The sequence below is a fragment of the Flavobacterium sp. RHBU_3 genome (assembly GCF_046613565.1).
Lineage (GTDB): Bacteria > Bacteroidota > Bacteroidia > Flavobacteriales > Flavobacteriaceae > Flavobacterium.
In genome coordinates, this window is the sequence record NZ_JBKJHC010000010.1 from 115344 (window position 1) to 171332 (window position 55989).

Genomic DNA, 55989 nt, shown 5'->3' on the forward strand with positions numbered 1-55989 from the left:
AAATACTGGAACGCTGTAATTATAGCGAAGAGTTTATAAAAACCGCTAACGACCTGCAGATAATGGACGCCATAAGCGGCTGTTATGAAGAGTACAAGGCCGTACACCACTAAACCGGTATACCCTCCAAGTAGCGCTGGGTAATAAAATCGATGTCTTTTATAGATTTCTGCGCCCAGTCAATGCGCTTTTCTAACAGTTCTTCTGCTGTAAGTTGCCATTCTATATCTGATTTCCGCAACCTCTGACTCAGGTTTTGTATAATTATCGCCGCAGACGACGATATGTTCAGGCTCTCGGTAAAACCCAGCATGGGTATTTTTATAAAACCATCGGCCTGATCCAGCACCTCCTGGGTGAGTCCCAGCCTTTCGGTACCAAAAAATAATGCTGCCGGTTGTGTAATATCAAAATCATCAAGATCGGCTGCCTCAGCATGCGGCGATGTAGCTATAATACGATAGCCTTTGTTACGCAAGCTATTTAAACACGCCGTGGTATTATCAAACCGGTTTACATCTACCCACTTTTGTGCACCCAGGGCTATTTCCTTATCTATTTTTTTACCGTACTTCTCCTCTATTACATTCAGTTCCTGTACCCCAAAAACTTCGCAGGTACGCAGTACGGCACTGGTATTGTGCAGCTGGAATATATCTTCTATGGCTACAGTAAAGTGTTTACTGCGCTGTGCCAGTATGCGCAAAAAGTTATCGCGGCGGCTCTCTGTAATAAAGCCTTCAAGGTAATTAAGGTAATGTATATCTGATGTATTTCTCATTTGTATGCTGCTGGTAAATAAAAACTTCCTAACTTAGGGTAACCAAACCCGTAAAAATGACACAGGAAGAATTACTGGCGCAAATTTACAAAAAAGACAGCAAAGCCTTTACCACACTGTACGACATGTATTCTAAGAACATGTATGGTGTAATTTTCAACATTTTAAAAGACAAGGAAGAAAGTGAAGACCTGTTGCAGGAAGTTTTTGTAAAAATCTGGAAAAACATAGATTCCTATAACGAAGGCAAAGGCCGCCTTTTTACATGGATGCTAAAAATAACGCGCAATGCCTGCATAGACAAGCTACGGTCTAAAGGCTATACTAACACCAAAAAAAACCTATCAAGCGATAACTTCGTACATATACTTGATTATAACACAAGTGTTACAAACCGTATAGACGCCATTGGTATTAAAGAGTTTATAAACAAGCTGAAACCAAAATGTATAAAGCTTATAGACCTTTTATTCTTTAAAGGCTATACCCAGCAAGAGGCCAGCGAAGAACTGGAAATACCGCTGGGCACGGTAAAAACACAAAACAGGAACTGTATAGGAGAACTACGAAATATATTAAACGCATAAGATGGATACTTCTGCTTACATAGCATCGGGCATACTGGAACTGTATGTTTTTGGGTTACTTACCGAGGACGAGAACCGCGAGGTACACGCCTTTGCGGTACAACATCCGGAAATTGATGCCGAAATACTGGATATAGAAAAGGCCGTGATAAACCTTTCGTATGCGGTATCGCCACAACTTTCGGCTGCCAATTACGAGCGCATTCGCGAAAAGCTGATAGAAAAACACGGCAACGATACAATACCGCTGCACCCGAAACCGAACAAAACCGCCCAGTACCTGGGTTGGGCAGCGGCCGTGGTATTCATGTTTGGCTTTGGGTACCAATACATAAAATACAACGAAGCCACCAAGGAAGTACAATCGGCATCGGCGCAGCGCACTAAGTTTGAACAGCTGTTAGCCCAGTCCGAAAAAAGCAATAAAGCAAAAGACCAGGCACTTGCGGTACTGCGCAGTACCGATAATACCATTATAAAACTGGAAGGCCAGGAAGCATCGCCAAAAGCTTACGCCGAGGTATACATGAACAAAACCAATGGCGAAATTTATGTAGACGTAGCCGGCCTGCCCGAAGCACCCGAAGGCAAGGTGTACCAGGTGTGGGCACTTAAGCTCGATCCGCTTACCCCTACCAGCATAGGTATCATTAACGATAAAGACGAAAACGGCAGCATCTTTAAAATGGACAGCTACAACGGCCCACAAGCCTTTGGTATAACGCTGGAGCCTGCCGGAGGAAGCAAATCGCCTACACTGGAACAACTGTACACATTGGGTAAGGTGTAACCTTTTTACCATTATAAGTATATTAAGGACTGCTATATGGGCAGTCCTTTTCCATTTTGAGCGCAGCGCAGCGGAGTCGAAAAATCTCAAAATGTTGATTTTTAAAAGAGATTTCTCCTATCGTCGAAATGGAACACCATAGAAACTTTCTTACATTTGAAATATGAAAAAGAAATTAGTAATACTATCGGGAGCCGGGGTAAGCGCCGAAAGCGGTGTAGCCACCTTTAGGGATGCAAACGGCCTGTGGGAAGGACACGACGTTATGGAAGTGGCCACCCCCGAAGGTTTCCGTAAGAATCCCGCGCTGGTACTGGAATTTTACAACCAAAGGCGCAGGCAGCTTTTTGAGGTACAACCAAATGAAGCCCACAAAATCATTGCGGAACTGGAAAAGGATTTTGACATTACGGTGGTTACCCAAAACGTAGACGACCTGCACGAACGCGCAGGGAGTACTAACATTATTCACTTACACGGGGAATTGCTTAAAGCACGCTGCACGGTAAATACTGAGGCCATCATCGACTGGAAAGAGGATATAACCGTAGGCCAACTGCACCCACAAACCGGCAAGCAGTTGCGTCCGCATATAGTGTGGTTTGGCGAGGCGGTACCTGCCATTATAGAAGCCGCCGAAGCCGTAGACAAGGCCGACATTATTGTAGTGATAGGCACCAGCATGCAGGTGTACCCCGCTGCCGGACTGGTAGACTACGCCAAACCCGATGCCCTAATTTACTATATAGACCCGCGCCCGGCTACCATACCCAATATGCAACACAGAATTGAAGTGCTTGCTATGGGCGGCGGCGAAGGAATGAGGGTATTAAGGGATAAACTTTTACAATAAAACATACAACCAACCAATGAAACCACACCTCGTTTTCCTGATATTTTTGTTTTTCTCATTTACGGCTTTTGCCCAGAAAAACTGTGGTTTTGTACCGGATACCATAAAAATACTCAATGATAAAAATGTAGATTTGTTTCTGCAGAGGTTGAAAACAGACAAGTTTGAAATATGTACCTCCAAAAAGCAAATACCACAGCATATTACCAAAATCCTGAAATGCCTGAATAACGGAGAATTCTCAATAAGCGAACTCAATGGTGAATATCAGGACAGCGATATCATCGAGGATGAAAATATTCCAAGCAGAGGGCTAATATTTCTTGCAAAAAATGAAAATACCCTTATAATCTGTTATGGGCTATCGAGTGGTCCTGGCATTTCCTCGAAGATACTTTTAATTGATTACGATAAAAAGGGTATTAACGATTTGTGGGTAGGGACGACTGCCTGGACAAGAAAATTAGAAACAATTGAAGGCACTTTCAGCTTTGTTACTGCCTTAATAAAACAAAACAAAGTATTTAAAAGCAATTATTTATACTTTTAAACCATAATGAAAAAGACACCTAAAAATATACTGGGTTATGTAATAATCCTGCTTGCAGTACTAATAGTTATAGGTACCCTTATTACCATACCCAACACCCTTGAAGCTAAAACAACCGGCGCTATGGTTGGCAGGCTGGTAGGTATGGTTATACTGTTCCTTGTTGCTTTTGTATTGTTTAGAGTTGGGAGGAAGTTGGTACGGGTGAAGAAGACGGAAATTGAGGTGTGAATATAAACTACAACACAATTTCTCAGAACTACATGAGTTCTAATAAAAATCATCTGACTTATGAAAATCTGGAAAATTATTTTTTATACTATAAGCACAATACCTTTTCTGTACCTGTTTATATTAATTATTTGGTATCTACTTGCCGCAAATCATTTAGGCCATTATCCTACTCCTGATGAAGGTTATTCTTATTTACCCAATTTTTATCCTATCGTGTCTATATACCTCTGTATTGCAACATTTTTAATATTACCTGCCTGGGTGATTTTATTGATTATTCATCTATTAACATCTAAAGGAAAAATCGCGGTATTACCCATCGTTATCGGATTAATCAATTTCATTGGCGCATACGTCATAACTTTATCACAAATTGGAGCTTGGTTTTTAGAATAATTATTAAATCCGATAGAATATATCCACGCCATCGTGACGAAGTAACGAGATTGCTTCGTCGTTCCTACTTGCAAAGACGAAACGTGGCATAATACCTAAAGAAATTTCCCGAAATTTGTGCAATTCGTGGCTGTAAAAAACACATTTTTCTATTCCCCGTAAAAACCTTATATTTGCGCGCATAAATAATACAACACAATATTTATGCATCAATTATCTGAACTGAACGCCATATCGCCTATAGATGGCAGGTACAGGAGCAAAACCCAGTCGCTTGCCGCTTATTTCTCTGAGCAGGCACTTATTAAGTACCGCGTACTGGTAGAAATAGAGTATTTCATTGCACTTTGCGAACTTCCCCTTCCACAGCTTAGCGGCGTAGACAAAAACCTGTATGAAGCCCTGCGCGACATTTACAGGAATTTTTCAGCAGATGATGCACTTTCCATTAAAGAAATAGAAAAAACTACTAACCACGACGTTAAAGCCGTGGAGTATTTTATAAAAGCCGCCTTTGATACACTGGGCCTTGATGCCTATAAAGAGTTTATCCACTTTGGGCTTACCAGCCAGGACATAAACAATACGGCTATTCCGCTTTCTACTAAGGAGGCGTTTGAAAACGCGTATCTGCCATCACTTATCTCGGTTATAGCCAAGCTGAAAGAACTGAGCATAGAATGGGCAGATGTGCCTATGCTGGCGCGTACCCATGGCCAACCCGCCTCTCCTACCCGCCTGGGCAAAGAAATCCACGTATTTGTAGAACGCCTTGAGGAGCAAATGAGGTTGTTGTTCAACGTTCCTTTTGCAGCTAAGTTTGGCGGCGCTACGGGTAACTTTAATGCGCACTTTGTAGCCTACCCTAAAAACGACTGGCGTAAATTCGGGCAGGACTTTGTAGAGGGTACACTTGGCCTTAAACATTCGTTCCCTACTACCCAAATAGAGCACTACGACCACTTTGCAGCGTTTTTTGATGCTCTTAAACGCATCAACACCATACTGATAGACCTTGACCGCGATATATGGACGTATGTGTCTATGGACTATTTCAAACAAAAAATCAAAGCCGGCGAGGTAGGTTCGTCTGCCATGCCACACAAGGTTAACCCTATCGATTTTGAAAACTCGGAAGGTAACCTGGGCATCGCCAATGCATTGTTTGAGCACCTTTCTGCAAAGCTGCCAATATCGCGCCTGCAACGCGACCTTACCGACAGTACCGTGCTGCGCAATGTAGGTGTACCTATGGGGCACACATTAATTGCGTTTGAAGCCACACTTAAAGGCCTTAACAAGCTGCTGCTTAATGCTGATAAGTTTGCCGAAGACCTAGAGAAGAACTGGGCTGTAGTTGCTGAGGCTATACAAACCATACTGCGTCGTGAGGCTTACCCTAACCCATACGAAGCACTGAAAGAGCTTACCCGTACCAATACCGTAATTAACCAGGAGGCGATTCACAGTTTCATTGGCACACTAAATGTAAGTGACGACATTAAAAACGAACTGTTACAGATAACGCCTGCCAATTATTTAGGCATACGTCCGTAACATCAGTATAAAACTGTTAAAACCTGTTTAAATTTTACGCTTTGGGCGCACACTGCTCAAAACTTTTGGCGCAATTTACTATATTGTATGCAAGCCAAAACACAGTAAAATTTAAACAGGCTTTTTTATGCCCAATAAGATCCTTATTCTTTTTGCACATCCGCTATTCGAGAAATCGAATACTAATGCCGCGCTTATAAAACACATCCCTGAATCAGGAAATATCACCTTTCACGACCTGTATGAAAACTACCCAAACTTTGATGTAGATGTAAAAAAGGAACAGGAACTGCTCGCTGCACACGATATTATCATTTGGCACCACCCCATGTACTGGTACAGTTGCCCCCCGTTGCTTAAACAATGGATAGACCTGGTACTGGAACACGGCTGGGCGTATGGCAGCAAAGGCAAAGAACTTATAGGTAAAAGGATTTTTCAGGTAATAACCACCGGCGGACAAAAAGAAAACTACACTCCGCAGGGTAAAGACCATTTTACCATAACACAACTGCTGGAACCTTTTTGCCAAACGGCAAAGGTGTGTAATATGCACTACCTGCCCCCGTTTGTGGTACACGGCACCCATTTTATAAAAGCGGAGGAAATGGATAACTACGGCCGCTTGTATGCAGGGCTGCTGAACTATATGGAACAGAACGATTTTGACCTTGGCCAATTTCACGGCCACTTATACATGAACGATTGGCTGCGCAATAAACTTTTATAACCATGACAGACGGATTCTTTTTTCAGGCGATAATATATCTTTTGGCTGCGGTTATATGCGTACCGGTTGCCAAAAAGTTAGGACTGAGTTCCATACTGGGGTACCTCTTTGCGGGTATCATCATAGGCCCGTATGTTTTAGGGCTTATTGGCCAGGAAGGACAAGACATTATGCACTTTGCCGAATTTGGCGTAGTAATGATGCTGTTCCTCATCGGGCTGGAGCTGGAACCGTATAAGTTTTGGCGCATGCGGAAATTTATACTCGGTATGGGGAGCCTGCAAATGGTGCTAACCACCGTAGTACTTTTTGTAGCATGCTCAATAGTAATGCCCTGGCAATGGGAAACAACCCTTATCATTTCTATAGCGCTTACGTTGTCATCTACCGCAATAGTAATGCAAACCCTGAAAGAAAAAGGGCTTGCCAAAACTTCAATGGGACGATCGTCTTTTGCGGTGCTGTTGTTTCAGGATATAGCGGTGATCCCCATCCTGGCCATATTGCCCCTACTCGCAGACGGGCACGTATCGGGACAAAACATCCATGAATCGCTTATAAGCAATTACCCTAACTGGCTGCAAACCATTATTGTACTCAGCACCATAGCGCTGGTGTATTTGGGCGGTCGCTACCTTATTATACCGTTACTGCATGTTATAGCCAAAACAAGGCTACAGGAAATGTTTACCGCATCGGCATTACTGCTGGTTATGGGGGTTTCGTTTATGATGCAGCTTGTAGGGCTAAGCCCGGCGCTTGGTGCATTCATTGCCGGAATGGTACTGGCAAACAGCGAATTCAGGCACGAGCTGGAAGGCGATATAGGCCCGTTTAAAGGACTGTTGCTCGGGCTTTTCTTTATAGGTGTAGGTGCTTCCATAAACTTTACCATAATGATGGCCGACCCGGCATTCATTATCATATTTACCACAATATTCAACTCCATTAAGTTTTTCATACTGTTGTTAGTTGGGAAAATTTACAAAAAGAGTTCTGACCAAAACCTGTTGTTTGGTTTTGCACTCAGCCAGGCCGGGGAATTCGGGTTTGTGATATTCGGTTTTGCTTTACAGCTGAACCTTATGCCCACCGAACTGTCTAACCAAATGATGGCGGTTATAGCCATAAGCATGTTGGGTACGCCTTTCCTGCTTTTAATCAACGAAAAGTGGATAGACCCTTATTTTGGAGTAAAAGAACAAAACAAAAACAAATACGACCACATTGAGGAAGAAGAAAACGATGTGGTTATAGCAGGGTTTGGCAACTTTGGCAGTACCATAGGCCGCCTTTTAAAGGCAAACGGCATACCCGCCACCATTTTAGACATGGACTCAGACCGGGTTGATTCCTTGCGGAAAATGGGCTTTAAGGTGTATTATGGCGATGCCTCCAGGTTGGAACTGCTTAAAGCCGCCGGTTGTGATAATGCTAAACTGTTTATTGCCGCCATAGACAACCCGCAGGTAAACCTGTATGTGGTAGATATAGTAAAGAAACATTTCCCGCACCTTAAAATACTGGCACGGGCGCGTAACCGAAACGATGCATTTGACCTACTGAATATGGGTATTAATGATTTTTACCGCGAAAACCTGTACAGTGCCGTAAACCTGGGTATAGATGCCCTTGTAGAAATGGGTCACAGAAAGTACACCGCCACCAGGCAGGGTCAGCGCTTTATTAAGTACGACGAAGCCGCCACCCGCCGCCTTGCCACCAACAGGCACGACAAGCAAACGCTACTGGCAGGTACATTGCGCGAAATAGAAATACAGGAACAGCTGCTGAAACAGGATTTGTATGCGCAGCTGGGAGCGCAAGACCACGGCTGGGAAAGTGCCGAACGACGCAAGGAAGAAAACACATTAGAATAAACAACAAAGGACTGTCTTGAGAGTAACCGAGACAGCCCCTTGTATTATTTAGAACGGGATTTAAGCACTTGCTCTATATCTTCCAGAGTGAAACCCTTTGCCCTAAGCAGTACCAAAAAGTGGAACAACAAATCGGCCGACTCGTTTTTAAAGAGTTCGTCGTTGTTGTCCTTGGCTTCAATAACTACCTCAACAGCCTCCTCGCCTACTTTTTGAGCCACTTTATTTATACCTCGCTTTAATAGCGAGTTGGTATACGAGTTTTCATCGCCACTCTCGGCGCGCTGCGCAATGGTTTGTTCTAACTGGTACAAAAATCCTTTGGCGGCACCTTCTCCAAAACAGGTTTGGGTACCCGTGTGGCATACTACCCCAGCCGGTTGCACCTTTATCAGCAGTGTATCATTATCGCAGTCTATCTTTATATCTTTTACCGTAAGGTAGTTGCCACTTGTTTCTCCTTTTGTCCAAAGCCTGTTTTTGCTACGGCTAAAAAACGTTACACGCCCTTCCGCCTGTGTTTTGGCCAGGGCCTCGGCATTCATATAACCCAGCATAAGCACCTGAGCGGTGGCAGCATCCTGTATAATAGCGGGAATTAATCCTCCTGTTTTATCAAAATCGGGTTGTATCATCGTACAGATATATTTTGTTGTTTTAAGTAGTTTTTTAAGTCAGGAATGGCAAGCTCTCCATAGTGGAACAGGCTCGCTGCCAGTGCAGCCGTAGCCTGGGTTTGGGTAAATACCTCTGCGAAATGCGCCTTACTTCCTGCTCCTCCCGATGCAATTACCGGAATATTGGTTACGGCACACACCTCGTTAAGCAGCTCTATTGCAAAGCCGCTTTTGGTACCGTCCTTATCCATAGAAGTAAGCAGTATTTCGCCTGCGCCCAGTTGCCCTGCCTGTTGTGCCCATTCGGTTACCGAAAGCCCTGTCGCGGTACGTCCGCCACTAACGTATACTTCCCAAAAACCGTTGGTACGTTTGGCATCTATAGCAACCACCACCGCCTGGCAGCCCAGGTTATCGGCTATCTCCTTGATTAGTTGCGGATTTTTCACCGCCGATGAGTTCAGGCTCACTTTGTCTGCCCCGCTTCGAATAAGATATTCGGCATCAGCGGCAGTATTAATTCCCCCACCTACGGTAAACGGTATGTTAATCTGCGAAGCCACTTCGGTAACCAGTCCGGCAAGGGTTTTGCGCTTTTCTACCGTAGCGGTTATGTCCAGGAATACCAGCTCATCGGCACCTTCGGCAGCGTAGCGCGCCGCCAGCTCCACCGGATTACCGGCATCGGTCAACCCCACAAAATTTACACCCTTTACTACCCTGTTGTCCTTAATATCCAGGCAGGGAATTATCCTTTTCTTTAGCATAGCTCTCTCAGTTGGGTTAGCGTAATGTTTCCTTCGTAAATGGCCTTGCCAATGATAGCACCGGCGCAACCCATTTCCCTTAGCTTGTACAGGTCATCCATAGTAGTAACGCCTCCGCTTGCAATCAGCCCCACATTGGTCTGTTCCAAAATTTCCCCATAAAGTTCAAACGACGGGCCTTGCAGCATACCATCTTTACTAATATCGGTACAAATAACCGACTGTATTCCCTTACCGGAAAAGTCTTTAATAAAATCCACCACATCAAGGGTGCTTTCTTCCAGCCAGCCGCCTACCGCTATTTTCCGGTTACGGCAATCGGCCCCGAGAATGATTTTATCAGTACCGTATTTTTCAAGCCAGGCGTACACGGTTTCCGGTTGCTTTACGGCAATACTGCCCGCAGTAACCTGAGCCGCCCCACTGCTAAAAGCGGTTTCTATATCGGCATCCGTTTTAAGGCCTCCGCCAAAATCAACCGCAAGTTTTGTTTGACTGGCAATGCTTTCCAGCACCTTATAGTTAATAATCCGTCCTGCCTTGGCTCCATCAAGGTCTACCAGGTGCAGGTACTGTATACCGGCATCTTCGTACATTTTAGCTACCTCAAGCGGGTTCTCGTTATAGGTTTTCTGTTGTGCATAATCGCCCTGGGTAAGGCGCACGCACTTACCGTTTATTATATCTATGGCCGGAATAATTTTCATAATTCTAAAAAGTTTTTTAGTAGCTGTGCTCCAACAGGCCCAGATTTTTCGGGGTGAAACTGTACGGCATAATAATTATCTTTTTGCAATGCCGCGCTAAACGGCTGTATGTACCGGCTTACGCCTGCCGAAGTATCACTTAACCCGGCGTAATAACTGTGTACAAAATAAAAATCGGCATCTGGTACTATACCTTTAAACAATATACTGTCAAGATGCTGTACCGTATTCCACCCCATGTGTGGCACTTTGTCTTCCGGAGGAAACTTTAGCACATTAGTATCAAAAATTCCCAGTCCTTGGGTTTCGCCTTCTTCCGAAAAACGGCACATTAACTGCATGCCCAGGCAAATGCCCAGCACGGGTTGTGTAAGGTTTTTAATTACCTCATCCAGTCCGCGCTCCTTAAGGTAAGACATGGCAGGAGCGGCATGCCCCACCCCCGGAAAAATTACTTTATCTGCAGCATTCAGCTTTACAGGATCATCGGTTACCTCGCAGCTATAACCAAGGCGCTTTGCCGCATTCTCTACCGAAAGCGTATTGCCCGCATTATATTTTACAATGGCTATCATAGTGTTCCTTTTGTGCTGGGTATGTTATAATTATTGGTCTTAGACACCGCCATGCGTATGGCTTTGGCAAACGCTTTAAATATGGCTTCTATTTTGTGGTGCTCGTTAGTGCCTTCCGCTTTAATGTTCAGGTTGCATTTTGCAGTATCGGTAAACGATTTAAAAAAGTGCAGGAACATTTCGGTGGGCATCTCTCCTATTTTTTCGCGTTTAAAATCGGTATCCCAAACCAGCCAAGGCCTTCCGCCAAAATCAATGCCTACTTGTGCCAAACAATCGTCCATCGGTAATAAAAACCCATAGCGTTCTATCCCCTTTTTACTGCCCAATGCCTGTAAAAACGCATCGCCCAGTGCCAGTGCCGTGTCTTCAATAGTATGGTGTTCGTCTACCTCAAGGTCGCCTTTTACATCAATAATAAGCCCTACTTCTCCGTGACGCGATACCTGATCGAGCATGTGGTCAAAGAATGCCAACCCGGTATTGATCTTCGTTTTACTGTTATCATCAAGGTTTACGGTAACATTAATATTGGTTTCATTGGTTTTCCTTACCACACTGCCCGTACGCGGTTTTTGTTTCAGGAAACTGTAAATCGCATCCCAACGCGTTTCGCACAGCGTAGCGCTATCGCAATCTTTGCCAATAAAAATAGATTGACACCCCAGGTTCTCTGCAAGCTGCACATCGGTAAGCCGATCGCCTATAACATAGCTGTTAGCCAAATCGTAATTCCCTTTTATATAGTGCGTCAGCATACCCGTACCCGGCTTTCGGGTAGGCAGGTTATCCTCAGGGAAACTACGGTCGATGAGAACTTCGCTAAAGCGGATGCCTTCGTTTTCAAACGCCTGTATTATTTTGTTTTGGGCAGGCCAAAACGTAGCTTCCGGGAACGAAGCCGTACCAAGTCCGTCCTGATTGGTAACCATAACCAACTCATAATCGAGTTCTTTTGCTATTTTTCCCAATCCTGAAAACACACCGGGATAAAACTCCAGTTTTTCCAGGGAATCCAGTTGATAATCAACAGGTGGTTCTATAACAAGGGTGCCGTCGCGGTCTATAAAGAGTACTTTTTTCATAATTACAGGGATTTTAGGGTATAGATGAGTAAGGTGTTTTCTTCCGGTGTACCTATAGTGATGCGCAGGCAACCCGGCACTACGGTATTTCGGTTGCGCAAGATGATGCCTTTTTGTACCAATGCATTGTACACTCCGTCGGCATCGGTTACCTCAACCAACACAAAATTAGCATCGGTAGGATATATTTTTTTAGTGATGGAAAGTTGTGCCAAAGCGCTAATAAGGTTCTTCCTTTCGGATAACAACACCTGTTTTTGTTTTTCCACAGCATAAGCGTTTTCAAGGGCTGCAAGCGCCGCTTCATAATTGATGCGACTGATGTTGTATGGTGGTTTTACTTTATTAAACAGGTTAATAACGGGTGCATTGGCAAAAGCCAGTCCAACCCGTGCAGCTGCCAGACCCCATGCTTTGCTAAGGGTTTGCAACACGACCAAATTAGGGTATTGTGCCAACTTCTGCGAAAGTGAAGCGGCATTAGCAAAATCAATATACGCCTCGTCTACCACCACTATACCGTTGAAGTTTTGCAGTATGGTTTCAACATCGTTCAGGATGTTCCCTGTGGGGTTGTTTGGCGAACACATGAAAACCAGTTTTAATTGCTCGTCTTTTAATAATGGTAAAGCAGCATCAATATCAATCTGAAAATCATCGGTAAGCGGTACTTCTATAAGCGATACATTATTAATATCTGCCGATACCTTATACATACCATACGTGGGCGTAAACGTAAGTGCCTTATCCTTTCCCGGTTCGCAAAAAATACGGAAACACAGGTCTATGGCCTCGTCACTACCGTTGCCTACAAAAATGTTTTCTGCCGAAACACTTTTAATTTCAGCCAACTTATCTTTCAACTGCTTTTGTAGCGGATCCGGGTAACGGTTCAGCGTACCAAACGGGTTTTCGTTAGCATCGAGGTAAGCCGTAGCCGTACCCTTAAACTCATCGCGGGCAGAACTGTAGGGCTTTAAAGCCAATATATTTGGGCGTACTATTTTTTCTAAACTAAACATTTTGCAATGATTTTAAACGGATGGTTACTGCATTTTTGTGTGCCTGTAGTTGCTCGGCAGCTGCCATGGCTTCTATAGCGGGGCCAATGTTTTGCAATCCCTGCGCGGTGATTTTCTGGAAGGTTATTTTCTTTACAAAGCTGTCCAGCGACACCCCGCTATAGCTGCGGGCATAGCCGTTTGTAGGCAGGGTGTGGTTGGTACCGCTGGCATAATCGCCGGCGCTTTCGCAACTGTAGTTCCCTATAAAAACTGAACCAGCATTGGTTACCTTTTCTGCCAGAGCATCGGCATCGGCGGTAGCAATAATAAGGTGTTCCGGGGCATACCCGTTACTGAAAGCAATACAGCTTGCAGTGTCGGGCAATACAATAATCCTGCTGTTGTCCAGTGCCTTTTGGGCAACACCCTCGCGGGGCAGGGCAGCTACCTGTGTGTTTATTTCGGCAAGTACACTGTTTCCAAAACCCTCATTGGTCGTTACAAGTACCACCTGGCTGTCGGCACCGTGTTCGGCCTGGCTTAGCAGGTCGGCTGCCACAAAAGCAGGATTGGCGGTAGCATCGGCTATAACCAGCAGTTCGCTTGGCCCTGCCGGCAGGTCAATCGCTACCCCGGCGGCAAAAGCAGCCTGCTTGGCAGCGGTTACGTACTGGTTACCCGGCCCAAAAATTTTATCTACTTTAGAAATGCTCTGCGTACCAAACGCCAGTGCCCCTATGGCCTGTATGCCGCCTACTTTGTATATTTTACTTACACCTGCAAGCTGGGCTGTGTACAGTATGGCCGGGTTAATATTACCCTGTTTATCGGGCGGAGTGCAGAGTATTATCTCTTTGCAGCCTGCTATGGTAGCCGGAACCGCCAGCATCAGTACCGTAGAAAACAACGGCGCCGAACCTCCCGGAATGTAAATACCCACCTTTTCTATGGCACGGCTTTCGCGCCAGCAGGTAACGCCCGCAGTGGTTTCTATCAGCTGTTTTGCTTCTTTCTGTACCGTGTGGAATTTCTCAATATTGCTTTTGGCCAACTGTATTGCAGCTTTCAGTTCGTCACTAACCGTTGCGGTAGCGGCATTAATTTCCTCCTGTGAAACCCCAATCGCATCAGGATTAGCACCATCAAACAATTGCGTATACTTTGTAACTGCTTTGTCACCATTTTGTTTAATCTCTGTAAACACCTGTTGCACTAACGTGTTTAAGTCCTGCACATCGAGTGAAGGGCGGGCAAACAGGTTTTGCCATTGGGTTTTATCGGGGTTTAATATTGTTTTCATTTTTAAGTCGTAAAGTCTAAAGTTTGTAAAGTTGAAAAAGGACATAGATTGCCGCGCTCCGTTGCACTTCGCTCGCGCCCGAGGGCATAGCCCGAACTGACGAAGTAATGACGGATGGGGCTACAAAATCATTTTCTCCACATTAGTAACCAAAATCCCCTCGGCACCAAGGGCTTTCAACTGGTCGATGATGTCCCAGAATGCATCTTCTCGCACTACCGAGTGGATGCTGCTCCAGCCGGGTTCGGCAAGCGGAAGTACCGTAGGGCTTTTCATGCCCGGTAGTATTGATGAAATTTGCGGAATGGCTTCGTTTGGCGCATTCAGCAGTATGTATTTGTTTTCGGCAGCGTTTTTAACTGATTGTATCCGGAACAGCAGCTTATCCAGTATCTCCTGTTTCTCTGCGCTAAGGTTGGTATTGCTTATCAGCACCGCCTCGCTTTTTATAACCTGCTCTACCTCCTTAAGGCCGTTAATTTGCAGGGTGCTGCCGGTGCTTACAATATCAAAAATACCATCGGCAAGGCCAATTGCCGGGGCTATTTCCACACTGCCACTTATGGTTTCTATAGATGCGTTGATGTTATTTTCGTTGAAAAACTTTTGCAGGATAACCGGGTAACTGGTGGCTACCTTTTTGTTGTTAAAGTAGGCTGCGCCTGTGTATACCACATCCTTTGGCACGGCAAGGGAAAGACGGCAACCGGCAAAACCCAGCTGTTTTACTTGGGTAACCTTCTTGTCTTTTTCCCATACCTCGTTTTGACCCAGTATGCCTGCATCGGCTACGCCTTCTTCTACGTATTGCGGAATATCGTCGTCGCGCAGAAAAAGTATTTCTACAGGAAAGTTTGTAGAAGTAGCCTTAAGCCTGCGCTCGCCGTTAGAAAGGCGTATGCCGCAATCGCTAAGCAGCTGAAGTGATTTTTCGCTAAGGCGGCCGCTCTTTTGTACCGCAATCTTTAACTTACTCATGTTTGTTTGTGTTGTGCCTGAGTAAAGAGCGGGTAATTGTTTTTGTTGGAGAGAAAAAATACAGAAAAACAAAAAACCCGCCTGATTACTCAAACGGGTTTTTCGAAATATTTTAGGTTACTGCCATATCATTTCTACCTCGCGTTTGAGCCAGTGCTGAAATGATGATGATGCAGTTGATTAAAAATCATAGTTTTTTGTCTTTTATGACTGAGGCAAATGTATAAAGAAAACTTTTTACAACACACAGTTTTTAACAAATATTTTTTTCGAGCCTAAAATTACTGGTTTCCTTTAGCGTGATCTGCAAGGAATTGCGCAAGGCCAATATCAGTAAGCGGGTGCTTAAGAAGCCCTGTAATAGCGCTAAGCGGACCCGTCATAACATCGGCACCTATCTTGGCGCAGTTTACAATGTGCATGGTGTGGCGTACTGATGCAGCAAGGATTTGCGTTTCGTAGCCATAGTTGTCATAGATTTCACGGATTTCCTGGATAAGGTTAAGTCCGTCTGTAGAAATATCGTCAAGGCGGCCAATGAATGGCGACACATACGTAGCACCTGCCTTAGCAGCAAGCAGCGCCTGCCCTGCAGAGAACACAAGGGTAACGTTTGTTTTAATGCCTTTGTCTGAGAAATATTTACATGCCTTGATACCTTCTTTAGTAAGCGGAAGTTTTACCACAATACGCTCATGCAGGTCGGCAAGTTCTTCGCCTTCGCGAATCATACCGTCATAGTCTACCGCAATAACCTCAGCACTTACATCGCCATCTGAAATGTTGCAAATGTCTACATAATGCTTCAGTATACTGTCTTTACCTGTAATGCCTTCTTTAGCCATTAACGACGGGTTTGTGGTAACACCATCTAAAACGCCAAGTTCCTGAGCTTCTTTAATCTGGGCAAGGTTTGCTGTATCAATAAAAAATTTCATGTTGTGTTATTTTTTGTTTTTTGAATTTGGGTGCGAAATTACAACTTATAATGGTTCATCAGCATTTTTTCATAGACTTTGTCCGGTAGCAGCTTTTTAAGCACTATGCTGAATTTTTGCATAAATACCCCCACCCTGTAGTGTACATTAGGTTTTAGCTTATGCATTATGGCATATACCGCTTCGGCCATTTGCGTAGGGTCGCTGCCGGCATCTACATGCTCGTTCATCATACTAAGAGTATTACCGTAAGGCACCTCGTATGCCGAACCTTTAACCAGCGGCGCATGGTAGCGGCCTGCGGCTATGTTGGTGGCAAAATCGCCGGGTGCTACTGATGTAATGTTTATACCAAAGCCTTTAACCTCCATGCGTAGGGCTTCGGTTATCAGTTCCAATGCACCTTTAGATGCAGAGTACACCCCGCGGTACGGCAAGCCCATATAGCCTGCTATGCTGGTAACGTTAATGATAAGTCCGCTTTTCTGTGTGCGCATTTGCGGCAGTACGGCTTTCATAACCTCAATAGGGCCAAACAGGTTAACCTCAAAGTTGTTCTTTATTTCCTCAGCAGGGATTTCCTCAATAGGGCCCGTAATGCCCACACCTGCATTGTTTACCAATACGTCTATGGCACCGGCTTCGGCTATTACCTGTGCTACAGCGGCTTTAATGGTATCGGTATTACGCACGTCAAGCGCCACTAATGGGAATAATGAACCCGTTACGTTTTGAGGGTTGCGGCTGGTACCGTACACGCGGTAGCCTTTGTGGTGCAGAAATTCGCCTATGGATTTACCAATGCCCGACGAGGCACCGGTTATAAATACTACTTTGCTCATATTGTCTGTTTACAGAATGTGTATGCGAAAGTAATGTTTTATGGTTGAATTCGCTAATTGAGCTATTAGCTTTCAGCATTCAGCCGTTAGCCATAAAGCCGTTTTTCTGAAGGCCGAAAGCTAATAGCTAATTTCCTAAAACAAAAAAATCCCCTTACGGAGACCTGATAAAAGAAGAAAAAAATGGCAAGCGACCTACATCGCACCGCTACAACCACATACCTTTGCTGCGTTCCCACCCTGGAGGAGTCTGCAGGAGCTGGTCGTGTAGGACTTGCCGGTGCAAATATACAACCATTTTATATTTTTGCAAGCCCCGTTGCCCATAATAAAATACGTTGTATATTGCTTCATCTTTTTTAAAACCTCTTTATAATGCATAAACTATTAACTTCCATAGCTTTGGGAGTACTTATAATAAGCTGCAACGGAAACGGAAATACCGAAAAAAAAGCGTTTGAGCTTGATTTTACCAATGTAAAAGGCCAGTATAAGCCCGGAGAAACCTTTCCGCTTACAGTGCTTAACCCCGAAAACAAGCAAATAGACTCGATAGTGTATTACCTGAACGACGAAAAAATAGGTTCGGTTAAAGGGAATACCAAAATGGATATTGTACTTAAAGAAGGCCAGCTTGGCGCCAAAAGCATAAAAGCCCTTGTATACGCCGAAGGCAGCAATACTGAAGCTACCGGACAGGTAGAGGTGGTAAGCCCTGTGAAGGCAAAAATGCTTTCGTTTGACATTGTAAACACCTACCCTCACGATACCAACTCGTACACGCAGGGACTGGAGTTTTATAAAGACACCCTGATTGAAGGCACAGGTCAGTACCAGAAATCGGTACTGCGCAAAAACGATTACAAAACCGGTAAGGCATATAAGGAAATTACTCTTGATGGCAAGTACTTTGGCGAAGGTGTTACCGTTTTTAACAACAAAATATACCAGCTTACCTGGAGGGAAAACACCGGGTTTGTGTACAACGCGGGCAACCTGAACAAGGTAAAGGACTTCACTTACTTTAAGCAGATTGAAGGATGGGGCCTTACGCACGACGATAAAAACCTGTACCAGAGCGATGGTTCTATTACCATATACAAGCTGGATCCGGAAACGCTTAATGAGGTAAGTTCTGTAAATGTATATGCCGAAAACCGCAAGGTAGAAGAACTAAACGAACTGGAATGGGTAGACGGTAAAATCTATGCCAATGTGTACCAGACCAACACTATAGTGGTAATAGACCCTGCAACGGGCTATGTAGAAGGCCTTCTGGATTTAACCTCGCTTAGCGAAAAAATAACCCGCACCCCACAAACCGACGTGCTAAACGGTATAGCCTACAACCCTAAAACCAAAACCTTCTTTGTTACCGGAAAGCTTTGGGACAAGATGTTTGAGATAAGGATAAAATAATTTTTCAATTTGAAAATGTACCAATTTGAAAATGTACCAATTTGAAAATTGCATATAAAAACACTGAAGGCTGCCAAATGGCAGCTTTTTTTTGTATTTTAGTGTTCATCCAATCAACAACTAACCGACAATATAAATGAAAAAAAGATTCCTACTTCTAATGTTCTGTTTTTGCTTAGGCTCAACACTATATGCACAAACTGATAGTACAAAACACAAAGGTCTTACCAAAACTGAACTTGCTACTGCAAAAGAGTTATACTCAAAAATGATTCAGTCTGAAACCTACATATCCATGAATGAAACTATGGCTAAAACCGCCACAAGTCTTAACGGGCTGAAATTACCTCAGTCAAATAGCCCGAAAGATATGGAAAGCGAGGCATCAACAACAGACTTTTACAGAAGCTGGCTAGCTAAAAATTTAAATAAGACAAAATTTAAATCTGTAGATGAAGGAGTTAAAGCAATAATGAAAGGCTGGAATCTTACAAAAAAACTCATGTCTGAAAACAAAGAAGTTTTTGCTCTGATAGGAAGAGCTAATGAAGAACAAGGACTTGAGATTGTCCGAACCGAAAACCCCTATGACAGGTTATATGACTTAAGTAATAAAAAGCATTAATTAAAACATCAAAGGCTGCCAATTGGCAGCCTTTTGCTATATACTATCACAGTTGAATGAAGCTAAATCTGAACTCCAAAATCTACAATCTGAAATTAAAACAATCCCTCCACAGAAAGATACCTCTCCCCTGTGTCGTAGTTAAATGTAAGCACTGTGGCACCTTCAGGAATATCGCCCAGCTTTTTAGCCACAGCAGCTAATGATGCCCCGCTGGAAATACCTATCAATATCCCCTCCTCTTTTGCGGCACGGCGGGCAAAGTCAAAGGCTTCGTCCTTGCTTACCTGAATAACACCGTCTATAACATTACTGTTGTATATACTGGGCACAAAACCTGCACCTATACCTTGTATGGGGTGCGGCCCCGGGGCGCCTCCGCTTAATACAGGCGATAATTCGGGTTCTACGGCATACACCTTAAGGCTTGGCCATTTTTGCTTTAAAACCTCTGCTACGCCCGTTATATGCCCTCCTGTACCCACACCTGTAACCAGGTAATCTACCCCCTCCGGAAAGTCGGCTATAATTTCCTGTGCGGTGGTGCGGCGGTGTACTTCGGTATTGGCAGGATTTTCAAACTGGCTGGGCGACCACGCGTGGGGAGTACTTGCAGTAAGCTCGGCTGCCTTTTCTATGGCGCCTTTCATACCCTTTTCGCGTGGGGTAAGCTCAAACTCCGCCCCATAAATAGACATCAGCCTGCGGCGTTCCACACTCATACTTTCGGGCATTACCAGTATCAGCTTATAGCCTTTTACGGCAGCCACCAGTGCAAGCCCTATACCGGTATTACCCGATGTAGGTTCTATAATAACACTGTCGGGCGTTAGTATACCCTTTGCCTCGGCATCTTCAATCATGGCCAGGGCTATACGGTCTTTTATGCTGCTGCCGGGATTGGTACGTTCCAGTTTAGCCCATACGTTCCGGTCCGGAAAAAGTTTGTTAAGTTTTACATGGGGCGTATTGCCTATGGTTTCAAGAATGTTGTTTGCTTTCATATTTTGGATATAAATTGGATGTATTAAATTACAAAATTCAGCGGTTCGGGAAACACTTCTTTTGTTTTTATTGTTATTTCACTTTTATGGTACACCAGCGATTCATCGGGCACCGATTGTGTAAGCCACACGTTGCCCCCTATAATACTACCGTGGCCTATAAACGTACGCCCGCCCAGTATGGTGGCATTGGCATAAATAGTAACACCATTACCTATGCTGGGGTGCCGTTTTACCTCTGCATCCTGTTTTTGTACACTAAGCGCACCCAGGGTTACCCCCTGGTATACCTTAACATCATTTCCTATAATCGATGTTTCACCTATTACAATCCCGGTACCGTGGTCTATAAAAAAACGCTGCCCTACGGTAGCTCCGGGGTGTATGTCTATACCCGTTTTTCCATGTACATACTCACTGAGCATACGGGGTAAAACAGGCACTTTTAAAACCCACAATTCATGTGCTATGCGGTATACCGAAATGGCAAAAAATCCGGGGTAGGAAACCAGCACTTCAGACCTCGATTTAGCAGCCGGGTCAAACATAAAAATAGCCTTCAGGTCGTCCTCAAGCAAGGCATGTATGGCAGGTGCTTTTTCGTGTAAAATTGCCACGGTATTTGCTGCTGCCTCCTCGGTTAAACCCGATAGTTGAAGCAGCCCGCTAAAGGTGGTTTCGAGTTCTTTTTCGCGCTGCACAAAATAGCTATAATCGGCAAACTGAGCCCCTATGCAAAACAGCCATTGAAAGAGGTCTTCCATCCATTGGCCCACATGGCGCATGTCGGGCAGCACACCCGATTTAAGATAGTTTGTAGTGTATATAGGATGTTTCATTTTTATAAAAATTGAGGCCCTTTTGTATTCCGGTAACACAGAGTTTCACAGAGGGAGCACAGAGATTCACAGAGAAAATTATTACGCAAAGTCACCCGAAGAAAGCCCAAAGTTTCCCAAAGTTTTACACACCACTTTAAAGCGCTCAGAGCATTCCTTCGGAATGTGGAAAGACCGCAAAGTATTATCAACACTCCGCGTTCTCGCGCTGAAAGCGCAACCTCAAAAAATCTTTTTTTTCTAAAACTTTGAGTACCTCTGAACTCCCTCTGCGAAACTCTGTGTTACTGACCTGACCTCTTCGGTTGCAACCCTAAAAGGAGGGGCCTTCCTTACAAAAGTAGGGAAAAATTCACACTCCCTATCATTTAAGTAGACTAATAAATCTGTTAAATTTATACTAACAAACGACTAAAACCACCCCGCACAGGCGTACCTTTATTAGAGATTCTAATTTTGGATAAATTTATACCAATAATAAATTAAAACTTTATATAAAACATTTCAATATACTGGATTTTAATTTTTTAAACATAAACTATAAAATTTATCTATAGTGGTTTTCGCAACCGTTTTCTGTTAAAAAAATGTTAACAAGCGATTTAAACAAACGTTTAATTTAAACAAGTGTTTAACTTTGTACCGAAATTAAATCACATCGCAATGACTGAATTTAATGATAAGCAGATTGAGATCCTGCAGGTAGCCGAAAGGCTGTTTGCCGAAGAGGGTTTTGACGGGGCTTCCATACGTGCGATAGCGCGTGAGGCGAACGTAAACATTGCCATGATTTCTTATTATTTCGGTTCTAAGGAAAAGCTACTGGAAGCGCTCATCACCTATCGCACCGGCGACATGAAAATGCAACTTCTTAGTATTTTTAACGAAGACCTCTCCCCTTTTCAAAAGGTGGAACTGCTCATAGATTTATACATAAGCCGTATAAATAAACACAAGTGCATGTACCAGATTATGCACTTTGAGCTTACCACAAAAAAGCGGATTATAGAGATGGAAAGCTTTATGGAAATAAAGCGGGAGAACGCCGAAATTTTCAGGAAGATTGTGCAGGAAGGACAGGAAAAAGGAATGTTTAATAAAGACATAAACATAGACCTTATACCCACCACAATAATGGGTGTACTGGTGCACTTTCGAAACAACAAATCCTATTTTGAAAAAACAATGGGTCTCGTTACTGAAGAAGCTTTTGAGCACTACATAGAAAATGAACTTACACATCACATTAAACAAACCATTAAAGCGCTATTGGCATATGAACATTAAGAAACTGCTGCCGGTAAGCCTGCTGTTGCTTAGTGCCACGGCACTGCATGCACAGCAAAGGCAACTTTCGCTGGACGAGGCCATAAACCTGGCAGTGACCAAGAGCACCGAGGCAACCCTGGCAGATACCAAGGTAGCCACCTCTAAACTGGAAGTGGATAACGTAAAAAACAACGCCTATCCATCATTAAAACTATCGGGGGCTTATCTTAGGATAACCGACCCTACCATTAACCTTAAAGCCCCACTGGGAAGCAGCGACAGCTCTGGTGACTCAAGTAGCAGCGGCTCTACTATGCCCAGCGTTAACAGCGCCATGTACGGTATGGCAAGCGCAGGCCTGCCCCTGTTTTCGGGTTTTAAGATTAAGAACAGTATTACTGCAAGCGAAAACGCCTATAAGGCAGAAACCTTTAACGCAGCCAATACAAAGGAACAACTGGCTATGCAAACCATAGTGCTGTACACTAACCTGTATAAAGCAAACCAATCGGTACTGCTGATAGAGGAAAACCTGAAAACAGCCCGCCAGCGCGTGAAGGATTTTACAGCCATGGAACAAAACGGCCTTATAGCCCGAAACGACCTGCTGAAATCGCAACTACAGGTAAGCAATACAGAGATTGTACTGGAAGACGCTAAAAAAACCGTATCGGTAATAAACTTCCAGCTTACTACCCTGCTGCACCTGCCGGAAGGCACACAGGTAGCGGTAAACGATGCGTATTTTAAAAATACAAACGTAAACCCTGCTGTTACCGAAAGCGATGCCGTAGCACAGCGCAATGACCTGGAAGCACTTCGCTATGCCGAAAAAGCTGCCGAAAGCAACGTAAAAATAGCCAAAGGTGACTACTACCCTACCCTGGCGCTTTCTGCCGGATATGTGTACCTTAACGTGCCGCACTTTGTAGAACTGTACAATGCTGCCAATGCAGGTATAAGCGTATCGTATGACCTGGCCGGTATTTTTAAAAACAAAAAGAAAGTACAGGCTGCCGAAAGCCGCAGGCTGGAACAACAACAACAACTGGACCTGGCTACCGAAAATGTAAAAGTACAGGTACAACAATCGCTGGAAAACTACAACCTGGCTGTAAAACAAAATAAAGTATATGCCGAGGCTGTAACCCAGGCCGCCGAAAACTACCGTATTGTAAAAGATAAATATGATAACGGACTGGTAGATACAAACGACCTTCTTGAAGCCGACGTAGACCAGCTTAAGGCAAAACTGAATGAAACCTTCAGCAGGGCCGATATAACCCAGCGTTTTTACGAGCTGCTAAACACTTCGGGAAAACTAACAAACTCATTTAACCTTACACAGAACAAATAATTCACCTAGCCATGGAAGAAAAAAAGAAAACAAATAAAAAGTTCCTCGTTATACTTATTGCCCTTGTAATTGTAGGCGGTGGTTACGGAACTTACAAATACATACACTCTCAGGCGCACGAAACAACAGACGACGCCCAGATAGAAAACAATATGAACCCTATTATACCGCGTGTATCGGGTTATATTACCAAAGTATATGTTGAGGATAACAAACAGGTAAAAAAAGGCGACACGCTGTTTGTAATAGACGATAAAGACTATGTGGTACGTGTGGAGGAAGCTAAAGCTGCCCTTGCTGCCGCAGAAGGAAGCTACGAGGCTGCAAAAGCCGATGTAGGCGGTGCTGCTGCAGGCGTATCGGTAAGCGATGCTAACATTGCTTCGACGCAAGGAAACATAGAAGCTGCCAAAGTACGTGTATGGAGGGCAAATAACGACTACGAGCGTTACAAAAACCTTTATGCTAACAAGAGTATCACAAAACAACAGTTTGAGCAGGCAGAAGCGACTAAAAAAGAAGCCGAGGCTAACCTAAGGGTACTGCAACAAGCCGAAGCTGCAAGTAAAAGCCAGCGTAGTGCCAGCGTAAGCCGCAGCACTGTAAGCAGCAAACAAACCGAAGTGGCAAAAGCCAACATAGAAAAAGCAAAAGCTACACTTGCAGCTGCCGAACTTAACCTAAGCTATACTGTGGTTACTGCTGCCGTAGACGGACAACTAAGCGCTGTAGACATTCAGCCGGGGCAACTTGTACAACCGGGCCAGGCACTGTTTTACATTATTAACAGCGAACAACCATGGGTAGTGGCTAACTTTAAAGAAACCCAGCTTACCAAAATGGTACCGGGCCAAAAAGTAACCATTGAAGCCGACGCTTTTCCTGGTGTGGAATTTGAAGGTACAGTAAGCTCATTCAGCCCTGCTACAGGTGCACGTTTTTCGCTACTACCTCCGGATAACGCTACCGGTAACTTCGTAAAAACAGTACAAAGGCTTCCTGTAAAAATCACTTTTACTGAGGCTAACGACAAAGAAAAAGTAAAACTACTGCGTCCGGGTATGAACGTAGAGGTAGACGTACACTTAAAATAATATTATGGCAGGAGGAGCAACCGTAAGCGACGATTTGGTAGAATACGGTTTCAGGCGGGTTATCATTACGATAACAGCGGTACTATGTGCCCTGCTCGAAATAGTGGATACTACCATTGTAAACGTTGCATTAAACGAAATGAGGGGAAGCCTTGGCGCTACCCTTACCGATGTGGCCTGGGTAATTACAGCCTATGCAATAGCAAACGTAATTGTAATACCCATGACCAGCTGGCTGAGTCAGCAGTTTGGCCGCCGTAACTATTTTGCGGCATCTATTATCATCTTTACCATATCTTCTTTTTTGTGTGGTAATGCCGATAACATCTGGGAACTGGTAGTATTCCGATTTATACAAGGTATGGGTGGTGGTGCCCTGCTGGTAACAGCACAAACCATTATTACCGAAAGTTACCCCGTAGCAAAACGTGGTATGGCACAGGCCATATACGGTATGGGTGTAATTGTAGGCCCTACCCTGGGTCCGCCACTGGGTGGATGGATTGTAGACAACTGGAGCTGGCCTTACATATTTTACATTAACGTACCACTGGGTATTATAGCCACAATGCTTACGCTGATATATGTAAAAAGCCCTAAGTACGGCGAAAAACTGAGCGCTGATAAGGTAGACTGGTGGGGTATGATATTTCTGATAATGTTCATCGGCTCGCTACAGTTTGTACTGGAGCATGGACAGCAGGACGACTGGTTTGAAGACCCGCTTATTGTAAGCCTTAGCGTAATGAGTGTTTTTGGCTTACTGGCGTTTATATGGCGCGAAAGCGTATACGAACACCCTATTGTAAACCTGAAGGTACTTAAAGACAGCAACCTGCGAATAGGTACCGTAATGTCGTTCATCATGGGATTCGGGTTATTTGGGTCAACATTTGTTATCCCCATCTACACCCAGTCTATTTTAGGATGGACCGCTACAGATGCAGGTTTACTATTAATACCAAGTTCACTAATGACCGCCTTTATGATGCCATTTGTAGGGCAAATGATACAACGAGGCGTAAAAAAGACGTACATGGTAGCGGCAGGTTTCAGCATATTCGTAGGCTTTACATTTTGGATGTTCAGTATTATGACGCCAGACACCGGCACAGAGCACTTCTTCTATCCGCTAATTTTGCGTGGTGTGGGGCTTGGGCTACTATTCGTTCCTATTACCACCATGTCGCTTAGTACGCTTAAAGGTAAAGCCATTGGCGAGGGTGCTGCTTTTACCGGTATGCTACGCCAGCTGGGCGGTTCGTTTGGTATTGCCATCATCAGTACGTTTGTAACGCGTTTCACGCAATCGCACAGGGTCACTCTTGTATCACATGAGGCAGTATATGATTACGAAACACAGCAACGCGTACAACAGCTTACTGCCGGCTTTATGGCCAAAGGTTACAGTATTACCGAAGCTACCGGCAAAGCTTATAAAGCGCTGGAAGGTGCAGTACTAAAACAGGCAACCGTATTATCATACATGGATATATTCCTGTACCTGGGTATATTATTTGCCATTTGTATTCCTTTTATCCTTTTAGTTAAGGAGGGTAAAACCAAGATAGATATGGCCGATGCAATGCACTAAAAGTTTACAGTTCACGGTTTACAGTTCATAGTTAGCAGTGCCGCGTATTTGATTCCGGCTTTAAAACTGTGAACCGTGAACTGTAAACTATGAACTCTCGTAGAAACTTAACTACATTTATATATTTCCCAAACCTGCCGTGACACATCCATGCCGGCAGGTTTTTTTACCCCGCACACACATCACTTTTTATTATATAATCATCATATCACAAGAAAATGAACAAAAAATACAATCACTACAAGGTAACCCTTGAACACGTTTACAGCCCGGCTAATGAAGACCTGCACCGTCGTGTGGAGGTGGTATTTGACAACCACGACAACCTGTTTAACATCATAGACATGATGCAGCAGAAAGACCTTTTTGGCGATATGGGACAAAGCACCGAGTTTGCCATAGGCCTTAAAATGTTTGGAGAAGTTATGCTGCGCAACAAAGACAACGCATTGTTTGAAGAAATGATGCCTGCCTTTAAACAGTTTATGGGCAAACTAAAAGGTAACCTTAAGGGCTAAACGCTTTATTTTATTAATGGTTTAGAGTTTTTTTATAAAAGTTTTAAGAATGTAGTTTTTATCTTTGGCCGATAAACCAATGTTATGAAAAAGACACTTTTACTTTTATTAGGCTTCGTTATGGTTGCCTGCTCTGACGATGACAACAACAATGTAGACAACGGCCTGCACAACCCCTATACCGGCGAGGTAACCGGCGAATGGGTTACTACAGAAATTGCGTTTGACGATATGGTCTTTGTTCCCAATTGTGACAATCCGGAAGTTACAGCAGTAAAATATTACTACAACTTTAACAACAACGGTACGGTAGACGTATATAACTCATGCGAAGTTGACGGAGAACTGGATGTTGAAGTGCCTATCACTACCGGAACGTATACCACCACCGGAAACGTATTTACGCTAACCATTGATGGTGTAGAAGGTAAAGCACATATGGTAGATTATCTGGAAGAGTTTAACGCTCTTGAATTGCGATTTGATATCGGTTCGTCAGGGTTGTTTTATGGACACCATATAACCATAGAATATCAAGAGGCTTTGTAAGCATAAATAAACAAGGGCAGTTCATTATGAACTGCCCTTGTTTATTTATAGATATTACCTTAGAAAAAACCTGTCTTTTATCGTGTAAACACCAGTGTGTTCCCCTTACTCAGCTTATCGTCGTAAGCATAGCCGTCATAATTAAAGCCTTTAAGCCCTTTTAGGGTTTTTACGTTGTTTTCTACAATGTAGCGTACCATCATACCCCTAGCCTTCTTTGCAAAAAAGCTCACCATACGCAACTTACCGTCTTTATAGTCTTTAAACTCCGGGGTAATTACAGGTACTTTTAGTGCTTTTACATCTACAGCGCCAAAGTATTCCTGGCTGGCAAGGTTAACAAACAGTTCGCCATCGGCAAGTTCTGCATTCAGGGCTTCGGTTATCGTTTGTTTCCAAAACTCGTACAGGTTTTTGTTCTCCCCTACCGGCAGGTGCGTACCCATTTCCAGGCGGTACGGCTGTATAAGATCCAGAGGCTTAAGTAACCCGTACAATCCCGAAAGTATGCGCAGGCTGTCCTGTAGTTTGTTTACTTTAGTGGCAGGTAGTGTATAGGCGTCGAGCCCCACGTATACATCACCGCTAAAGGCATACACGGCAGGTCGTGCATTTTTAGGTGTAAAAGGTGGCTGCCAGTCCTGGTTGCGCTGCCAGTTTAGTTGCGCCAGGTTATCGCTTATATCCATAAGGCTGCTCAGCTGGGCAGGGGTTTTATCTTTAACGGCAGTGTGTACTTCGGCTGCCTGAGTAAGGAAAGCCGGTTCGGTATATTTTTTTACGGGAAGTTTTGTTTCAAAGTCCAGCGACTTGGCCGGAGAGATCACCATTTTCATAGTACGTAATTTTTACCAAAAATACTTTGTAAAAGTAAGCGGTGCAATACAACACTATAGGATTTTGTTATCTTAGCATAAACAACCTTTTGAAGTATGAAATATAAGTGTATTAATATAATCATTTTTATTTGTATCTCTCTTGGGGCTATTGCACAGGAAACGATATCAATACCTAAAATAAAAGCTGACAAAAACCTTAAAGTATATGAATATCCCAAAGTATATGCTTTGGGAGGCGTAATAAGCGACATGCCCTACACTTTTCTGATAAACTATAAAAAGGAAAGTGTATCAATAACCTTTACCACAATCAGTGGGCAAGAAGAAATTTGGACAGACAAACCAATTTCTGACGATGAATTCATTAAATATTTACAAGGCGAATATTCTGCTTTAATGAAGAAAGTGCACCTGCCCGAATTGTTCAAAAAAATCCTTGATAAGGAAATTACCATAAAAAATTATGACCTCAACAAAAAGACCGGGCGGCTGGCTGTAATTGGAAATAACAGTGAATATGAAGAAGTATCATTAGAAGTACAACACATCGGTTATTACAGCTATGTATATACTATTTTAATCCGGTGGAAATATTAGTTATCAATTTCTACCTTTGCCCAAAACACCTCAATGCACCACTGGCTTAAAAAATATCGTGATATATTGCTGTACGGCGCCTGCCTTGCATTACTATTACTGGCATTACGCTGGGCCGAATACCGTTTCCTTATTATAAGCAGCCGACAGGAACTCTATACGGGATTTATAGCACTGGTGTTTACCGGGCTTGGGATATGGCTAACACTGAAGCTTGCCAAACCAAAAAAAGAGACTGTAATTGTGGAACGCAAGGTAGAGATCATCCCCTCGCCTGCTACGGTAACTGAATCCGATGTGCTGAGCAAACGAGAGCTGGAGGTATTGCAACTTATGGCTTCGGGGATGAGCAATGCCGAGATTGCCGAACAGCTTTTTGTATCGCTGAATACAGTTAAGACACATTCGTCTAAAATCTACGAAAAACTCGATGTAAAAAGGCGCACCCAGGCTGTGGAAAAAGCAAAACTACTGAATATCATCAGTTAAACACCGTATCACACTAAAGTATTAGCCGCAAAAATCATACTTTAGTATGAGGAAAATGTGCCGCGAGGTTACCAATTTTGCAGCAGGAATTATTAACCAAAAGACATTTTACGCATGAAAAAAAGCATTATCCTAAATGGCCTAATTGGTGGCATTATCAGTATTTCAGGTTTCTTTATATTAGAAGGTACCGGAGGAAATTCACACGGTACCCTGAGCATGGTAGTGGGCTACGCCTCCATGCTGCTGGCATTCTCACTTATATATGTAGCCATAAAAAACTATCGCGATAAGGAAAACGGCGGGTTTATCAGCTTTAGCCAAGCCCTAAAGGCAGGGCTGCTTATAGCACTGATTACTTCTACCGTATATGTAGTGGCATGGCTTATTTATTCGGCATATTTCAGTCCTGATTTTATAGAGCAATATAGCAAAGCAGTATTAAATTCTATGGCTAAGGAAGGTAAGAGCGCCGCTGAAATACAGGCAAAGGCTGCCGAAATGAAAGAATTTGCAGCAATGTACAACAACCCCTTCCTTAAAATAGCAATAACTTACACAGAAGTATTACCTTTAGGTATCATAATATCAATAATAACAGTACTAATCCTTAAAAAGAAAGATATTACACACGAGGCTGTTACAAACAATTAATATATAATCAAAAACATCTGTATGGCAAAAATAACAGGATTCGGAGGGCTTTTCTTCCGTTCTAAAGACCACAAGGCGCTGGCCGAATGGTATAACAAGCATTTAGGCATTAACGGCATGGCATGGCAGCAGGAAGCCGGCCCTACGGTATTTGCCCCCTTTAAGCAAGACACAGGCTATTTTGGCAGCGACACCCAGCAGTTTATGATGAACTTTCGCGTGGAAGGGCTTGATGAACTTATAACCCAACTAAAAGCCGACGGCGTACGTGTAGACGATAACCGCATGGAAGAATCTTATGGTAAGTTTGCCTGGATATACGACCCCGACGGTAATAAGATAGAACTATGGGAGCCCACTGCAGAGTAGGTTTCAGTTTAGTTTGGCTATTAATTTACAGCCCAATATAATGGCGCGGATTTTTAATCCGTGCCATTTGTTTTTTATAAGGCATGGATTTTAAACACATTTGTTGTAACAAATATGTAAGGCGATACACCTATTATTATAATAAGTATGATGCTTTAGTGTTATATTAGCATCTCAAACCAATCGGAAACAATCATGCCTGAAAACATTATCCAAACGGATGGGCTTACCTTCCAATACGCTAAGGGCAGAAAAGCCCTTGACAACGTTTCATTAAACATCCCGAAAGGGTCAATTTATGGGTTCCTGGGACCAAATGGCGCCGGTAAAAGTACCACCATGCGCCTGCTTACAGGCATCCTTGCCGAGCAGCAACCTTCTATAAAGCTGTTTGGTAAGCCGTTGCAGGGGCAAATGCCCGGAGTATTTCACCGCATAGGCTCACTAGTAGAAAGCCCTGCCTTGTACCTGCACCTTAGTGGGCAAGACAACCTGCGCTACATAGCCCGCATGCGGAACATACCCGAAAATAAAATACCCGAAGTACTGGAACTGGTAGACCTGCAACGCGATGCAAACAGAAAAGCTAAACAATATTCGCTGGGTATGAAACAACGCCTGGCGATAGCCATGGCGCTACTGGGCGAACCTGAGCTGTTGTTGCTGGACGAACCTGTAAACGGCCTTGACCCTAACGGCATGCGCGACATACGTCAACTACTTGTTAAGCTAAACAAGGAGAAAGGTATTACCATATTTGTATCGAGTCACCTGCTGGCCGAAGTAGAGCGTATGTGTACCCATGTGGGTATTATAAGCCGAGGCAAACTGCGTTTTGAAGGCACTATTGGCCAACTCGCTTCTGCGTCGGGTGCGTGCCGTGTGCAGCTTACCATTAACGATGCCGCAGGGTGGCATACCAAACTCCTTACCGACCACCCGGATGTACTTCGCGAAGCCGAAAATCAGTTATTGCTGGAATTACCAAGCCGCAATGATATTCCCGCATTTTTGCGCAAGCTGGTTACTGCCGGTGCCGAAGTATACGAATTAAAAGTACTAAATGGCCTTGAAGAATGGTTTATGTCGCTAATCAACCAAAAATAAAAACCACCCGATTATGAATACGTTTACTACAGCCCTTAAGGGCGAATACATAAAAAAGAAAGGCACCGGGCTGTTTTGGCTGGCTGCCGGTATGGGGGCTTTTATGCCTATAGTATATGCAATTGTAATGATTGTACAATACACCATGGGCAGCGAAAAAGCCGATGCTATACCTTATAATTACTTCACTAAAATAATGGAAGAAATGCTGGGCGGTTATGCACAATTTTTCTTTCCGCTGTTTATTATTATAGCCGTAAGCCGTATTACCCAGACCGACCACCGCAACGGGGGCTGGCAGCTTATGGAAACCCAACCCATAAAGCGATGGGATATTTATAGCGCCAAGCTTACCATGATACTTACGGCCAATCTTATTTCTATACTGTCGCTTATTATCATGAGCTATGTGGGCGGCGGTATTACGCTGTTGTTTACCGAAGCACCTAAGGCAGCTACCTTTGGCTTTGAAGCAGGTGCCGTACTAAAAATAGTACTGAGGCTGTTTGTAACCGGGTTGTTTTTTACCGCGCTGCAATACATGATTTCGGTATTAATACCCAGCTTCGTATGGAGTATCCTTATCGGCTTCTTTATGCTGCTGGGCTACCTGTTCCTTTCATTGTTTAAAGTGTTGCCGGCATGGTACCCGCTAAACGTTATAGGCCACGTAGCCGATTTTAAAAAGGGCAGCGAACTGGGTTATCCTATTACCATAACAGAGTTGGCTTCTTTGGTTTTAGCCATTCTTATGGTGTATATCGGTTTTAACTGGTACAGGCATAAAGGATTTAAGGCTGCTTTTTTTGGAAGTGGAAAACGCATAGGTGCATTTATTGCAACACTGGTAGTAACCCTGGGAATAACAGCCTTTATGTTTAGCCCCAAAAGCACAGCCCGCCATAACAAAACCATAATAAGTGGTGCTATAGACAGTAAAAACAAAATCCACAGCATAGTAATTACCGACCTGTTTATTAGCGATACCATAGCCATAATACCGGTTACAGATAATAAATTCCATTATGAATTAAAGCAGGATATACCTCTGGATTCTTACCGCTTTGTACTGGACAACGGCCTTAACGGCAATATTATTTTTGGCACTAAAGACAGTATTAACATTAATGTAAAACAATACGGCAAAGCACTGGAAACCAAAGTTACCGGTACAAGGCTGGCCGAAAACGCATTTAATGAAAAGCAAACACCGGCGTTTAGCATGGTACAGTTTTCGCTTGATTCTAATTCAAATCTTGACAATGTAACGTCTTTTAGCAGCCAACTCTATAAAGAGTGGAAAGAGGACATGGAAGAAACCAGTAAATTCCGCACTGCTGATAACTACGTTCCGGGGCCGGATTACATAACCAAGCTAAAAAAAATACGCACCCTTACCTTCCTGAACTACTGGCAGGATTTCCTAAAAAAACGCAAGGTAATGTTCCCGGGTAAAGCAACTACTGAGAATGCCGACATTGCCGAAGTAAAGAAAATGGTACCGCTTGATGATGCATCGATGCTGGGTAGTGAAGACTATTTTAATTACGTGCGCAGCCTTATGATTTTTAAGGACGAAACAGATACCGATGAAAACACCAAAGCGCTGCACGCCATAGCCAAACTGAAACCGGGCATCTTTAAAGACAAAATGATGGTATGGCAGCTGCGCAACAGTTTGCGCGAAGCAAGTGATGCATCTGAACGCGAAACGCTGGTTAACGACTATGCCCACACGTTTACAAACGGGCACTTTACACAAAATGTACTGGCACTAAACAAAACCCTGGGCGGTATAGACAAAGGTAAATCTGCCCCGGCTATAGCCCTAAGCGACCTTAAAGGTGTACCCGTTTCACTGGAACAGTTTAAAGGAAAATACCTGGCCATAGATGTATGGGCTACGTGGTGCGGGCCATGCAGGCAGGAATCACCTTACTTTGAAAAACTGGCTATTAAATATAAAGGAGAAAACATACAGTTTGCCGCCATAAGTACAGATCAACAGATGGACAAGTGGTTCCTTGAAGCCAAACTTAAAAGCAAAAGCGTGCTGCAACTGCACAGTGACAACGGAGACAAGTTTAGCGAAGACTATGATATACAGGGCATACCACGCTTTATACTTATAGATAATGAAGGCAATATAGTAAATGCCGATATGCCACGCCCAAGCGAAAAAACCTTTGAACAGGTTATCCGCCGCGAACTGGGCATGAAGGAGTTGTAAACTAACTTGCCTGAGAGGATATATTTAGCCACGAATTACACGAAACACACTAATTCAAAAATTGTGATTGTTCGTGTAATTCGTGGCTAAACAATTAAATACACCAATGATTATATAAAACTTTATTTTTCCTTTATATAGACTCCTTTCACATTTAAAGCTTTAAACAACTTAGGATATGGACCATCTTTTTTCACATCCCATATGCGGACAACCGTGGTATCTGATGTAACAACTCCATAAAATTGAGGTTGTTCACCTCTAAAAGTCCGTGATTCATCAAGTAGTAAAAACCGATAGGTTTTATTAACCTCAAGCTTACTAAAAGAGCTGTCTACAATAATTGAATCATTATCATTTACAATTAACCCAAATTCATTATTGTCGTTCTTTATTACAATATAGCTCTCATTTTCAATGTTTTTTATAGCGTTAACTTTCCAATAGGAAAATTCCTGATTAAGAATAAAGAAACTAAAAACAAGAGATAAAATTAATTTCATAATTACATATTGGTTGTTTAAACGTACAAGCAATTTACAGGCTTTATATAAGCTTTTAAAATTTAAACCATAAAATATTTAAATTTTGAAAAACCGAATTTTGAAAAATTTCGTGGCTATCTTCTTATATTTGTGTAAACCTCTCACGCATTATGGACCCGTATACCCAGATAAACAAGAACATTAGCCGCTACGTAAACTTTTCGGATGAAGAGCTGGATATTTTTAATTCGCTACTGGAATTTAAAAAAGTGCCTAAGAAAACCATTATGCTGCACGAAGGCGACATTTGTACCTTTGAAGCTTTTGTAATTAAAGGCTGTGTGCGTAAGTATTATATAGACGGCAACGGGTTTGAGGTAATACTGCAGTTTGCCATAGAAGATGCCTGGGTGGGCGATATATCCAGTAGTGCTTACGACCAGAAACCCAGCAAGCTGTACATTGAAACGCTTGAAGACTGTGAATTCCTGTCGTTTAACCCCGATACTAAGGAGCAGCTTTTTGAATTGGCTCCCCGTTTTGAGCGTGCCTTCCGTATACTGGTGCAGCGCCACCTGTGGGTTACCCAAAACAGGCTTATTAATACCATTAGTAAAACCGCGCTGGACAAGTACCTTGAGTTCCTGGAAATGTACCCTACCCTGCCACAGCGCGTGGCTCAGCATTATATAGCCTCTTACCTGGGTATTTCGGCGGAGTTTTTAAGTAAGACCCGCGCCAAGCTTGCCAAACAGTAAGCTTACTCCCACTTGGTAGATGTGTGGCTTCTGTCCTGTTTTTCCAGGTATTCTTTCATTTTACGTTCTTCCCAGCCCTTACCCAGCAAAGCATCGGTGCCAAAAACACCAAAGGCATGAAACACAACACCTATTCCCCAAAAGAAGGCTGTACTGAATGTTTGAAACGTAAAGAACTCTTCGCCGGCATCAAGGTTAAACCATTTCATGGCCAGCATTATGGTGTTTACCATTATATAAATCATAAAGTGCTTGTAAAAACCCTTTACCGATTTTACTCTTTTACGGGCCCTGTCATATTTTGCCTGTTCTTCAAATGATATATTTTCCATAGTAGTATATTGTTTTATTTTTTGAAACTGAACCTCCTGGTTCTCTATATTGTTTTGTAAAAGTTTTTTTTCGCATTCGTGACTAAAAAACAGCCTGTATCCGTATAGCCACAGCCAGTGACCTAAAAGCCCGATTCCGGCAAACACTATTGTTATAAAAAGTGAGGTATCCCAAAAGCTGTCGGGTAACCCGAATTTAAAGAACTTCCCTGTAAGCAATAGCCCGTTTACACATACATACGCCATAACGTGCATGTAAAAACTGCGTACCTGCCATACCCTTTTCAGGGCTTCATCGGCAGCATTATACGATTTGTTTATTCCCATAACCCGTCTTTTTTAGCATTGGTGCTCACGTCTTCTTCCTTATCTAGGTACTCTTTCATTTTACGTTCTTCCCAGCCTGCTCCCAGGAAAGGCATTACGTTAAAGGCATTAAGCCCGTGTATCAGCAACCCGGTGCCCCAGCCCAGTAATGAGAACCAAAACCAGTGGAACTCCGGCGTGAATATTACATTGGTAATAATAAGCCCAGGTACAACAATGCAGTAGCACAACAGGTTAATGTAAAACCCCTTGATTTCCTTCACCCTTTTCTTAGCCCTTTTATAGGCTTCCTGTTCGTTTATATGATTCATGACTGACTCCATTTTTGATTGTGATATGATGATGATGATTTAATTGTTATTCTGTTCGTTGTTTACTGTTCATTGTTATGGCAGAGTGGCAACAACAAACCATGAACAATGAACTATAAACATTTTACCTCCAGCGGTTGTTTTTTTCCTTTTCCATAAGGCTGCGAATTTTTCGTTCCTCCCAGTCGCGCCCCATAAAGGGTATAATATGGAAGATACTCATGGCGTGCGCCGCCAGCCCGAAGCCCCACCCCAGCGCAGGCCATAAGAACCAAAGGTACTGCGGGCTGGTAGTTAAGTTCAGTATGGTAAGGCCGGTAATTATTACCAAATAAGAAAACAGGTGGCTGTAAAAACCCCTAATGTTTTCTACATGTTTCAGGGCTTTGTTATAACGTTCCTGGTCTTCAGTAAATACGGGTTCCATAATAGTAACTTGTTTTGTTAGCATGGGTAGTTTTACGGTAAAATATTTCTCGTCCTGTTCTATCTGCACCTTGCGGGCAGTAATAATTGCGTATCGGCTAAAAATGTTTTGCAGCCCCACCCCACGGCGGTCTTGCAGTACCTCTTTTTTCTGGTAATCGTTTTGTACCACCAGGTAGCCGTTTTGTTCGAATATCCTGATGTGCAATGGCTTTTGCTGACTCACCACATTGTGCTTTACCGTGTTTTCCAGCAACAACTGTAGCGAAAGCGGCACCACCATGGCTTCGGGATTTTCAAGCTTTTCGGGCAGTTCGTAGAACAAACTGTTTTCAAAGCGCATTTTCAGCAGGTTCATGTAGGTCTTGGCAAAGGCAAGCTCCTCCTCCACACTCACCAGCTCTTTATCCTTCTGTTCCAGTACATAACGGTACACCTTACTGAGCGACGTGGTAAACTTCTGCGCGCTCTCTGGGTTTTCCTCTATAAGCGAACTGAGCACATTAAGGCTGTTAAACAAAAAGTGCGGATCTATCTGGTTTTTAAGCGTTTCAAACTTAGCCGAGGCCGTACCCGCTATTATTTTTTGTTGCTTCAGGCGGTTTTCCTGATACTGCTTATAAAAGTAAAACGCATGCAGCGAAAGGGTTACAATCAGCGTAATACTTATAGCCACGTAGTAATTTTCTATGCGCTCTTCGGCAAAAAAACGTGACAGCGGCTTGCCCTCCATTACTACATCCTCAAATATCCTGAGCAGGAAAATAATGACAGACGACACCGAAAACGAACACAAAAACCCTACGAAACTGCGCTTTACCGATACCCGGCTCCCCGCAAAAATACGGTCCATAAGTTTATACACCCCGGTGTTAGCCAGGTGCAGTAAAACCGAATACAACATGATGTAAAAGAACTGTACCAGCAGCACATAGTCGAACCCGGGGCGGTAACCGCCGGCTACATTAACCAGCAGCAGTGCTACAAAAACTATAATCCCCAGCACAAAAGACCGCAACAGCTCCCTTAACAAAAATTTCATATTCAGTAATTTACAATATTATTTCTTTTCACCGCACTGCGCCATTGTGGCTTCGGCGCGGTCTTTACCCCATGTAGGGTGAAACGGCGTTTCAGGCTTAAAGTTAGCAAAAAGAGTTAGTGAACGCTCTACCTGTGCGCAAATAGGCTTGGTATCGGTACCAAAATACTTAGCCGAACCCAAATCATACTCTGCTTTACAGAACACCACACGCGGGTTTTCCGGCGATATCATGGCGGCTTTGGCATAGGTTTCGTTTACCTTCTGGCCGTATTTCATTCCGTTTGTCATAGGGTCATACACTATCCAGGCGGTGTATATCATGGCTTGCATTACCAGCAGTTCAGCATTGTTTTCAGACAGTAGGCTGGCAGCATCCTGGGCAGCCTGGGCCTTAATAAGCAGGGCGCTAATGGTTTGTTTATCCTTGGTTTGGAAAGCCGCCGTAGTGTTTACCAGCGCTACATAATAACTGGGCAACCAGTTGTCTTTCTCTACCGCCGCTATGCGCTCAAACATGGCCGAAGCCTCGGTAGACTTGCCCTCGCCCCACAGGCCGAACGCTTTTTTCATACCGGTTTCGTATTGTGTTTGTGCGGTAAGCATGCCGCAGATAAAAAGAAAAGCTGTAGTAATAATGCGTATCATAATTGTCAGATTTAATGGTTGTTATATTTTGATGAAGCAAAGATGCAAACATTTTCCTGCCCTTAAAAATACGAATTACCGAACTGTAGAAAAACAAGGATGAATTGTAAAATTAAGAGCCGCTGAGCTTTTAAGCCTCTTAGCGGCTTAACCAAAAGGCGTAATAAGTCCTATTATTATCTATTATTGTGCGTTTTTTTTGACTGGTTGTAGTGGAGGAATGGGTTTGGTACGGATGAGGAAAAGGGAGTGATTTTGTGGGGTGATTGTCGCATAAAACAAAAAAAAAAAAAAAAAATAGTTGAAAAAAATCATTTAACTAATTTTTTTCTTATATTTGATTATTACTTTCTTTTTGCTTAACAAAAAAAATATTTTCATAATTTTCACATTAACCAACATGCACACAAATAAGTTATGGCAAAAGATTTATTTTCTAAACCTTTTGATGAAGGAACAAACGCCAAATTAGAAATCTTCAAGCTTTATTTAAGAGAATGGCTACCTGTGTTTATCTCTTCGTATGAGAAAAGATTTTGGAGTACAATTTTTATATATGATTTTTTTGCAGGTGAAGGAAAAGATTCGATTGGCAATCATGGCAGTCCATTAGTTATATTGGATGTATTGAAAGAATACGAGGCATTAGTAAAACAAACTAAGGTAAAAATCAAAATAATCTTTAATGAAAAAGAAAAAGTAAGTCTAGATAGATTGAAAGCAAATATTAAAGACTTTGGTTATAATGAAGAAACTGTGGAAATTGTTTATTACAACAAACCTTTTCAAGATTTTTTTAAAGAAATTTATCCAAAGATGATGCTCAACACTGAATATCCAAGATTAATGTTCTTGGATCAGTACGGTATTAAAGAGATTACAAGCGAAATATTTAAAAAGTTAATCTCTTTCAAAAGAACTGATTTCATCTTTTTTATTTCATCTTCGTTCATTAGAAGATTTAAAGAGTTAGATGAGTTCAAAAATTACATAAGTATAACAAAAGAAAAATTTGATGAAACAAAACCATTTCATAGTCATCGAGTTGTTTTTGACTATTACAAATCCCTGATAAGCACTGATTATATGCTTGCTCCATTTTCAATAAAGAAAGGCATTAATATTTATGGCCTAATATTTGGTTCAAATCATTCATTAGGGCTAGAAAAATTCTTAAATGTTGCTTGGAAAATTAATCCTCATACTGGTGATGCTAACTTTAATATTGATGAAGAAAATATTATAAAAGGACAAGTTTCACTATTTGAAGAAGACAATAAAATAAAAAAGATTAGTTTTTACGAGAATGAATTGGAAAATCTTATTCTTTCAAAAAAAATTGTGACTTTACACAAATGCTATCTATACACTTTGGAATACGGCTGCCTTCCAAAACATTGTAACAAGGTTTTAGTTCAACTACAAAAGAATAATAAAATTGCAGCTTTAAACACTCGTTCTCAAAAAATCCATAATTTGGCTCCGCCAAATGATGCAAATATTGTTTTAATATGAAATATTCAAAAATAGAGTGGACAGAAGCAACATGGAATCCCTCAACAGGATGTAATAAAGTTACTGCCGGTTGCAAACACTGCTATGCTGAAACAATGGCTAAAAGACTTCAGGCCATGGGTACTCCTGGGTATGAGAACGGATTTGAATTCACACTAATGCCCGACAGATTGGAACTTCCTAAGAAGATTAAGAAGCCTACAAAATTCTTTGTGAACTCTATGAGCGATTTATTTCACGAGAAAATGCCTTATGAATATTTAGACCGGGTATTTAAAGTTATTAGAGAAACTCCCCAACATCAATATCAAATACTAACTAAGCGCGAAGAAATCCTAGCGGATTATTTCAAAACACGTTTAGTTCCTGATAATGTTTGGTTAGGAGTTACTGTTGAATTTGCAAAAACAAAAAACAGGATAGATTATCTAAGAAAAATTAATGCTAAGATTCGATTTCTGTCTATTGAACCGTTAATAGATGCTGTTGGTGAATTGGATTTAACAGGCATTCACTGGGTAATTGTTGGAGGTGAAAGTGGGCATAAAGCACGCCCAATGAATCCTGAATGGGCTATAGACATTCAAAGACAATGTGATGAACAAGGCGTATCATTTTTCTTTAAGCAGTGGGGTACTTGGGGTGAAGATGGTGTAAAAAGAAGTAAAAAAGCTAATGGAAGAATTTTACTAGGTCAAGAATGGAATGAAGAACCAACACCTATCGTTGTAAACTTCTAATTATACACCTCTTTATTGGCCAAACTTAAAGATTCTACTTACTCTAAATCAAGCCACGCACAATGCGTCTCTACTAAACACACCCCTAACCCCTCTCAAGAGGGGAAAAGCTTCACTCATTCACTGTAGCTTCCATCAACCATCAACCATCAACCATCAACTAACAACCATCAACTAACAACCATCAACTAACAACCATCAACCATCAACTAACAACCATCAACTAACAACCATCAACTAACAACCATCAACCATCAACCAAAAAAACCTACTTCTTATACGCCTTTACCCCGGCTTCAATTTTTAGTTGCAGGTAATTGCCCGTGGGCGGTATGGGGCAACTGTAGTCGTGGTTGTAGGCGCAGTACGGGTTGTACGCCCTGTTAAAATCAATCTGTATAGTGGTGCCCTGCGGCATGCGCAGGTCTATGTAGCGGCCTCCGGCATAGCTGCCCTCGCCATTGGTGTCGTCGGTAAACGGTAAAAACAGGTAGTCCTTGTACTCCTCGCGCTTTATAAGGTCCATGCTTTGGTACACATCCAGCTTGCAGGCCTTGCCCTCAACGGTAAAACGCAGTTCGCCGTACTTTACATACTGGCGGGTTTGGCCGTCGGTAGTAGCCATAGCAAAGGGTTTTTCGTTTGGCGTGCGTGTTAGCGTAGCGGTAACACAGTATTTAAGGTCTACCGGGTAAAAGGCCAGCGCCTTAAATGCCTTACGGTCTTTTTTGGTAAGCGGCGAGGTTTTAGGATTAGCATACTCCTCGTTCAGTTTTTTTTGTGCTTCCAGCGAGGCTGCCTTGCTGCAATCCTGCGCGTATGTAAGTGATATAATAGACAATGCCGCTATGGCAAACAGTTTTTTCATGAACCTGATTTTTACCAAAAGTAAGGATTTAGGCCGTAACGCCAAGGATTTTGCAAATCGGCCGCTTTAAAATGGCGCAATATTTGTGCGGGTAAGCGCGTTTTAATTATTATTTTTACAGAAAAACCACCATTGTTTTTTATGATACAAAAATTACGCTTCGGCTTGTTGCTGCTTATGCTTACCGGTGCCGCCACCGCACAGAATAAAAAGCTGAAAACCCAACACATAACCAATCCCTGCGCTAAAGAGGAAATTACCCTGAACTACGATAAAAAAGGTAAACTTACTGAGGAGGTAAACAAAACGACTACAGCCAAAGGTAAGGTGGTGGTAAACCGCACCCTGTACAAATACCAGGAAAACAACCCCGTACTGGTGCAGTTTGTATGCAACGACACCCTGGTAAGCGAGGAAGCCAGTGAATACATGAATGGCGACCTGGTGCATTTTCGCCGCACCGTAAAGGGCAGCCTGGTGCTCGATGAAGCGTATACCTATAAAAAGGGTAAGGTACTCAGTATAATTTCTACCACGCCAAAGGGCATGATTACCAAAACGGTAAAGTACGACAACGGCCTTAAAATGAAGGAAACCACAAGCCGTTCGGGTGAAATTATTATAGCGGTAGAGCGCGAATTTACCCACGGCAATGCCAAGACGGTGCAGTATTTTTCGGCTCCGGTTACTAACACCCCACAAATGATTAAGGAGTTTGTATTTGACTACGATGGCAATGTTATAGACGAGCGCACCATTATAAAAGGTGTGGAAACCGAGCGTGTAATACAGCGTTATGAAAAAGGCAGGCAGGCACTCCATAAAGAATTTCACTACAGTAACCCGGTATACGAAATGCAGTACGACGAACGCGGGAATCCGCTACGCGAGGAAAATTTTGATACGGGCGAGGTTACACTATACGACAGCAAGTTTAACCCTAACCACGACCTGAAAGAGGTAAAGGTGTTTAAAAACGATAAGGAGCAGTGCGTAAAGATGGTAGAAAATGAATACTGGGATTAACCTTTCATTACCCGAAATAACCACCTTCCCCGAAACAAGGCTTGTGGGTATGCACAGCACCATGAGCTTTGCACAAAACACCACTCCCCTGCTATGGCAAACCTTTATGCCGCGCCGTAAGGAAGTGCCGGCAGTCGACGCTAACCTGTTTTCGGTGCAACTGTACCCGCAAGGTTTCTTTGAGCAGTTTAACCCCAATGCGCATTTTGAAAAATGGGCAGCTGTGGCGGTGCCAAACGATGCTGTTGTTCCACAGGGTATGGATGCACTTACCCTTCCGGGCGGATTGTACGCTGTTTTTCACTACAAAGGCAATCCTACCAATGGCTCAGAAGTGTTTCGGTATATTTTAGGCGAATGGCTACCGCAAAGCGGTTATACTCTTGATGCGCGCCCGCATTTTGAAATCCTTGGCGAACGTTATAAAAATAATTCAGATGATAGCGAAGAGGATATTTACATCCCTATCTGTGTATAAAACAACAGGGCAGCTTAAATAAGCTGCCCTGTTTTATTTCAGTGGTTTTACACAACTACTTTAGCAGCTGTATCATTTCTTCGTTTTCCTGTATACGCGCGTGGTCCAGTGCTGTTTTACCAAAACTGTCCTTAACAGTACGGTCGGCACCGGCGGCAAGGAGCAGCTTTACAATATCAGTATGCCCAAAGGTTGCTGCAAAAATAAGCGCAGGCGCATTATTTAAGTTCACCTTGTTTACATCGGCCTTATGCTGAATAAGTAATTCGGACAATTTGGTATAGCCTTTAAAGGCAGCTCCCATAAGTGCTGTATTACCGGTTTTATCGGCGGCGTTAACATTGGCTCCGTTTTCTATAAGAAAAGTAGCTGCATCAACACTGTTATTATACACCGCAATTATAAGGGGCGTAAATCCCCTGTCATCGGCTTTATTAAAATTAGCGCCGGTAGCTTTAAGTTGCGCCAGTGCCGCAACATCGTTGTTGCGCGCCGCCAAAATAGCATCTTGTGCAAAGGCTGTACTACAGCATACCAGCAGGCATATAAGGATAAAACGTTTCATAGTGTATTAGTTCTGGATTAGTTTTTCAAGTTCCTCACGGGTCATTTTCAGTTCCTTGGCAAGGCGGGTTCCGTATTCAAAGTCGGCCTGGTAGAAGTACGAAATCATTTTGGCTACCACTTTTTTATCCCTTACCTGTTTTAGCGCCCCCGAAAGATTGAATACAAGCGCATCCTTATCTTTTTTACTGAACGAACGGTATAGTGCGCCCGCCTGTGCAAAATCATTTGGTTTAGAAATTTTGGCCTGGGTGGTTTCTACACCGTTAAATAATGATTTAGAGTATTTAAACTTAGGTGAATCTACCACACCCGGCTTAGAAGCCGATGGCTGGTAGTTTACGTCGCCGCTTTGTTTGCGCATACTCATTACACCATCCTGGTTATAAGTGGTTACAGCTACTTTAGGAGCATTAACCGGCAGCTGCTGAAAGTTTCCGCCCAGGCGGTAGCGTTGTGTATCAAAATAAGAGAAAAGACGGCCTTGCAGTAGCTTGTCTTCACTCGGCTCTATACCCGGAACCAGCGTACCCGGCGCAAAAGCCGACTGCTCTACCTCCTGGAAAAAGTTATCAGGATTTTGGTTCAGAGTCATGGTACCCACAAGTACCGGTTTTGCAACACTTTCTGGCCACACTTTGGTTACATCTACCGGATTGAAGTCCAGTTTATCAAAATCTTCCTTTTTAAGCATTTGTACATACAAATCCCATTTCGGGAAGTTGCCTGCCGCAATAGCACTCCTTAAATCCAGTGTAGCGTGTTCTATCAGCGTACTCTGAATTTTGTTAGCCTCGTCCTGAGACAGGTTGCGCTCTCCCTGTTTCGATTTCCAGGTGTATTTTACGTAAGTTACTTCACCTTTGTCGTTTATCCATTTAAAGGCATGTACGCCAGATCCGTTCATTTCCCTGTAGTTTGCCGGAATACCGTAATCTGAAAACAGCCATGTAAGCATGTGTGTAGCCTCAGGTATGTTTGCAAAGAAATCGAAAACGCGGTTAGGATCACAAGCACCGTTTGTTACCGGTGATGGCTTAAATGCATGAACCATATCCGGGAATTTAATGGCATCACGAATAAAAAACACGGGCAGGTTATTACCTACAAGGTCATAATTCCCTTGGTCTGTGTAGAATTTTACGGCAAAACCACGTGGGTCGCGGTAGGTTTCGGGGGAGCCCTTAGGGTGTACCACGGTAGAAAAACGGACAAACACCGGTGTTTTTTTACCGGCCTGGTTAAGAAAAGTAGCTTTAGTAACATCAGAAAAATCTGCTGCTGCCACAAACTCACCGTAGGCACCGGCTCCACGGGCGTGCACTACCCTTTCCGGGATGCGTTCCCTGTCAAAAGCGGCAAGCTTTTCTATAAGATGCACGTCTTCAAGTAACACCTGGCCATCGTTTCCTATGGTTTTGGAGTTTTGATTGTCGCCCACAGGTGCTCCTGTATTAGTAGTAAGCGCCTGTGAAAATGAGGTTGCCGTAATAACAAACAACCCGCCTGAAAGTATAATTTTTTTCAGCATTGTTAATTGGGTTTAAAATTAAACTGGTCAAAAGTACTTTTCAGCAGGGGTGCATTTTACAATCGTTAATCGAAAGAATTTATATTACTATTTGGGAATAATATTGCCAAAGGACATTTTGTTAAATATTTCTCAGTTTATTAAAGAGATTATTTTTACAGAACAGTTAACATTAACAGTCTCTCATCTATTATCTCCCCTCTTCCCCTTCCTGACAATTATCCACAACACATTGTTAAAAAAATCTTGCTTAGAAAATATTCTTTATTAAGATTTTTTTCTTAAAATTGAACTGTTTTAAAAGTTGCGTTTATGAAACATTTTATAGAGTTCCTGGAGCCTGATTTTGGCAGGGTAGAAATCGTAGCGCCCCATGGGTTTAACCTGCTCGATTTAGAAAACGGCAGAACAACGTACTTAGAGGTGAGAAAATCCAGTTGGGATGCCTTTAGTAAGCTCTTATCAGCATTTACACTGCGAGGTACAAATGCCGTAGCAAATTATATATACCATAATAGCAATGGTGAGGCGGTGGAATTAAACATATGCATGTCTCGTGCACAAACCGATGGCTATACCTATTTTGGTATATATGTTAACGATTATAGCCCGGCAGTATTTGTACGGAGAATAGGATAGCAACTACTCTTTTGCAATAAGGTTGATAACCGTCTTTTTGTCCTTACTTGTTACTTCTTTTGCATTAGTTTTTTGGGGATTAGAATAATCAATAATGAGGTAGTTATAACCATAATGGCCGATGTATGACACCAATGAGAATTCAATAATGCACAACTTTTTACCGAAGTGGGTGCCAAAATAAATACCTTCAGGCAAAAGAGAGTAATAGGATTGCTGCAACTGAAGTAGCTGTTTTTGTCTGTTGAACCAAAAGGTAAATCCAGACTCTGGCTTAAATTTCATTTCGCCTTTACTGGTAACTGATTCGCATATATCAGTAGGCCATGCCCATTGAAAGCTATCCTCTTGATAGTTGGTAGTCAACACAAGATAGTCTTTATCAGCTTCTGTGCAATATAGCATTTTATCATTTACGCGGATAAACTCCTGACCTGTCACTGCCAGACTAAAAAATAAAAAGAAACACAAAAGTCTCATGTTGATTAGCTTTGGTTGTAAAACTAATAAAAAAGGAGTGGCATTACACCACTCCCCTACATATCGGTCGTTACGGAACTATAAAATTTCTAAAATTAGTACCCGGCAGTAAAACGCTGCCTACGGAAACGCGGCGTTTCGGTTTCGTCGGCTATTACTACGGCAAGGTCTTCTACCGACAGGGTATTCCGATGGTTATCGTCAAACACCGGGCTGTCAAACCCAAGGCGGTAGTTGCCGGTACGGCCGGTGGTAATGCCCGGGTGCATTTCTATAGCCGGGCTAAAGAATACCCAGTCCAGCTCTTTTTCATCCTGAAGGATTTTCAGGTATTTGCGCACGGCATTGGCTCCTGCTTTATAATCCTCAGGAAATTTAGGTGTATCTATAAGCTGAAGCCCCGGAGCCACGTATAGGCTGCCCGCCCCTCCTATTATTATAAAACGGCTTATGCCTGCTTTTTTCACCGCTTTTTGTATGCTGTCGGCGCCTTTAAGGTAGTCTACATATATATCAGGATTTGTCCATCCGGGATTGTATGCGCTTATAACCACATCATGCCCCGTTAATATTTCGGCCAGCTCATCCGTGTCAAAAATATCCGCCTTAACACCTGTTACTCCCTGCGGAAGTGTTTGCTTAGGGTGGCGGCTTATGGCTGTGGCCCTGTGCCCACGGTGCGAAAATTCATTTACAAGTGCGTTGCCTACAAAGCCGGTGGCTCCTATTATAGCTACTTTCATAATTACTTTGTGTTTATTGTTATGTTTGGGTTATACGGTTTCGGTTGCAAACTGACTACTAAACTCCTGTAGTGTTACCCCTTTCAGTTCGGTGCAAATACAGTGGTTAATATTACGGTACAGGTTGTCCAGGCTGTCCTTAATGTTTTTGCCTACAGGGCATTTACCATTTGGTTCGTTCCTGGAAAAACCCAGCGACATGCATTCAAAGGTGGTATTGTATACATCTTCAAGGGTAATTTCATCGGCAGGGCGTGCCAGGCGTGCACCGCCAAACTTCCCTTCGCGGCTCTCTACAATATTGTGCTTTTTCAGGTTGCCAATTTCCTTGCGGATGAGTACAGGGTTAATGTTCATGCAGCCTGCCAAAAAATCTGACGATAAAAAATCTTCCGGATGCCTGCTCATCAGGGTGAGTATGTGGAGCGTAATTGCAAATTTTCCGGAAATCATACTGTAATATTATTTGTTACTAATGTAAGAAGAATTTTTGTAAGGAAAAATAACTTTTACCACGAATTTCGCGAATTAAACGAATTTATTTGCCGAATCAATAAATATTACTGTGTTGGTGTAATTTATGAAATTAGCTACAAAATCCATCTCCGGTTAAATTGACAAAAATCATGTACAGGCTGCGGCTTTGTGCCGTATCTTTGAAAAATACCAAAAATTCCCCGCTTTTATGGATAGCCTTATCCTTATTGTAGTGTGTATGCTGGCCGGAGTAATGCTGCGCAGGCAAAACGTGGTACCGCCAAATGCACATGTGGCACTAAACCAGTTTGCCATATACCTGCTGCTGCCTGCCCTATCTTTGTACTACATACCTAAAATCCACGTAACTGAAAAATTACTATACCCTGTAGGAGCGGGCTGGTTCAGCTTTTTATTCAGTTGGGCATTTTTTGCCACATTAGGGAATTTGCTAAAATGGTCGCGCAAGCTACAGGGCTGCCTTATTATTACAGGCGGATTCCTAAACTCATCGTTTATAGGATTTCCGGTTATTGAGGCGCTGTATGGCAAACAGGGACTTAAAACCGCCATTATGGTAGACCAGCCCGGTACTTTTGTAATGCTCTCAACACTGGGTGTACTGGTAGCTGTGCTGTATTCGCGTGGAACGCCTTCTGCGGCTGTAATAGCCAAAAGAGTTTTCAGTTTTCCTCCATTTATAGGTTTTGCCATAGGTGCCGCAATGAACCTGCTGCATTATGATTTTATAGATATAGTACAAACCGTGCTTCAAAAACTGGGCAGCTGTGTTACTCCCGTAGCACTGGTAGCTGTAGGCTTACAACTAAAAATAGACCGACAAAGCAAACACTGGGGATTCCTTGCCTGGGGGCTTGCCATGAAGCTGTTGTTTATTCCTGCTTTTTTCTTTGTTGTGTACAAACTAATACTGGGTGCCCATGGCGAACTGATAGACATATCCATTATGGAAGCCGCCACGCCCCCCATGATCAGCGCTGCAATATTGGCCTCGGCGCACGGGCTAAAACCCAAACTTTCCGGAATGATGGTGGGCATAGGGATACCACTTTCGGCATTAACAATGGCGTTCTGGTATGCCGTGCTGCATTATTTGTAGTTGTTTTTAGCATAAAAATGCAACTATCAAATTCAAACGGTTAAAAAATTTAACCCGTGTATGCCTATTTCCTGAAAATACGCCCCCTTAAGATGGGTGTTCTCCGCAACATTTTGAAAAATTCATAATTATTTGATTTGCAAAGCAAATAGATTTATTTTAACACAAAATATGTAAAGGAATTCCTAAATTACGCTTCCTTAAACAAACTACTTATTTTCCTTGAAATCTATGTGGATCTTTAAAAGCACAATCAACAAAAACCTCAACAGTTTTGCACTGCTTTTGGTACGCGTTGTTGCCGGGGGGCTTATGCTTACCCATGGCATTATGAAATATAAAATGCTGATGGGTCCCGGCCCTGTAAAATTTGCCGACCCTATAGGCATTGGTGAAAACCTTACGCTGGCTTTAGCTGTATTTGCAGAGCTGGTGTGTTCTGCCCTTATTATACTTGGGTTTGCCACCCGTTTAGCTGCCCTGCCTCCTATCGTTACTATGGTTGTGGCCGTATTTGTGGTACACGCACACCAGGGACTGGAACAGCAGGAACTCCCTATACTTTATCTGCTAATATACATAGTGGTACTGATTACCGGCAGCGGTAAGTATTCTATAGACCGTATTATACCAAGGAAGAAACGGTATATTTTTAGTTAAAAAAGCTCACCGAAGTGAGCCTGTTTCATTGTTTTATGATCTTGTGCGTTTCTGTTTTATTACCAAAATCCAACTTTAAAAGGTATATGCCGCATTGGGTAATATTATCCAATTTCAGTTCCGTACTGCCATTATTGTAATTTACTGTCGGATTTGCCACCAGCCTTCCGGTAAAATCGTATACTTCTGCACTGTTTGGTGCCTGGCTTGCCTTTACAGTAATATGGTCTTTAAAAGGGTTTGGAGTAATGGTATTCTTCACAATATTTTTTTCGGTTTCAGTCAATGATGTAGCATCTACAATACGTATCATTTTAAGAGATGTACCTCCTGCTCCAACCACTAATATTGAACCATCCGTGCCTCGAGAAAATGCAGTCGATATATTATCTGAGAATGACCCAAAATTATAAGTATAAGTTCCCATTTGGTTAAAAGACGTATCCAGTGTTCCGTCTGCTAATGATCGTTTAATTTGAAAACTCCTACTGCAAGGTCCTCCTCCTCCCATACAGTAGTCCCATCCTGTAGTATATAATTTATCATCATCAGGTTCGCTACGAGAATAATAGAGCCAGAGATTATTATACAGGGGCATATTCGCATCCAAATCATATTTCAATGTCATTCCTCCATGATAAAATGACCAAATAAAAGTAAAATCTACATACAAAGTACTATCATTAACATTTATTTTATTAATAGTAATAATCGTACCATCATTAAGTTCAGTTGTCGTGGTTCCGTTATTACCAAAAGAAGAAACTAAATTTCCATTAATATCAACCATACTCAATAACAGTTTTTGGTAGATAGTACCATTATATAAATAATCAGTTCCTACCAGTAAAAAGTTCCCATTATAACTTTTTATAGCGTTACCATAGCTTTTTTGGTTTAGGAGTATCTCTTTATACCCTAAAGCAGTATCAAAAGCTGTATCCAGAACACCACCATTGTCTATTTTAAAATATATAAGTGTTTGAGATCTTGTTCCTACACAATAAAAACCACCATCAGGAAGATATACAAAATCGTCAATACTTTCATCTCCTGAAAAATCTATATAGGAGATACCATTTGTACCAAAAGCAGTATCTAAAACACCGCTGTCAATACTAATTTTAGCCAAAAAACCGTCATTATTAGTTTCATTTGGATTTGTTTTACCGTAAACATACATATAACCTTCAATAATCTTAAACCCCGAAATACCATGTAAAACACCATTATTATCTAAAGATACAATACCATCTACACCAAAAGTTGTATCAGTATCTCCGTCGTAAAGGACTTTAATAGCCTTATCATTAGAAATTAAATAATAACTATCGTTATATAGGGCAACATCTTTTGGAAAAAAAGATAAATTTTTCACAACAACCCCAGTACCTCCAAAAGTAGGGTCTAATACATAATTTTGGCTATAGCATGATGTTGAAATAGCCAACCACAGAAATAGGAATGTAGCTCTCATAGGAATGTTGGTTTTATTAGGCAATTTACCAAAAAGATAAATGCTTAACAAATTTCTTATCTATAAAAATTACATTTTCCCTACTTTTGAAAAGTAATTTACACACAGCAATGAACACTACGCTTACCACTCCACTTATAGAGCAACTACAGGCCATAACCGGCATACCATACGTTTTTACAGATGAGGAAACCCGCATTACTTACGGCCATGACGAAACCGAAGACTACAGCTTTCCGCCTACGGTGGTGGTAAAGCCGGGCACGCCCGAAGAGGTTTCGGCTATAATGAAGCTGGCCAACGACTATAAAATCCCGGTGGTACCCATAGGTGCACGCACCGGGCTTAGTGGCGGTGCACTAAGCATACATGGCGGCATAGGGCTGAGTATGGAGCGTTTTACATCACTGGAAATAGACGAAAAAAACCTGCAGGCTATAGCAGGCCCTGCAGTGATAACGCAGGTATTGCGTGATACGGCATCTGAGAAAGGATTGTTTTACCCACCCGACCCAAGCAGCCAGGGAAGTTGTTCCATTGGCGGTAACGTAGCCGAAAACAGTGGCGGTGCCCGTGCCGTAAAATATGGCGTAACGAAAGATTACATCCTGAATCTTGAGGTGGTATTGCCTAACGGCGAAATCATCTGGACGGGGGCTAATACCCTGAAAAACTCTACAGGATACAATCTTACCCAACTTATGGTGGGCAGCGAAGGCACACTAGGCATCATTACCAAAATTGTACTAAAACTCATTCCGAAGCCTACCCATAATGTACTGATGCTTATCCCTTTCTTTAAGGCGGGGCAAGCATGCGAGGCCGTTGCGGCAATATTCCGTGCGGGGGTTATGCCTAGTGCACTGGAATTTATGGAGCGCGATGCTATAGACTGGGGAATGAAGTACCTGGACAATGTAAGCATTGACATAAAAGATGAAGTACAGGCGCACCTACTGGTAGAAGTAGATGGTAACTACCCCGATGTGCTGTTTAGCGAAGCTGAAAAAATAATGGGCGTAGTAGAGGCTTTTGACATTGATGAAATTCTGTTTGCCGATACCGAAGACCAAAAAAACGCCTTGTGGAAACTGCGCCGCACGGTAGCCGAAGCGGTAAAATCGCACTCGGTATACAAAGAAGAAGATACAGTGGTGCCACGCTATGAGTTGCCCGTACTACTGGAAGGTATTAAAGCCATTGGCAAAAAATACGGTTTCCATTCGGTGTGCTACGGCCACGCCGGCGACGGCAACCTGCACGTAAACATTATTAAAGGTGACATGACCGATGAAAACTGGCTTGTAGAAGTACCTAAGGGCATCCGCGAAATATTTGAGCTTACCGTTTCACTGAAAGGTACACTTAGTGGCGAACACGGTATAGGCTTTGTACAAAAGAATTATATGGACATTGCATTCCCGGAAGTGCAGCTACAACTAATGAAGGGCATCAAGCAATTATTCGACCCGAATAACATACTGAATCCGGGTAAGATTTTACCGGATAATCTATAAAGCAGCTGAGTTTCTTAGCTACTAAGCTACTTAGAGGCTAAGAAGCTTCTTTACTTAATATTTTAGTAGCTACTTTACCTATAGTAAGCCCCTGCACTATAATACTAAATACCACTACAAAATAGGTTATGGCTATCAGGGTGTTTTTGTAAGGGTTGTCGTGCATAGACAGCGCCAGTGCTATGGAAACTCCGCCACGCAGGCCTCCCCATACCAGTATTTTTATGGTGCCTTTGGTAAACTTTTCCCTAAAGGTAATAAACTTGGTAGGCAGCCATATGGATATAAACCTGCCCATAAGTACCAGTGCCACGGTTATAAAACCGGGTATCCAGTAATTATGAAAATTCTTTATCATAAGCAAGTCCAGACCGATGATAAGGAACAATATAGCATTTAAGATTTCGTCGTTCAGTTCCCAGAATTTATCAAGGTAGTCTTTAGTAATGGCACTCATGGCAAAACGCTTGCGCAGGTTGCCTATCATTATCCCCGCAAAAACCATCGTTAACGGCCCCGATATGTGCAGGTAGCGTGCTATAAGGTAGCCGCCCATTACTACAGACAGTGTTATTAGTACCGATACCTTATAGTCATCCACCTTTCGCATGGCACGCGATGCCGTTATTCCCAGCGTAAGTCCTAATACAAAAGCCCCTCCTGCCTCTTTAACCAGCAGCCACAGTACGTGCACCGGGGTAACATCAGACGATTTCCCCTGGGCCAGTTGCAGTATTACGGCAAAGACCACTACAGCCACACCATCGTTAAACAACGATTCACCTGCAATTTTGGTTTCCAGCGATTTGCGCACCTTAGCCTGCTTTAGTATACTCAATACTGCTACAGGGTCGGTAGGCGAAATTAGCGCCCCAAAAAGCAAACAATATATATATGGTATTTCTAAGTCTTTTATCGGGATAAAATACACCAGTGTACCCACCACAAAAGTGGAAATAACCACGCTTATGGTAGAAAACACTACCACCGGAACGCGTTGTTCCTTAAGATCTTTAATATTAATATGAATGGCTCCGGCAAAGAGCAGGAAGTTCAGCATGGCTCCCATAAGCAGCTCGGTAAAATCGAACTTATTAATGAGTTGCGACAGCCCGTGCAGCGTTTTAGGGAATACATTACCAAAAGCCACCAGCAGTATAGATACCGCCATGGCTATAACCATAACCCCTATGGTAGAAGGAAGCCGCAGATAACGCACATTTAGGTAAGCGAAGAAGCTTGCGAGTACAATAAGGATAGAAACGGTATAATATAATTCCATAGGCGTATAGTAAAACGGAGTAGTAAGCGGATTTTTACAAAGATAACTTTTTTGAACGTTTTGGCTGGTTTTTTAACAGCTGAAAGCCCCACACCCCAGTTAAAGTTCAGGGAGCACAAAATACGTCTCTAACTAAAAAACACCTTATATAGTCTCTAAAAATCTAATCTCCCAACAATTCAATTAATCCAGAAAGAACTATCTTAGCCAAAAACCAACGCCATGAAAAAATTCATATTACTACTGCTGTTCATAGCATCTGCCTCAGTAAATGCACAAAGCACTAACGAGTGTAACAGGTTTCATACCGGTACATTTAAATATTTAGACAATCGCTTCGGAACCATTACCCGTACCGAAACCCGTCAACGCGAAGTGAATGAAAAAAACGGAAACTACTTTGACGGTACCATAAAATGGCTGAGCGACTGCGAATATGAAATTACTCTGGAAAAATCTAACGCTACTGGCACCGAAGAAATGATGGGTAAACCCATAAGGGCTGCAATTGTAGCCATAAGCGGAAACGTAGCTACAATACAATTCATTGCTCCTGACGGCTCTAAGGGATACATAAAAATAGAAAAAGTAGAGATCCAGTAAAGTTATCCTCCTATCTAAAAACCTAACAATCATATTCACTCTAAAAGCACTATCTTTATGTAAACCAAAGTACATAACCCATGGACCGCCTGCTTATAAAAGGAACATCTCAGGAAGACATTCAGCGCATTGCCGACTTTGCAGCACGCCTAGGGCTAAATAATGAAAGCCATGCGTAAAAACCGGATTGAAGGATAACGGGAGACGCATGCAATGCGTCTCTACGGGAAAATCTTCGATAATCCGCGATTGCCAGCATCCGTTTTATCAGCGTTCCATATAACACACCCCCAGCCGTTCTCGCAGAGGGTAGCCGCTACAGCTTCCAACAACCAAAAACTAACAACCAACAACCCTCTAAAAATCTAATAATCTTACAATCCTATCAATCTAAAAATCGCTATATTTGCGCACATTGTAAATTTTTAATACTAATGATAAATATTACACTGCCGGACGGTTCGGTAAAACAGTTTGAGTCGGGAGCAACTCCCCACGATGTGGCCGTAAGCATAAGCGAGGGCCTTGCTAGGAATGTTATTTCTGCATCTTTTAATGGTACAACTGTTGAAACCAAGACCCCACTGACGACCGACGGTTCGCTAATATTATACACCTGGAACGACAAAGAGGGCAAAAAAGCCTTTTGGCACTCTACCAGCCACGTTATGGCGCAGGCACTACAGGAGCTATACCCCGGTATTAAGCTTACCATAGGCCCAGCTATAGACAATGGTTTTTACTACGACGTAGACTTTAACGGACAAACAATTACCGATAAAGACTTTAAAGCCGTAGAAGACCGCGTACTGGCCATAGCCAAAGAAAAATATGAATTCACCATGCGTTCGGCTACTAAGGCCGAGGCGCTTGCGTTTTATAAAGCTGAAGAAAACCCGTACAAGACCGAGCTTATCGAGAACCTTGAAGACGGCACAATCACCTTTTGCGACCACGCTACCTTTACCGACCTTTGCCGTGGCGGTCACATCCCGAACACAGGCATTATAAAGGCGTTTAAAATTATGAGCGTGGCAGGTGCCTACTGGCGCGGTGACGAAAAGAACAAGCAGCTTACACGCGTGTACGGTATCTCTTTCCCTAAGCAGAAAGACCTTACCGAATACCTTGAGCTACTTGAGGAAGCTAAGCGCCGCGACCACCGAAAACTGGGCAAGGAGCTGGAACTGTTTACTTTCTCACAAAAAGTAGGGCAAGGTCTTCCGTTATGGTTGCCAAAAGGTGCCGCCCTGCGCGACCGCCTGGAGCAATTCCTGAAAAAAGCACAAAAGAAAGCCGGATATGAGCAGGTGGTAACGCCGCACATAGGCCAAAAAGAACTATATGTAACCAGTGGACACTACGCTAAGTATGGCGCAGACAGCTTCCAGCCGATACATACTCCTGCCGAAGGCGAGGAGTTTTTGCTGAAGCCGATGAACTGTCCGCACCACTGCGAAATATATAACAGCAAACCGTGGTCGTACAAAGACCTGCCTAAGCGCTATGCTGAATTTGGTACTGTATACCGCTACGAGCAGAGTGGTGAGCTTCATGGGTTAACACGTGTACGTGGATTTACTCAGGATGACGCGCACATTTTCTGTACTCCTGATCAGCTTGATGAGGAATTCAAAAAAGTAATCGACCTGGTACTGTATGTATTCGGTTCGCTTGGTTTTGAAAACTTCAGCGCGCAGATTTCGCTTCGCGATAAAGAAAATCGCGACAAGTACATCGGTTCTGAAGAAAACTGGGAAAAGGCTGAAAACGCGATTATTAACGCTGCTAAAGACAAAGGTCTTAACACGGTAGTAGAGTACGGCGAGGCGGCCTTTTATGGTCCTAAGCTCGACTTTATGGTGAAAGACGCCCTGGGCCGCCAGTGGCAGCTGGGTACCATTCAGGTAGACTATAACCTACCTGAGCGTTTTGACCTGAGCTACAAAGGTTCAGATAACGAACTGCACCGCCCGGTTATGATTCACCGTGCACCATTTGGTTCTATGGAGCGCTTTATAGCGATATTGCTGGAAAACACAGCCGGTAATTTCCCGCTTTGGCTAATGCCGGAGCAGGCTATCATACTGTCTCTTAGTGAGAAATATGAAAATTATGCCAAAAAAGTTTTAGAATTGCTCGAAAATCACGAAATTCGCGCTCTAATTGACAACCGCAACGAAACGATTGGTAAAAAGATACGTGATGCGGAGGTT

General features: G+C 42.9%; 62 protein-coding genes and 1 other RNA gene (2 of these 63 running past the window's edge). 35 read left to right on the forward strand and 28 right to left on the reverse strand.

The window, feature by feature from the left end:
• Window positions 1-113, forward strand: partial view of a carboxypeptidase-like regulatory domain-containing protein gene (locus tag ACLI1A_RS14645; protein WP_411409424.1) — the final stretch only. Its footprint begins 643 nt before the window's first position; only the last 113 of its 756 coding nucleotides appear in the window; its start codon lies beyond the left edge, outside the window; it ends in the stop codon at window positions 111-113.
• Here the strand turns inward: ACLI1A_RS14645 and ACLI1A_RS14650 are convergent.
• Entirely contained in the window at window positions 110-781 is a 672-nt protein-coding gene (locus ACLI1A_RS14650) for a TrmH family RNA methyltransferase (protein ID WP_411409425.1), read from the reverse strand. The two genes, ACLI1A_RS14645 and ACLI1A_RS14650, sit on opposite strands and share 4 nt — an antisense overlap.
• A 56-nt stretch (window positions 782-837) precedes the next feature.
• Here ACLI1A_RS14650 and ACLI1A_RS14655 point away from each other — a divergent pair, with 56 nt between their 5' ends.
• The 9 genes from ACLI1A_RS14655 to ACLI1A_RS14695 all read left to right on the forward strand — a co-directional run bounded on the left by ACLI1A_RS14655 (window position 838) and on the right by ACLI1A_RS14695 (window position 8358).
• Window positions 838-1368 carry an RNA polymerase sigma factor gene (locus ACLI1A_RS14655; RefSeq protein ID WP_411409426.1) on the forward strand — a complete coding sequence of 177 codons (531 nt, stop codon included), beginning with the start codon at window positions 838-840 and terminating at the stop codon, window positions 1366-1368.
• 1 nt (window position 1369) lies between these two features.
• Window positions 1370-2158 carry an anti-sigma factor domain-containing protein gene (locus ACLI1A_RS14660; RefSeq protein WP_411409427.1) on the forward strand — a complete coding sequence of 263 codons (789 nt, stop codon included), beginning with the start codon at window positions 1370-1372 and terminating at the stop codon, window positions 2156-2158.
• 163 nt (window positions 2159-2321) lie between these two features.
• Window positions 2322-3011 (forward strand): SIR2 family NAD-dependent protein deacylase, encoded by a 690-nt coding sequence (locus ACLI1A_RS14665; RefSeq protein WP_411409428.1) that lies wholly within the window; start codon window positions 2322-2324, stop codon window positions 3009-3011.
• 16 nt (window positions 3012-3027) lie between these two features.
• Window positions 3028-3561 (forward strand): hypothetical protein, encoded by a 534-nt coding sequence (locus tag ACLI1A_RS14670; RefSeq protein ID WP_411409429.1) that lies wholly within the window; start codon window positions 3028-3030, stop codon window positions 3559-3561.
• 6 nt (window positions 3562-3567) lie between these two features.
• On the forward strand, window positions 3568-3792 hold the full coding sequence (locus ACLI1A_RS14675) for a hypothetical protein (RefSeq protein ID WP_411409430.1): 225 nt from the start codon (window positions 3568-3570) through the stop codon (window positions 3790-3792).
• A 60-nt stretch (window positions 3793-3852) separates the two neighbouring features.
• On the forward strand, window positions 3853-4191 hold the full coding sequence (locus ACLI1A_RS14680; RefSeq protein WP_411409431.1) for a hypothetical protein: 339 nt from the start codon (window positions 3853-3855) through the stop codon (window positions 4189-4191).
• A 204-nt stretch (window positions 4192-4395) separates the two neighbouring features.
• The gene (gene purB, locus ACLI1A_RS14685) at window positions 4396-5748 is read left to right on the forward strand and encodes an adenylosuccinate lyase (RefSeq protein WP_411409432.1); all 1353 of its coding nucleotides are present in this window, start codon (window positions 4396-4398) and stop codon (window positions 5746-5748) included.
• Between the two features lie 127 nt (window positions 5749-5875).
• Window positions 5876-6478, forward strand: a complete 603-nt coding sequence (locus ACLI1A_RS14690) for an NAD(P)H-dependent oxidoreductase (protein ID WP_411409433.1) — start codon at window positions 5876-5878, stop codon at window positions 6476-6478.
• Window positions 6479-6480: 2 nt separating this feature from the next.
• The gene (locus tag ACLI1A_RS14695; protein ID WP_411409434.1) at window positions 6481-8358 is read left to right on the forward strand and encodes a monovalent cation:proton antiporter-2 (CPA2) family protein; all 1878 of its coding nucleotides are present in this window, start codon (window positions 6481-6483) and stop codon (window positions 8356-8358) included.
• A gap of 44 nt (window positions 8359-8402) precedes the next feature.
• Here ACLI1A_RS14695 and hisIE read toward each other — a convergent pair whose 3' ends face one another.
• From hisIE to ffs, 11 genes are all read right to left on the reverse strand, one after another.
• Window positions 8403-8993: a bifunctional phosphoribosyl-AMP cyclohydrolase/phosphoribosyl-ATP diphosphatase HisIE gene (gene hisIE, locus ACLI1A_RS14700; protein ID WP_411409435.1), complete on the reverse strand. Its 591-nt coding sequence runs from the start codon at window positions 8991-8993 to the stop codon at window positions 8403-8405.
• Entirely contained in the window at window positions 8990-9742 is a 753-nt protein-coding gene (gene hisF / locus ACLI1A_RS14705) for an imidazole glycerol phosphate synthase subunit HisF (RefSeq protein WP_411409436.1), read from the reverse strand. Before hisF ends, hisIE begins: the two co-directional genes overlap by 4 nt.
• Window positions 9736-10449 carry a 1-(5-phosphoribosyl)-5-[(5-phosphoribosylamino)methylideneamino]imidazole-4-carboxamide isomerase gene (gene hisA, locus ACLI1A_RS14710; protein ID WP_411409437.1) on the reverse strand — a complete coding sequence of 238 codons (714 nt, stop codon included), beginning with the start codon at window positions 10447-10449 and terminating at the stop codon, window positions 9736-9738. The genes hisF and hisA overlap by 7 nt, the downstream gene beginning before the upstream one ends.
• Window positions 10446-11024, reverse strand: a complete 579-nt coding sequence (hisH, locus tag ACLI1A_RS14715; RefSeq protein WP_411409438.1) for an imidazole glycerol phosphate synthase subunit HisH — start codon at window positions 11022-11024, stop codon at window positions 10446-10448. Before hisH ends, hisA begins: the two co-directional genes overlap by 4 nt.
• Window positions 11021-12109, reverse strand: coding sequence for a bifunctional histidinol-phosphatase/imidazoleglycerol-phosphate dehydratase HisB (gene hisB / locus ACLI1A_RS14720; RefSeq protein WP_411409439.1), 1089 nt, complete (start codon window positions 12107-12109; stop codon window positions 11021-11023). The genes hisH and hisB overlap by 4 nt, the downstream gene beginning before the upstream one ends.
• A gap of 2 nt (window positions 12110-12111) precedes the next feature.
• Window positions 12112-13131 carry a histidinol-phosphate transaminase gene (hisC, locus tag ACLI1A_RS14725; protein WP_411409440.1) on the reverse strand — a complete coding sequence of 340 codons (1020 nt, stop codon included), beginning with the start codon at window positions 13129-13131 and terminating at the stop codon, window positions 12112-12114.
• The gene (hisD, locus tag ACLI1A_RS14730; protein ID WP_411409441.1) at window positions 13124-14413 is read right to left on the reverse strand and encodes a histidinol dehydrogenase; all 1290 of its coding nucleotides are present in this window, start codon (window positions 14411-14413) and stop codon (window positions 13124-13126) included. The genes hisC and hisD overlap by 8 nt, the downstream gene beginning before the upstream one ends.
• 120 nt (window positions 14414-14533) lie before the next feature.
• Window positions 14534-15391: an ATP phosphoribosyltransferase gene (hisG, locus tag ACLI1A_RS14735; RefSeq protein WP_411409442.1), complete on the reverse strand. Its 858-nt coding sequence runs from the start codon at window positions 15389-15391 to the stop codon at window positions 14534-14536.
• A 281-nt stretch (window positions 15392-15672) separates the two neighbouring features.
• Window positions 15673-16329: a fructose-6-phosphate aldolase gene (gene fsa / locus ACLI1A_RS14740; RefSeq protein ID WP_411409443.1), complete on the reverse strand. Its 657-nt coding sequence runs from the start codon at window positions 16327-16329 to the stop codon at window positions 15673-15675.
• 38 nt (window positions 16330-16367) lie between these two features.
• Window positions 16368-17171 carry an SDR family oxidoreductase gene (locus tag ACLI1A_RS14745; RefSeq protein WP_411409444.1) on the reverse strand — a complete coding sequence of 268 codons (804 nt, stop codon included), beginning with the start codon at window positions 17169-17171 and terminating at the stop codon, window positions 16368-16370.
• A gap of 181 nt (window positions 17172-17352) precedes the next feature.
• An RNA gene (gene ffs, locus ACLI1A_RS14750) (signal recognition particle sRNA small type) lies at window positions 17353-17451 on the reverse strand.
• Window positions 17452-17546: 95 nt separating this feature from the next.
• Between ffs and ACLI1A_RS14755 the strand changes: the two genes are divergently transcribed.
• Window positions 17547-18590: a glutaminyl-peptide cyclotransferase gene (locus ACLI1A_RS14755; protein ID WP_411409445.1), complete on the forward strand. Its 1044-nt coding sequence runs from the start codon at window positions 17547-17549 to the stop codon at window positions 18588-18590.
• A 136-nt stretch (window positions 18591-18726) separates the two neighbouring features.
• A complete protein-coding gene (locus tag ACLI1A_RS14760; protein ID WP_411409446.1) occupies window positions 18727-19215 on the forward strand; it encodes a hypothetical protein in 489 nt (162 codons plus the stop codon).
• Window positions 19216-19310: 95 nt separating this feature from the next.
• Here ACLI1A_RS14760 and cysK read toward each other — a convergent pair whose 3' ends face one another.
• Entirely contained in the window at window positions 19311-20219 is a 909-nt protein-coding gene (cysK, locus tag ACLI1A_RS14765) for a cysteine synthase A (RefSeq protein WP_411409447.1), read from the reverse strand.
• A 23-nt stretch (window positions 20220-20242) separates the two neighbouring features.
• Entirely contained in the window at window positions 20243-21058 is an 816-nt protein-coding gene (gene epsC, locus ACLI1A_RS14770) for a serine O-acetyltransferase EpsC (RefSeq protein WP_411409448.1), read from the reverse strand.
• A 663-nt stretch (window positions 21059-21721) separates the two neighbouring features.
• On the opposite strand from epsC, the gene ACLI1A_RS14775 reads away from it, so the two are divergent.
• The 6 genes from ACLI1A_RS14775 (at window position 21722) to ACLI1A_RS14800 (ending at window position 27439) form a co-directional block, all read left to right on the forward strand.
• Entirely contained in the window at window positions 21722-22345 is a 624-nt protein-coding gene (locus tag ACLI1A_RS14775) for a TetR/AcrR family transcriptional regulator (protein WP_411409449.1), read from the forward strand.
• Window positions 22335-23684, forward strand: coding sequence for a TolC family protein (locus tag ACLI1A_RS14780; RefSeq protein WP_411409450.1), 1350 nt, complete (start codon window positions 22335-22337; stop codon window positions 23682-23684). The genes ACLI1A_RS14775 and ACLI1A_RS14780 overlap by 11 nt, the downstream gene beginning before the upstream one ends.
• Window positions 23685-23695: 11 nt before the next feature.
• Window positions 23696-24778, forward strand: a complete 1083-nt coding sequence (locus tag ACLI1A_RS14785; RefSeq protein WP_411409451.1) for an HlyD family secretion protein — start codon at window positions 23696-23698, stop codon at window positions 24776-24778.
• 4 nt (window positions 24779-24782) lie between these two features.
• Window positions 24783-26372: an MDR family MFS transporter gene (locus ACLI1A_RS14790; protein ID WP_411409452.1), complete on the forward strand. Its 1590-nt coding sequence runs from the start codon at window positions 24783-24785 to the stop codon at window positions 26370-26372.
• A 218-nt stretch (window positions 26373-26590) separates the two neighbouring features.
• Window positions 26591-26890 carry a DUF3861 domain-containing protein gene (locus ACLI1A_RS14795; RefSeq protein ID WP_411409453.1) on the forward strand — a complete coding sequence of 100 codons (300 nt, stop codon included), beginning with the start codon at window positions 26591-26593 and terminating at the stop codon, window positions 26888-26890.
• An 84-nt stretch (window positions 26891-26974) separates the two neighbouring features.
• Window positions 26975-27439 (forward strand): hypothetical protein, encoded by a 465-nt coding sequence (locus ACLI1A_RS14800; protein ID WP_411409454.1) that lies wholly within the window; start codon window positions 26975-26977, stop codon window positions 27437-27439.
• Between the two features lie 77 nt (window positions 27440-27516).
• On the opposite strand, the gene yaaA is transcribed toward ACLI1A_RS14800, so the two are convergent.
• Window positions 27517-28275 carry a peroxide stress protein YaaA gene (gene yaaA, locus ACLI1A_RS14805; protein WP_411409455.1) on the reverse strand — a complete coding sequence of 253 codons (759 nt, stop codon included), beginning with the start codon at window positions 28273-28275 and terminating at the stop codon, window positions 27517-27519.
• Window positions 28276-28371: 96 nt separating this feature from the next.
• Here yaaA and ACLI1A_RS14810 point away from each other — a divergent pair, with 96 nt between their 5' ends.
• The 6 genes from ACLI1A_RS14810 (at window position 28372) to ACLI1A_RS14835 (ending at window position 33724) form a co-directional block, all read left to right on the forward strand.
• Window positions 28372-28875, forward strand: a complete 504-nt coding sequence (locus ACLI1A_RS14810) for a hypothetical protein (protein WP_411409456.1) — start codon at window positions 28372-28374, stop codon at window positions 28873-28875.
• Window positions 28876-28908: 33 nt separating this feature from the next.
• Window positions 28909-29364: a response regulator transcription factor gene (locus ACLI1A_RS14815; protein ID WP_411409457.1), complete on the forward strand. Its 456-nt coding sequence runs from the start codon at window positions 28909-28911 to the stop codon at window positions 29362-29364.
• 114 nt (window positions 29365-29478) lie between these two features.
• Window positions 29479-30018: a DUF4199 domain-containing protein gene (locus ACLI1A_RS14820; RefSeq protein ID WP_411409458.1), complete on the forward strand. Its 540-nt coding sequence runs from the start codon at window positions 29479-29481 to the stop codon at window positions 30016-30018.
• 21 nt (window positions 30019-30039) lie between these two features.
• Window positions 30040-30387, forward strand: coding sequence for a VOC family protein (locus tag ACLI1A_RS14825; RefSeq protein ID WP_411409459.1), 348 nt, complete (start codon window positions 30040-30042; stop codon window positions 30385-30387).
• A 195-nt stretch (window positions 30388-30582) separates the two neighbouring features.
• Entirely contained in the window at window positions 30583-31494 is a 912-nt protein-coding gene (locus ACLI1A_RS14830; protein ID WP_411409460.1) for an ABC transporter ATP-binding protein, read from the forward strand.
• Between the two features lie 13 nt (window positions 31495-31507).
• The gene (locus ACLI1A_RS14835; protein ID WP_411409461.1) at window positions 31508-33724 is read left to right on the forward strand and encodes a redoxin family protein; all 2217 of its coding nucleotides are present in this window, start codon (window positions 31508-31510) and stop codon (window positions 33722-33724) included.
• A gap of 122 nt (window positions 33725-33846) precedes the next feature.
• On the opposite strand, the gene ACLI1A_RS14840 is transcribed toward ACLI1A_RS14835, so the two are convergent.
• Complete coding sequence (locus ACLI1A_RS14840) at window positions 33847-34227, reverse strand: hypothetical protein (RefSeq protein ID WP_411409462.1); 381 nt, start codon at window positions 34225-34227, stop codon at window positions 33847-33849.
• A 152-nt stretch (window positions 34228-34379) separates the two neighbouring features.
• Here ACLI1A_RS14840 and ACLI1A_RS14845 point away from each other — a divergent pair, with 152 nt between their 5' ends.
• Window positions 34380-34967 (forward strand): Crp/Fnr family transcriptional regulator, encoded by a 588-nt coding sequence (locus ACLI1A_RS14845; protein WP_411409463.1) that lies wholly within the window; start codon window positions 34380-34382, stop codon window positions 34965-34967.
• Between the two features lie 2 nt (window positions 34968-34969).
• On the opposite strand, the gene ACLI1A_RS14850 is transcribed toward ACLI1A_RS14845, so the two are convergent.
• The 4 genes from ACLI1A_RS14850 to ACLI1A_RS14865 all read right to left on the reverse strand — a co-directional run bounded on the left by ACLI1A_RS14850 (window position 34970) and on the right by ACLI1A_RS14865 (window position 38053).
• Window positions 34970-35626, reverse strand: a complete 657-nt coding sequence (locus ACLI1A_RS14850) for a 2TM domain-containing protein (RefSeq protein WP_411409464.1) — start codon at window positions 35624-35626, stop codon at window positions 34970-34972.
• Window positions 35617-35937: a 2TM domain-containing protein gene (locus ACLI1A_RS14855; protein ID WP_411409465.1), complete on the reverse strand. Its 321-nt coding sequence runs from the start codon at window positions 35935-35937 to the stop codon at window positions 35617-35619. The genes ACLI1A_RS14850 and ACLI1A_RS14855 overlap by 10 nt, the downstream gene beginning before the upstream one ends.
• Window positions 35938-36061: 124 nt before the next feature.
• Window positions 36062-37405 (reverse strand): 2TM domain-containing protein, encoded by a 1344-nt coding sequence (locus ACLI1A_RS14860; RefSeq protein ID WP_411409466.1) that lies wholly within the window; start codon window positions 37403-37405, stop codon window positions 36062-36064.
• Between the two features lie 18 nt (window positions 37406-37423).
• On the reverse strand, window positions 37424-38053 hold the full coding sequence (locus ACLI1A_RS14865) for a hypothetical protein (protein WP_411409467.1): 630 nt from the start codon (window positions 38051-38053) through the stop codon (window positions 37424-37426).
• A 417-nt stretch (window positions 38054-38470) separates the two neighbouring features.
• On the opposite strand from ACLI1A_RS14865, the gene tcmP reads away from it, so the two are divergent.
• The gene (tcmP, locus tag ACLI1A_RS14870) at window positions 38471-39568 is read left to right on the forward strand and encodes a three-Cys-motif partner protein TcmP (protein WP_411409468.1); all 1098 of its coding nucleotides are present in this window, start codon (window positions 38471-38473) and stop codon (window positions 39566-39568) included.
• Window positions 39565-40308: a DUF5131 family protein gene (locus ACLI1A_RS14875; RefSeq protein WP_411409469.1), complete on the forward strand. Its 744-nt coding sequence runs from the start codon at window positions 39565-39567 to the stop codon at window positions 40306-40308. Before tcmP ends, ACLI1A_RS14875 begins: the two co-directional genes overlap by 4 nt.
• Before the next feature lie 268 nt (window positions 40309-40576).
• On the opposite strand, the gene ACLI1A_RS14880 is transcribed toward ACLI1A_RS14875, so the two are convergent.
• Window positions 40577-41176: a DUF1684 domain-containing protein gene (locus tag ACLI1A_RS14880; protein WP_411409470.1), complete on the reverse strand. Its 600-nt coding sequence runs from the start codon at window positions 41174-41176 to the stop codon at window positions 40577-40579.
• A gap of 141 nt (window positions 41177-41317) precedes the next feature.
• Here ACLI1A_RS14880 and ACLI1A_RS14885 point away from each other — a divergent pair, with 141 nt between their 5' ends.
• Both ACLI1A_RS14885 and ACLI1A_RS14890 read left to right on the forward strand, forming a co-directional pair.
• Window positions 41318-42202 (forward strand): hypothetical protein, encoded by an 885-nt coding sequence (locus tag ACLI1A_RS14885; protein WP_411409471.1) that lies wholly within the window; start codon window positions 41318-41320, stop codon window positions 42200-42202.
• A complete protein-coding gene (locus ACLI1A_RS14890; RefSeq protein ID WP_411409472.1) occupies window positions 42186-42680 on the forward strand; it encodes a GyrI-like domain-containing protein in 495 nt (164 codons plus the stop codon). The genes ACLI1A_RS14885 and ACLI1A_RS14890 overlap by 17 nt, the downstream gene beginning before the upstream one ends.
• Before the next feature lie 55 nt (window positions 42681-42735).
• On the opposite strand, the gene ACLI1A_RS14895 is transcribed toward ACLI1A_RS14890, so the two are convergent.
• Window positions 42736-43245 carry an ankyrin repeat domain-containing protein gene (locus ACLI1A_RS14895; RefSeq protein WP_411409473.1) on the reverse strand — a complete coding sequence of 170 codons (510 nt, stop codon included), beginning with the start codon at window positions 43243-43245 and terminating at the stop codon, window positions 42736-42738.
• A gap of 6 nt (window positions 43246-43251) precedes the next feature.
• The gene (locus tag ACLI1A_RS14900; protein ID WP_411409474.1) at window positions 43252-44775 is read right to left on the reverse strand and encodes a catalase; all 1524 of its coding nucleotides are present in this window, start codon (window positions 44773-44775) and stop codon (window positions 43252-43254) included.
• Between the two features lie 312 nt (window positions 44776-45087).
• Between ACLI1A_RS14900 and ACLI1A_RS14905 the strand changes: the two genes are divergently transcribed.
• Window positions 45088-45414 (forward strand): hypothetical protein, encoded by a 327-nt coding sequence (locus tag ACLI1A_RS14905; RefSeq protein ID WP_411409475.1) that lies wholly within the window; start codon window positions 45088-45090, stop codon window positions 45412-45414.
• A 3-nt stretch (window positions 45415-45417) separates the two neighbouring features.
• Here the strand turns inward: ACLI1A_RS14905 and ACLI1A_RS14910 are convergent, their stop codons facing one another.
• The 3 genes from ACLI1A_RS14910 to ACLI1A_RS14920 all read right to left on the reverse strand — a co-directional run bounded on the left by ACLI1A_RS14910 (window position 45418) and on the right by ACLI1A_RS14920 (window position 47090).
• Window positions 45418-45894, reverse strand: a complete 477-nt coding sequence (locus ACLI1A_RS14910; RefSeq protein ID WP_411409476.1) for a hypothetical protein — start codon at window positions 45892-45894, stop codon at window positions 45418-45420.
• 95 nt (window positions 45895-45989) lie between these two features.
• Window positions 45990-46637, reverse strand: a complete 648-nt coding sequence (locus tag ACLI1A_RS14915; protein ID WP_411409477.1) for an NAD(P)-dependent oxidoreductase — start codon at window positions 46635-46637, stop codon at window positions 45990-45992.
• Between the two features lie 30 nt (window positions 46638-46667).
• The gene (locus ACLI1A_RS14920) at window positions 46668-47090 is read right to left on the reverse strand and encodes an Rrf2 family transcriptional regulator (protein WP_411409478.1); all 423 of its coding nucleotides are present in this window, start codon (window positions 47088-47090) and stop codon (window positions 46668-46670) included.
• A gap of 232 nt (window positions 47091-47322) precedes the next feature.
• Here ACLI1A_RS14920 and ACLI1A_RS14925 point away from each other — a divergent pair, with 232 nt between their 5' ends.
• Both ACLI1A_RS14925 and ACLI1A_RS14930 read left to right on the forward strand, forming a co-directional pair.
• Window positions 47323-48234: an AEC family transporter gene (locus ACLI1A_RS14925; protein WP_411409479.1), complete on the forward strand. Its 912-nt coding sequence runs from the start codon at window positions 47323-47325 to the stop codon at window positions 48232-48234.
• A gap of 231 nt (window positions 48235-48465) precedes the next feature.
• Window positions 48466-48894: a DoxX family protein gene (locus ACLI1A_RS14930; protein ID WP_411409480.1), complete on the forward strand. Its 429-nt coding sequence runs from the start codon at window positions 48466-48468 to the stop codon at window positions 48892-48894.
• Window positions 48895-48919: 25 nt separating this feature from the next.
• Here the strand turns inward: ACLI1A_RS14930 and ACLI1A_RS14935 are convergent, their stop codons facing one another.
• On the reverse strand, window positions 48920-50371 hold the full coding sequence (locus ACLI1A_RS14935) for a T9SS type A sorting domain-containing protein (RefSeq protein WP_411409481.1): 1452 nt from the start codon (window positions 50369-50371) through the stop codon (window positions 48920-48922).
• A 110-nt stretch (window positions 50372-50481) separates the two neighbouring features.
• Here ACLI1A_RS14935 and ACLI1A_RS14940 point away from each other — a divergent pair, with 110 nt between their 5' ends.
• Window positions 50482-51888, forward strand: coding sequence for an FAD-binding oxidoreductase (locus ACLI1A_RS14940; protein ID WP_411409482.1), 1407 nt, complete (start codon window positions 50482-50484; stop codon window positions 51886-51888).
• A 37-nt stretch (window positions 51889-51925) separates the two neighbouring features.
• Here ACLI1A_RS14940 and ACLI1A_RS14945 read toward each other — a convergent pair whose 3' ends face one another.
• The gene (locus ACLI1A_RS14945; protein ID WP_411409483.1) at window positions 51926-53170 is read right to left on the reverse strand and encodes a cation:proton antiporter; all 1245 of its coding nucleotides are present in this window, start codon (window positions 53168-53170) and stop codon (window positions 51926-51928) included.
• 222 nt (window positions 53171-53392) lie between these two features.
• Between ACLI1A_RS14945 and ACLI1A_RS14950 the strand changes: the two genes are divergently transcribed.
• Entirely contained in the window at window positions 53393-53773 is a 381-nt protein-coding gene (locus ACLI1A_RS14950) for a hypothetical protein (RefSeq protein WP_411409484.1), read from the forward strand.
• Window positions 53774-54207: 434 nt separating this feature from the next.
• On the forward strand, window positions 54208-55989 hold the 5' portion of the coding sequence (thrS, locus tag ACLI1A_RS14955) for a threonine--tRNA ligase (RefSeq protein WP_411409485.1). 165 nt of this gene lie beyond the right edge of the window; only the first 1782 of its 1947 coding nucleotides appear in the window; its start codon is at window positions 54208-54210; the stop codon falls past the right edge of the window.

Coding starts and splice junctions, on each gene's coding strand:
- hisA (WP_411409437.1), bottom strand. CDS start 10,449: ATGAAAATTATTCCGGCCATAGATATAATAAACGGTAAGTGCGTGCGC.
- ACLI1A_RS14670 (WP_411409429.1), top strand. CDS start 3,028: ATGAAACCACACCTCGTTTTCCTGATATTTTTGTTTTTCTCATTTACG.
- ACLI1A_RS14920 (WP_411409478.1), bottom strand. CDS start 47,090: ATGATTTCCGGAAAATTTGCAATTACGCTCCACATACTCACCCTGATG.
- tcmP (WP_411409468.1), top strand. CDS start 38,471: ATGGCAAAAGATTTATTTTCTAAACCTTTTGATGAAGGAACAAACGCC.
- hisF (WP_411409436.1), bottom strand. CDS start 9,742: ATGCTAAAGAAAAGGATAATTCCCTGCCTGGATATTAAGGACAACAGG.
- hisH (WP_411409438.1), bottom strand. CDS start 11,024: ATGATAGCCATTGTAAAATATAATGCGGGCAATACGCTTTCGGTAGAG.
- ACLI1A_RS14855 (WP_411409465.1), bottom strand. CDS start 35,937: ATGAATCATATAAACGAACAGGAAGCCTATAAAAGGGCTAAGAAAAGG.
- ACLI1A_RS14880 (WP_411409470.1), bottom strand. CDS start 41,176: ATGAAAAAACTGTTTGCCATAGCGGCATTGTCTATTATATCACTTACA.
- ACLI1A_RS14910 (WP_411409476.1), bottom strand. CDS start 45,894: ATGAGACTTTTGTGTTTCTTTTTATTTTTTAGTCTGGCAGTGACAGGT.
- ACLI1A_RS14935 (WP_411409481.1), bottom strand. CDS start 50,371: ATGAGAGCTACATTCCTATTTCTGTGGTTGGCTATTTCAACATCATGC.
- ACLI1A_RS14745 (WP_411409444.1), bottom strand. CDS start 17,171: ATGAGCAAAGTAGTATTTATAACCGGTGCCTCGTCGGGCATTGGTAAA.
- hisG (WP_411409442.1), bottom strand. CDS start 15,391: ATGAGTAAGTTAAAGATTGCGGTACAAAAGAGCGGCCGCCTTAGCGAA.
- ACLI1A_RS14760 (WP_411409446.1), top strand. CDS start 18,727: ATGAAAAAAAGATTCCTACTTCTAATGTTCTGTTTTTGCTTAGGCTCA.
- ACLI1A_RS14660 (WP_411409427.1), top strand. CDS start 1,370: ATGGATACTTCTGCTTACATAGCATCGGGCATACTGGAACTGTATGTT.
- ACLI1A_RS14675 (WP_411409430.1), top strand. CDS start 3,568: ATGAAAAAGACACCTAAAAATATACTGGGTTATGTAATAATCCTGCTT.
- ACLI1A_RS14780 (WP_411409450.1), top strand. CDS start 22,335: ATGAACATTAAGAAACTGCTGCCGGTAAGCCTGCTGTTGCTTAGTGCC.
- ACLI1A_RS14695 (WP_411409434.1), top strand. CDS start 6,481: ATGACAGACGGATTCTTTTTTCAGGCGATAATATATCTTTTGGCTGCG.
- ACLI1A_RS14905 (WP_411409475.1), top strand. CDS start 45,088: ATGAAACATTTTATAGAGTTCCTGGAGCCTGATTTTGGCAGGGTAGAA.
- hisD (WP_411409441.1), bottom strand. CDS start 14,413: ATGAAAACAATATTAAACCCCGATAAAACCCAATGGCAAAACCTGTTT.
- ACLI1A_RS14680 (WP_411409431.1), top strand. CDS start 3,853: ATGAAAATCTGGAAAATTATTTTTTATACTATAAGCACAATACCTTTT.
- purB (WP_411409432.1), top strand. CDS start 4,396: ATGCATCAATTATCTGAACTGAACGCCATATCGCCTATAGATGGCAGG.
- ACLI1A_RS14930 (WP_411409480.1), top strand. CDS start 48,466: ATGTGGATCTTTAAAAGCACAATCAACAAAAACCTCAACAGTTTTGCA.
- ACLI1A_RS14895 (WP_411409473.1), bottom strand. CDS start 43,245: ATGAAACGTTTTATCCTTATATGCCTGCTGGTATGCTGTAGTACAGCC.
- ACLI1A_RS14690 (WP_411409433.1), top strand. CDS start 5,876: ATGCCCAATAAGATCCTTATTCTTTTTGCACATCCGCTATTCGAGAAA.
- ACLI1A_RS14845 (WP_411409463.1), top strand. CDS start 34,380: ATGGACCCGTATACCCAGATAAACAAGAACATTAGCCGCTACGTAAAC.
- ACLI1A_RS14865 (WP_411409467.1), bottom strand. CDS start 38,053: ATGATACGCATTATTACTACAGCTTTTCTTTTTATCTGCGGCATGCTT.
- ACLI1A_RS14755 (WP_411409445.1), top strand. CDS start 17,547: ATGCATAAACTATTAACTTCCATAGCTTTGGGAGTACTTATAATAAGC.
- ACLI1A_RS14945 (WP_411409483.1), bottom strand. CDS start 53,170: ATGGAATTATATTATACCGTTTCTATCCTTATTGTACTCGCAAGCTTC.
- ACLI1A_RS14785 (WP_411409451.1), top strand. CDS start 23,696: ATGGAAGAAAAAAAGAAAACAAATAAAAAGTTCCTCGTTATACTTATT.
- ACLI1A_RS14800 (WP_411409454.1), top strand. CDS start 26,975: ATGAAAAAGACACTTTTACTTTTATTAGGCTTCGTTATGGTTGCCTGC.
- ACLI1A_RS14820 (WP_411409458.1), top strand. CDS start 29,479: ATGAAAAAAAGCATTATCCTAAATGGCCTAATTGGTGGCATTATCAGT.
- ACLI1A_RS14825 (WP_411409459.1), top strand. CDS start 30,040: ATGGCAAAAATAACAGGATTCGGAGGGCTTTTCTTCCGTTCTAAAGAC.
- ACLI1A_RS14875 (WP_411409469.1), top strand. CDS start 39,565: ATGAAATATTCAAAAATAGAGTGGACAGAAGCAACATGGAATCCCTCA.
- ACLI1A_RS14815 (WP_411409457.1), top strand. CDS start 28,909: ATGCACCACTGGCTTAAAAAATATCGTGATATATTGCTGTACGGCGCC.
- fsa (WP_411409443.1), bottom strand. CDS start 16,329: ATGAAATTTTTTATTGATACAGCAAACCTTGCCCAGATTAAAGAAGCT.
- ACLI1A_RS14795 (WP_411409453.1), top strand. CDS start 26,591: ATGAACAAAAAATACAATCACTACAAGGTAACCCTTGAACACGTTTAC.
- ACLI1A_RS14950 (WP_411409484.1), top strand. CDS start 53,393: ATGAAAAAATTCATATTACTACTGCTGTTCATAGCATCTGCCTCAGTA.
- ACLI1A_RS14890 (WP_411409472.1), top strand. CDS start 42,186: ATGAATACTGGGATTAACCTTTCATTACCCGAAATAACCACCTTCCCC.
- ACLI1A_RS14790 (WP_411409452.1), top strand. CDS start 24,783: ATGGCAGGAGGAGCAACCGTAAGCGACGATTTGGTAGAATACGGTTTC.
- ACLI1A_RS14665 (WP_411409428.1), top strand. CDS start 2,322: ATGAAAAAGAAATTAGTAATACTATCGGGAGCCGGGGTAAGCGCCGAA.
- hisIE (WP_411409435.1), bottom strand. CDS start 8,993: ATGATACAACCCGATTTTGATAAAACAGGAGGATTAATTCCCGCTATT.
- ACLI1A_RS14840 (WP_411409462.1), bottom strand. CDS start 34,227: ATGAAATTAATTTTATCTCTTGTTTTTAGTTTCTTTATTCTTAATCAG.
- ACLI1A_RS14830 (WP_411409460.1), top strand. CDS start 30,583: ATGCCTGAAAACATTATCCAAACGGATGGGCTTACCTTCCAATACGCT.
- ACLI1A_RS14925 (WP_411409479.1), top strand. CDS start 47,323: ATGGATAGCCTTATCCTTATTGTAGTGTGTATGCTGGCCGGAGTAATG.
- ACLI1A_RS14810 (WP_411409456.1), top strand. CDS start 28,372: ATGAAATATAAGTGTATTAATATAATCATTTTTATTTGTATCTCTCTT.
- hisC (WP_411409440.1), bottom strand. CDS start 13,131: ATGTTTAGTTTAGAAAAAATAGTACGCCCAAATATATTGGCTTTAAAG.
- ACLI1A_RS14860 (WP_411409466.1), bottom strand. CDS start 37,405: ATGAAATTTTTGTTAAGGGAGCTGTTGCGGTCTTTTGTGCTGGGGATT.
- ACLI1A_RS14650 (WP_411409425.1), bottom strand. CDS start 781: ATGAGAAATACATCAGATATACATTACCTTAATTACCTTGAAGGCTTT.
- ACLI1A_RS14775 (WP_411409449.1), top strand. CDS start 21,722: ATGACTGAATTTAATGATAAGCAGATTGAGATCCTGCAGGTAGCCGAA.
- hisB (WP_411409439.1), bottom strand. CDS start 12,109: ATGAAAAAAGTACTCTTTATAGACCGCGACGGCACCCTTGTTATAGAA.
- ACLI1A_RS14835 (WP_411409461.1), top strand. CDS start 31,508: ATGAATACGTTTACTACAGCCCTTAAGGGCGAATACATAAAAAAGAAA.
- ACLI1A_RS14915 (WP_411409477.1), bottom strand. CDS start 46,637: ATGAAAGTAGCTATAATAGGAGCCACCGGCTTTGTAGGCAACGCACTT.
- ACLI1A_RS14885 (WP_411409471.1), top strand. CDS start 41,318: ATGATACAAAAATTACGCTTCGGCTTGTTGCTGCTTATGCTTACCGGT.
- ACLI1A_RS14655 (WP_411409426.1), top strand. CDS start 838: ATGACACAGGAAGAATTACTGGCGCAAATTTACAAAAAAGACAGCAAA.
- cysK (WP_411409447.1), bottom strand. CDS start 20,219: ATGAAAGCAAACAACATTCTTGAAACCATAGGCAATACGCCCCATGTA.
- epsC (WP_411409448.1), bottom strand. CDS start 21,058: ATGAAACATCCTATATACACTACAAACTATCTTAAATCGGGTGTGCTG.
- yaaA (WP_411409455.1), bottom strand. CDS start 28,275: ATGAAAATGGTGATCTCTCCGGCCAAGTCGCTGGACTTTGAAACAAAA.
- ACLI1A_RS14940 (WP_411409482.1), top strand. CDS start 50,482: ATGAACACTACGCTTACCACTCCACTTATAGAGCAACTACAGGCCATA.
- ACLI1A_RS14850 (WP_411409464.1), bottom strand. CDS start 35,626: ATGGGAATAAACAAATCGTATAATGCTGCCGATGAAGCCCTGAAAAGG.
- ACLI1A_RS14900 (WP_411409474.1), bottom strand. CDS start 44,775: ATGCTGAAAAAAATTATACTTTCAGGCGGGTTGTTTGTTATTACGGCA.